The following is a 57,671-nucleotide window of genomic DNA, read 5'->3' as shown; positions in this document are numbered from 1 at the left end:
TGATTGACTGATTCCATAAGCTTTTATCCGTATATCTCCCTATTTTTATTCTTCCCAACCAATTCATTCCTATAGGAATGAAATCAATCACTACAATAATTGCGATTACAGCAAGTAACACAAAGCACGCTGCCTGTATAACCATATAATTCTGTCCTTTCTATACTACTTAAATAATGTATATATTTTTTTTATCTCCGACTCGGTTCCTAGCTCTTCATCTGATAAGTTCTTTATTAACTTATTTCTTAATTCTTCATTATGTATTAGCTTCTTAATTCCCTCCGAAAGTGAGTGAGCATCCATGTCTATAATCAGCCCATTTTCTTCATTTTTAATTTGATCTTTAGCTGTACTGAAATTTGTTACCATTATTGGTTTATGCAGTATTTTTGCTTCATCTATTGCGATAGATTTTCCTTCGAACCTAGATGGTTGTACATATATATCTGCTTCTCTTATATACGGATAGGGATTTTCTTTCAGTCCTAACAGTAAAAAATGATCTTGAAGGTGATTTTCTTCTATCATTTTTTCTAACTTACCTCGCCCTTCCCCTTCTCCAATGATATACCACTTTATTTCATATCCATCTCCAACCAGATTCTTACATGCTTCTATAGCCAAATCAAATCCCTTTTCATGACTTAGCCTTCCTACAGAAACAAGCTTTACCCCTTTACGCTCTAGATCTACCTTTTCCTGTGACATTTTATTTATCGTACTTGGAGATACTATGTTATGAATAACACCTATTTTGTCGTTATATATAGAAAATCTTTGTTTTAACACATTGGCACATTCCTCAGACACCGTCACTATATGATCCAATGAACGAAAATAACCCATATCAATTTTAGGATCCATTCCTAATTTGTCATAATCAGTGTGTATAAAACCAATTTTCTTATTCGCATTTACTTTGTCTATACAAAAGTAAACTGGGTTCTTTTCTAAGTACCCAATCGCTACATCATACTTTTTACTTATATTCTGTAAAGATTTTGATAGATATCGCCATACTCTCTGTTCGCAACGGGCTTTGTTTTTTTCACTTTTAAATATGTAACCTGCACAAACCCTTGATAAGGCTATATCTAGTCTTCCTTGTCGCAAGCATTTCATGATAGCTGCTTTTATCGGCATATCAAACAACTGATACTCAGAAGGTTCTTCCAATACATTCACTTGTTTAGAGATTTTATTAAGGAATAAACCTTCATGCTTAAATAAAAATAAATCCACATTATAGCGAGAGTAATCCATCGTATTCAACAGAGAGATTAATGACTTCTCAGCCCCACCACAGTTCAAATTATTGATAACAAATAATACGTCTTTTTTCATAATAATCACCTTTTAAAGAATTCCGTAGAGCTTATTTATTTCTTTTTCGGTTCCTAACTTTTCTGTAGATAAATTATTTACGATTCTTTCCCTTAATTCTATATCTTTGATAAGCCTTTCAATTTCAGTTGCTATTCCTTCTTCAGACATCTCAGCAATAATTCCGTTTATTCCATGATTTATTTGATCTTTTGCAGTTTCAAAGTTGGTCACCACTATCGGTTTATGCAATATTTTTGCTTCGTCAATTGCTATAGACTTACCTTCATACCTAGATGGTTGCACATATATATCTGCTTTTCGTATATAAGGATAGGGATTTTCTCGAACCCCCAAAATTGTAAAGTGGTTTGATAGATGATGATTTTCTATTAAACGTTCTAATGCATCTTTTTCATTTCCATCCCCTAATACGTACCACTTTATCTTGTATCCTTTTTCAAGAAGTAACTTGCAAGATTTCACCGCTAAATCTAAACCCTTTTCATGACTTAATCTGGCGACAGTAATAATATTGGTATAATGTCTATCAAACAAACTGTCATCTTCTATATCTTCTTTAGATAAATCATATATAATGCTAGGAGCTACTATATTATATATAATCATAACTTTATTTTTTAGTTGTGGAAAATTTTCTTGTAACGATTTTGCACACTCTTCTGAAACCGTTATTAGATTATCTAGTTGTTCAAAATATGAGTTATCGAACTGGCAATCCATACCTGAATTCGAATAGTTTGTATGTATCCATCCAGCCTTTTTTTTGGCATTGACTTTATCAACTACGAAGTATATTGAAGACTTTTCAAGATAGCCTATCGCTGCATCATACTCTTTTTCTAACACTTCAAATGACTTACTTTGATATTCCCATGTATACTGTTCTGAAATTGCAGCTTCCCTTATCAATCTATTTTTAATAGTGAACATCAATCTTGAATATGCTAAATCAATTTGTCTATTCTTTAAAAAGCCTATTATTGAATTTTTAAGGCTAGATGCAAATATTTTATAATCACTTGGCAGATCTAATATATTTACCTCTCTTGGTATCGAATTTATGAATATTCCTGTTTTATTAAACAAAAATAAATCTACATCATATAAACTGTAATCTATCTGAGATAGTAAATTTATCAAGCTTTTTTCTCCACCACCAGCAGATAAACTAGGCATAACAAATAGTAGTTTTTTTTTCATAATGTACCCCAAATTACTTAGACAATTCTTTCAAATATTCTACTGCTTTGTAAGACATTTTCTTTATATTAGGTATAGATTGTCGTAGCTTTTGCCTTATCTCCTCTTCCTCTCGTACCATCTCATCAAATCTTGCTTTTAATTTATTACTATCAGATATCTCCTCTATATCTAAAACTAATTTTTCTTCCCCAAATATATCTTTAGATATCCCTTTGGACTTTACACTATATCCCAATACCATAGTCGGAATAAAACTAGAGTAAGCGGCTATGGTTGCATGCGTTCGAGCTCCTATAAAGAAACGCATTCTAGCTATATACCCCTTATACTGTATTGCATTTAAGTTATCTGGTAACAGAATCACTCTGCCTGTGTCCTTAAATTCTTTGTAATATTTGTAGAGAACTTCGTAATCATTGTTCCCATCTTCAATAACGTGAGGTGTAAGAGCAATCGTCATATCTGTAGTATTTAATATATGATTAATTAACTCTCTTACCGCAACTTGAGAATTCTCATTTCTATTCCATACAAGCGGGCTAAAATTAAGACCCATTGTATTTCCTTCCTGCCATCCATTAGGCAACTCCAATTCTTCTTTTTCCATTGTAAATGCAGCATCAGCACACAATTGAACATTATTTAATCCTTGTTTTTTTAACATATTATAGGTAAGACTTTCGCGGGCCAATATTAAATCAAAGAGCTTTAGATCTTCCAACTTTCTTTCAGACATATCCTCTTCTCCTATAGAACATCCCCATAGTACTAGCTTTTTTCCCTGCATTTTTACTCTTCTATCAATCTCATACCACCCAGGTTGCTCTCCATAACAATAATTATCCCCTCCGATAGATAAACATACATCGGAACTTTTTATATGCTTTATTATGTTATGATGAATTTTCCCTAACGCATAAGACTCATCGTTAAAGAGTTTTACTTTAACTGAGGACAATAACCAATCATATGAATATTTTTTCAGACTGCGGCTAGAGCCATCATATATATAATCTAACTTATTGATTACCTTATCTGTTTCAGGTCTATCTGATGCCAAACATACTTTTGCTCCATCTATTTTTTCTTTTATAATATTTGTAGAAGCTCGAACTATCGCTTCGCACCCTCTATTCAAACTGCCCCCATGGGCAAACATCATAAACTTCACACTAAATTCCTCCAGTTTTATTTATTTCTAAGCCTGCTGTAAGAGACTGCGAAGTATAACCCCACAGTAGATTTTCTTTTAATCATATTTATTAAAAATTTCTCATATCTACCAAGCTTGCTATAAGTTACTTCACAATATAGCGGCAATGCCTCTCTAACATGTTTATTGCATATCATATTTTTTATGTATTCATATCTCTCACTAAACCGTATTTCCTTAGACGGTTCAAAATAAATATATACGTAGGAAATTACACTATTTATAAACTTTCTTGATTTCAATTCACGTATCTTTGCCTTATCGACCTTTTCGATGTAAATTTCCGGTAGTTCCATATTATATACTTCCACAGCTCGCTTGAAATAATCTTTTTTTGAGATATCCCGAGTTGCGCTACCCGCTACATCCCTATAATAATATCCCGTATAATCTATATATTTCATATTAGTTGCATTACTAAAAAATTGAATATTAAACATTCCATCCTCTCCTAATGCAACCTTCTCTGGAAACTTCACATTATTTTTCGTTATTATGCTACTTTTATAAATTTTGTTTACAGCAGTATTTAAATTATCGCTTTTAAGAAAATAGGTTAATATCTCTTTATTTATATATTCTTTTTCTAGAACAATATTAGTTGGAAATGGATATTCAATTGTTACCTTATGCCCTTCAATCTCACTTCTTAAATTTGATATAATTACATCACAATTGCTTTGTTTTGCTGAATTATACAGGGTTTCATACATATCCGCTTCTACATAATCATCAGCATCAACAAATCCAATATATTCACCATTAGCTATAAGAATTCCTTGATTCCTTGCAATACTCACACCTTGATTTTTTTGATTTATAAGTATAATCCTGTCATCTAGTGCCCTATACTTTTCAATAATCTCTACACTATTGTCCGTTGAACCATCATTGATAAAGATAAATTCGCAGTTATGAAGCACTTGATTTAACAGTGATTCTATACACCGAGTAATATATTTACCAGCATTATAAACCGGTATAATTACACTGACATTTCTATTCATGAGCAAATCACCCCTTTGCTTCGAATCTCTTATACTTTCATTTTTTTAAATTTTTGTAGTTGTACCAATACACTTAATAAACTTTTAAGCCTCCATAATTTCATACAACTTATTTAATTCATACTTATTACTATAATCAGTATTACTACAATTGTTAGCTAACTGCTTTCTTACGGTAGCATCCCTATACAATTTTTCTATTCCATCTGCTATTCCTTCAACAGATAATTCCGTAATATATCCGTCAATCCCATTTTTCACTTGACTGTTTGCGGTTGTATAATTTGTAATTAGGACTGGTTTTGCAAGTATCTGAGCCTCTCCTACTGTAACAGCTTTTCCCTCATATCTAGATGGTTGGACATATAAATCAGCTTCTTTTATATATGGATATGGATTAATTTGCTTTCCTAGCAACACAAAGCTATTTTCTAATTTCAAATCCCTTATTAGATTTTTAATCATTGTTTCGTCTCCACCATATCCAACTACATACCAGGCTATATTCTCATAGCCTTTATCTTTCAATATCCTTAAAGCCCTAACAGCATTATCGATTCCTTTTGCATGAGATAGCCTAGCCACAGTTATAACTTTAAAACGGTTATCAAGAAGCATGGGGGTATCTATTTCTTCATTCGCCATATCTCTAATAAACTGCGGGGAGGTTATATTTTCCATTACTATAACCTTATTTTTTAATGCACTATATTTTTTTAAAAATGAATTTTTGCATGCTTCTGATACAGCTACAATATAATCAAATTTATTCCATACTTTTAAATCCATCTCTATATCTGTCTCAATTGTAGAATAATCTGTATGAATCCATGCTATTTTTTTCTTAGCCTTGACCTTATCTGCTACAAAATAATGCGGCCACAAATAACTAATTGCAACATCATACTCTTTATCTAGTTTAGGTAAAAATGGAATAGCATATTTCCACATTAATTGCATTTGATAATATCCTGTCTCTACTATTCCTTTAGCTTTTCCTGCAAAACGGGTATTTATCTTAGATAAAATTCTAGAAAATCCAATGCCATACTCTTTATCCTTTAAAGTTTCTCCGATTGACTTCCTAAAGGTGGTGTATTGTGGAACTTCTTCTAATAAATTTACCTTGTTACAAACTAATTCCATAAAATCCCCTTGATGTCTATACAGCATTAAATCAACAGCATATTTTTTGTAATCAAAACCCTCAAGCATACTTATAAGGCTTCTTTCTACTCCTCCAACTTCCATATCAAATGAGGCTACCAGTATATCCTTCATATATGCCTCCTAATTTTTTGTAACAAATTTTCTTATCCGCGCTATATTTTCTCCACCTATAACCTTAGATGCTAACAGTTTTAAACTACTCTTCAATCTCGCTTTAGGTGGTAACCAACTTTTATAAAAATGATGCATTGCATATGTATTTGGAGTAATAAATTTTCTACAGTTAATATAATCATATGGAGAAAAATATGTTTGAGGATAGAAGGCTCCTACCCCACTTATTTCTTGATATTTTCCATTCAACTGTAATCCTTTATTTTTTAGTATCTCGCTTATAATCGCCACATTGGTTAAACTGTCATACTTTCCATCCTCTTTAATAAAACTTTTTTCTTCGTATGAATCTAGAAACATTTTTATTAACACATTTCCTTTAGTGGCCCCTATTGTACTTGTAGCTATATAGTTCTCTTGTTCAAATCCCCAAAATGAATCATGATGTAGCATATCATCAAAAGATTTGAATACCTCTACATCCGTATCTAAGTAAATTCCTCCAAATTTATAAAGAGCGTATACTCTTACATAATCGCTTACAAATGCAAATTTTTTGTATTCATAGGCTTCCTTGACATATAAATTACAATTTGTATCAAAATTATCTTCATTCCACTCAATTATTTCATAACCAGATAAATTCTCTCTCCAGCTATCTATACATTTTTTTACTATTGTTGGTTTTTCTCCTTTACCGAACCAACAATAGTGAATGGTGCGTGGAATCTTTTCTGTAAATGCCAACTCAGTATCTCCTTTCCAAACTATATGGAATAATATACTTATACACCTAAATTCCCATATTTCATTGATCAACTAGTCATTAACATATTTCACCTTAAAAAACTTAGAAATTTAAAAAATTACTTTTATAAATAATGTTTAATGTTATTACATTCTCGTATGCATAGAAAATAAAATAAAATACTAATATTGCATAATAAACTAGTTTTTGGTCTTTATCAGTAAATAATTTTATAATCCATGAAATTAAAATTAATTGGTATAACCCAAAATATATGGAAAATCTTGCGAAAATCCAATTTTGTGTTGAAATTATCATGAATACAAGTCCTAATATAGACATATTTACTACATAGTCACTTTTAGGAAATATTTCCCTAAGTTTCTCTCTTCCAATGTAAGCAATAATAATTGGAGGAATATTAACTCCAACTCTAAGTATATTTGCTCCGCCCTCAGAAAAGTTCTTGTAATCTCCATACTGACTATCTCCTATGACTGAGAATAACGTATCTAAAAATTGATTAAACCCTATAACTATGAGTACAGAGCAAAAAAGGGTTACATACGTTTCCCATGACCATGCTCTTCTCCTAATCATAAAATATATTGGAATAAGGATAAGTGCAGTTTGATGTATTGTTGATGCAAATAGAATAATTAGAATATACTTTTTCCAGTTACCTTCAAATATATATTTTGTTGCAGCAAAAATAATTGCTGCTGCAAGAAATTGCCTTATCCCATTCATTGATGTTAAATACATTCCACCTGTTATATATACATATAAACTTAATTCGAACATTCTTGTATATTTATATAAAACCAATACAATAAGTACATTTGTTATTAGTGCCGTTACAAAAATCAATATTTGAGGGTCATTAGAGAACTGTTTTAAAATCATCTGAAGCACATTAAAACCCATATCTTTTCCTTCTTTTATATGTTCCCAATCAAACGTATCTTTTTTATAAGAATACATATAAAAAAAAGTATCCCCGATATTATTACGGAGACCAGACACCATTACAAGAATAACTATTGTTAAAAATACTAACAGCTTATTTGGCTTTGATTGAACAATGTGTGGTCCCATTATTACAGGAGTAGAAAAATATCTTGCTAAAAAAGAAAGAATATAAACTAAGGCCAGCGTAACCCAAAATATAAACATTTTTAAATTCCTTTCATATTATAGATTGTAAATATAAAACTCTTTGCTATTCTTTAACCAAATAATTCAATAATATAACCTATCAGTCCTATATTTCTCTTACAATCTAAATACATATGACAATAAAATACACAGTTAATTAAAGACCTACTATTTATTTTTCAAAACAGTAGCTTTACTTGTCTTTTGAATATAAAAATGAAGCATAATCCCAAAAGGTGTAGCCACCAAAGTAATAAATTTACATGGGGACTCAATGAGAAATTTATAGTTTTTGATCATCAAGTTGCTAGATACATAATGTATAGATTCTCGAAATTTTTCTTTTAATGTAGGAGCATATTTCATAGCAACTTTTCTAAAGAATGAGAACCCTTGGGGATTTTTTCTATATTGCTTAATAATATTCATGCTAGATCCATCTGCTAAATACTCAACATGACAAAGAACTTTATTCATAATGAGTAACGGATGCTCTTGATCAATAAGAATATATTTATAACTTAAAGGACAGTACTTTTCGCCCGGAAATATTGGATATGGTGGGGTTTTTCGTGTTAACTCTGATCGATAAACTAACTTTTTATCACCTGTGACTTTATATTTCGCATGCAGATCTGTCAGTTTAGATTCCTTCACATGTTCCGGCATCATCGTTCCAATAACTTTTCCATTTGGATTAGCATCTAATCCTATTATGCCAGCGTAATCATTACTTCCATACTCCTTCCAAAAACGAGTGATATTTTCAACGGCATCATCCGCCATATAATCATCAGAATCAATACAAACATTAAGTTCCGTATCAACTAATTCATAAGCAGTATTATGTGCCCCGTGCATTCCCTGATTCTCTTGATAATGATACTGAATTGAGATACTGCCTTTGGAAATCCAATTTTCTATTAACTCTCTTGTTTCATCTGTAGATCCATCATCAATAATTAACCAAACAAAATCCTTACTTGTCTGTCGCTTTAAACTTTCATAACATAAATGCAGCGTGTAAGCACGGTTAAATGTAGGCGTAAAAATTGTAAGAGTAGGTTTCAATTTACATCTCTCCATCAATCATCTAATCTATTAAAATTCATCCCCTAATATTGTTAATATACTATTTAATACTAATCTATCAGGTCTTACATATTCATGGTAATATCTATAATTGTTAATCATCATTTGATATCTATAATTTCCATCATTTGATAAAGTATATATTTGATTTATACATTCTTCTGGTGTTTTAAAAACAAGATAATTTTGACCATCACGAAAATCACCTGGGACTTCATAATGTAATTCTTCTGTTACTATTGCCTTGCTTGCTGCAACATACTCTGCAAATTTCCAACCAATAGATTGATGTAATCCCATAGTTGCAATACAAATTGCAGATTCTTTTACCTTTCTTAGGTAATTATTCCGTTCAGTAGCTTTTCCGTCTTCTATAACAATATCTGCATAATTTTTATATGCAAATTCTGATGGTGCTACTCCTCCATAAAATTTATCTCCAAACTCTTTTCGACAAAGTCTAATGCATGTTGCTCGAAAATCATTAATATATGCACGTTCTTCCTTTTTATCCGAAGAAATTTGCCCTTCATAATCTCCATTTACATCCCATAGCCTAGCCATAAAAAGAATTTTTGAATCTATTTCTTTATGAGGTATATCTTCAAAAGAATTAATACGATATAAACCATTGTAATATTGAGACAACGGAACCTTCCGTATTATTTTCTTAATTTTCTCCCTAAGTGGATCTTGAGGCATCGGTGAATGCGCAATATTTCCAGGTATTGTAACCATATAATTTAATCCAAGAGGATAAATTTTTTCCTTATGCCTTAACTTTGAATTATAAAAACTATTAAAACTTCGCTTAAAGTAAAAGTCGTATTTTTCTAACAACACATTCATAAACTCAACATAATCCTGATTTTGCTTAAGCAAATTATCATAACCATCATTAACATCATATAACACTCGAGTTTTCCCGTTGATTATAACTTCCATCATATTATAAGGTAATTGATCTTGATGATTCTTACTAAGTTTCTCTATCCTCAAGTCTATTACTTCTTGTTGAGCAAGTAGAACAAAACCTGCAGTTATATTATAGAGATGCAGCGGAACTTCTCCTAGCCTAAGACAACATGAAACTCTTGACATCATTGTGCTCCTTTTTAATCCTTTAGACATTATTTAAAATATAGAAGTTACTATTCATTAAAGCGCTTGAAGATAAAAATTCTCAAGCCAAGTAGCCGATTCACTTATATCATATCCTTCTTTCTTGATATACCCTTCTACATCTTGCATACGTTTATTGACATCCAATATATCCTGCGCCCATATTTCGGGGGAGGTATTTATGCTTTCAAAACTCACTAGACCTGCTCCCATGTCTACTTCTTTAGTTATCGCATCCGAGATTACACAAGATAACCCAGCTCCTTGCGCTTCTATAAGAGTAACAGGCAATCCTTCATGAATGGATGGGAATGCAAATACATCAAAAGCTTGAAGTAAATGGTCGATATCGCTCCTTATGCCAAGAAACTTTACATTAGCCCCTAAATTTAATTCTTCCACTTTTTGTTCAATCTTTAACCGTAACGGACCATCCCCCACCAAAACAAGAACGGAATCTCTTCTAAGTTTAACTAACTGAGCAAACACTTCTATAAGGAATCCATGATTTTTTTGATGCGCAAACCTTCCTACATGCCCTACTACAAAGTTATCAACTGTAAGATTTAGTTCCTCTCTTATCTGTTTTCTAATTTCGGGGGAAAATGAAAACTTTTCAGGCTCAATTCCATTTTTTAAAATCGTGGCAGTATCTGTTTTACCTGCAAATAACCAGCGAGATGCTGCATCCGAGCATGCTAGAAGATGTGTCGCACTTCGTAATATATACTTCCCTGCATACCACTTATAAACTTTCGCAGCAACTCCACCTTCACTGCTAGTATTGTGACTATGTGCGATACGAACTGGTATACCAGCTTTCTTAGCTGCACGTAACACAAATCCACTCATCTTATCCATGTGTGAGTGTACAATCTTATATTCTTGATAAGATTCAAAAAAATTATCTAAAGACTTTATGTATTCGTTATGACCACCATCAGTAATATATGGAATCCTGTGCACTTTCCCACCTAATTCTGATATTTCTGTATCGAAAACACCTTCCTTACAAGTAAGAAAATCAAACTGCACTTTATTTCGATCTATATTCCGGTACAAGTTCATAATAAGGGTTTCTGCACCACCACGGTTCATATTGACTACAACATGTAAGATTCTTAATGGACAATCCAATCTAACGCCTCCGTTCTACTCATAAACATGGTGTAAATATAGCTCTTTTCTTCTAATACTTTATTGACGGCATAATTATTTTTAATAATCTCACGACCAGACTCTCCGAATATGCCTTGTAAGCTACTATTTTCAGCAAGATATTTTATCTTTTCTGCCATTGTCTGTATGTCTTCACGACCTACTGTCCAACCATTTACACCATTTTGAATTAACTCTTTATGGCCCCTGTTCTCACTGGCTATAACAGGCAATCCGCAAGCCATCGCTTCCATAATATTAACTGGTAACCCCTCACGTAGACTGGATGCAACAGAAATATCACAAATAGGTAAAATTTTTGCAATATCATTCCTATAACCAAGGAAATCTATCATTTCAAATACACCCATTTGTTTAGCTAAATTTTTGCAATCATTTATCAAAGGACCATTCCCAGCCAATAGAAGCCTTGCATTGGGAACATGATCTTTTATTAAGGCCAATGAACGAATCAAAAACTGCTGATTTTTATTTTTATTAAACTCAGCCGCATAAAACATTAAAAAATCATCCGGTTTATAACCCATCTCAATCCTTAGACAATTCTTTTGGGCCTCACTAACTGGTTTAAAATATTCTGTGTCCACTCCCACCCCATGAATTTGTTCAATTTTAGGTACTTTAAACTTTCGCTGAACAGCCAAGTTATAATCTTCTTGGTTAATTGTAATGAGGCAATCTGTATAATTTGCTAGCATTTTTTCAATTGGATAATATAACAGCCAATTTGCAAGCGGGGCACCTTTACAAAAATGAAATCCATGCGCAGTATATAAAACTTTTGTTCCATGCTTTCTAGATTTTCTTGCTGCCAAACGTGCAATGGCTCCCCCCATCGGGGTATGACAATGAATAATTTTATATTGATTTTCATCAATAATATCTTTCAGCTCTTTATAAGCCTTAATATTCTTAAATTGCAAAGGTGACCTTTGAATAGAAATGTCATACTTCTTATCCACATATGGAAGTTCTATGTTGCCAGCAGCAGCAACATGTACTTCCCAGCCTTGTTCTTTAAACCATTTCATATACGGCAAATGAAATGCTTTAAAGTGAAAGTCTACCGTCGCACAAAATAATACTTTATTTTCCATATATATATCACCCTACAATTGTTATATTGTAACTAACCACCTGTGCATACTTCATGCTCATTTCTCTACATAGTAAAACATAAGTCTAAGCATATATATGCAGATCAAAATCCATATTTACATCATATTTTGTGGAGTTATATGACTATTTGCCAATGTCAATACACGTTTTCTTAATTCCGTCTTCTCGAGATTCTTATAAGTTTGGAGAACTGCTTCAATTTCGTTTATACAAAGGTTCGATGTTTTGCCTATATAAATTTTAGGATGAATTTGTTGCTCATGTATTTCTTCTTTTTTCAATAGTTCTTCAAAGAGCTTCTCTCCAGGTCTTATTCCAGTGAACTCTATTTGTATTTCTTCTAGCGAATTTCCTGATAATGTAATTAAATTTTTCGCAAGATCTACTATTTTCACAGGATCTCCCATATCTAATACAAATATTTCTCCACCTTTAGCTAATGCACCAGCCTGTATTACAAGCTTGGACGCCTCTGGAATTGTCATAAAGTAACGAATCATATCTGGATGTGTAACCGTAACTGGACCACCTTGCTTAATTTGTTTTTTAAACAACGGTATAACACTACCGCGGCTTCCTAATACATTACCAAATCTTACAGCCACAAACTTTGTATTACTTATTTTGTCCAAGTTTTGAATTACCATTTCAGCAAGCCTTTTTGTTGCTCCCATTACACTTGTCGGATTCACAGCTTTATCTGTAGAAATCATTACAAACGTCTCGACCCCATTCCAGCTTGCCGCTTTTGCCACGTTTGTTGTCCCAATTAAATTGTTTTTGATAGCTTCTTCGGGGTTACGTTCCATCAATGGTACATGCTTATGTGCAGCGGCATGATAAACAACTTGAGGCTGATATTGACTCATTACTGACATCATTTTCAGATCATCCTGTACATCAGCAATTTCTGTGGTAACGACAATATCTGTGTCACCGTATAGCTCTTTCAATTCCATTTCGATAGAATAAATACTATTTTCACCATGACCTAATAAAATCAATTGTTTTGGGTTGAATTTTGCAATTTGACGACAAATTTCAGATCCAATTGAACCACCAGCACCAGTTACTAAAATAATTTTATTAGTAATAAATTCTGAAATACTTTCAATATCCAATTCAACCGGATCACGTCCTAATAAATCGTCTACTTGGACATCACGAAATTCATTCACTGAAACTTTTCCAGTCACTAAATCCTCTAGCATTGGAAGAATTTGTGTTTTTATTTTTGTCTTGGAACATTCTTGAAAAATCATATTTAATGCTTTCTTGCTAAGTGAGGGAATTGCTATTATGATGCTATCAATATCTAATTGCTGAACAGCAAATTCAATACGGTCAATTCCTCCAATTACCGGTATTCCAAGAATATCCAACCCTTGTTTCTTTATATTATCATCTATAAATACCACAGGCAGTAATTCAGTATCATTACTATTCAAAAGTTGCCTTACAACCATTGTACCTGCAGAACCCGCACCAATAATTAGTGTTCTTTTTTTGTCGTCCCCTTTTTGGATATAAGCATCTCTGAACATCCGCCATAGAAAACGTGATCCTCCAATCAGTAAAATATGAATCATCCACGTTACAACAAGAAGACGGAAATAAATATCTTGAACCAATATTTGTTGTACTACTGCTGTTGTGATAACAGAAAGTGTGATTGCTTTTAAAATAATTAGCAATTCTCCTACACTTGCATACTCCCATGCTTTTTTATAAAGCTTATAAATAAAAGAAAAAATATGATGGCTAAGTAGCAGCATCATTGCACTCACTACGATGGGAAATGTTATGACATTGAAATCAGCACTTACTAAGAAGCGACTAAAGAAAACCGTAGTTAATACGATTAAGGAATCAATTAAAATTAATAAGGATAATCTCTGACGATATGTCATAATAGGCCCCCCTCTCTAAATTTTTTATATATAACAAAAGGAAATCCTCATAATCGTTATCTTAGAATTAAAAGATTTATATATTGAATATGTCTAGCTAAACATATAGACAAGGAAAATAATCAATAACCAACTAATACAAAGTTCCTGTCTACAAAATCCTTTAGAAAGACTTTCTAGACAAGAACCTCAAATAAGTTTGGGCATCTAACCCTCCCTCACACCACACTCTTGACGACTAACGTCTAAGGTTCTTCAACCCACAGTATGATCGAGTGTCTCCATTGATAGTGGTAAGGAGACATCACCGTATCCTATAATTTTTTATAGGTGGTCTTTCATTCTCTACTATAAAATATATGAAAAGCTTCTCATCCTTACGTCACCCATTAGGAAAGCGCTGTATTATTATTTTATGTATAATCAATTCTAATAAATCTCTTATACTTTTTTATTTAGAATAGCCCCTACAAGCTTTCCTTTTGTTAAATCTAAGGCCCTATTCGCTTCAACAACTGCTTCACTAGCAGTTTGATAGCAACTTAGCACCAATAATACCCCATCACATTGACTAGCTAGTATATTTGCATCTATAACCTCAAGAAGGGGTGGAGAATCAAATAAAATAATGTCATACTGCTCTATTGCTTTGCTAATTAAATTTTGCATAGATGGTAAACTAAGCATCTCAGCTGGATTATTAATTTCGGGACCACTTGTCAATATATGTACATTTTTGATTTCTGTCTGCATTACCACTTTTTCTAATGCTGCTTTTCCCTCCAAAACATTTGTTAATCCAGATTTATTTTCCATTCCAAAAATCGCATGTAGTTCCGGAGTTCGCAAATCCGCATCAACAACTAAGACTTTTTCATCTCGCTGAGCCATAGAAACCGCCAAATTTGCCACAGTGGTGGTTTTACCTTCTCCATATCCAGGAGAAGTAATAATTATAGTTCTTGTTTTGTCCGTGCCAATTGCAAATTGAAGGTTAGTACGAATTGTTCGATATTCCTCAGCCATCTTCGATTTCGGAGCGATATGAGCAATTAAATGACTATTATCAAGGATACGGCTTTGCTTTTTATTATGAATCAAATGTTTTCCCCTCCACTATTACACTTTCTCTCTTACTTGTTTTATCTACTATATTATTTTTCTTCATTTGAGAAACACTTCCTAAAACGGGAACCGGTAATAATTTTTCAATGTTACGTTCCGATTTAATTGTTTCATCAAGAGAATCCAATACAAAGACTACTCCGATACTCAGTATAAGACCGGCAGCCAAGGCCATCTCAATCGCTTTTGCATGATTCAAGTTTATCGGTAAAGGATGCTCTTGTACTTTTGCCTCTGTTAAGATGCGGACATTCGAAAAATTTAGGATAGCATTGGCTTCTTCTTTATAAACATTTGCTGTAGCATTGGCAATTTTGACTGCCTGGGCTGGATTAGTATCCACAGCCGTAATAACAAAAACCTGTGACTCTTCAATCTTTGCAACACTGACCTGTCCGTTCAATGCATCTGCTGATTTTTGCGAATTTAATTGCTGGGCCACTTTCTCTAAAACAATAGGTTCCTTTATCATCACTTTAAGTGTAGCTATAGCATCGGCATTTGCTGGAATGAGGATTCTTGCAGAAGACGCATATAAAGGCGTTTTCATGAAAATGCTATATATACCACCAATACATGCCGCTAATATCGTAATTACTGCAATAATCCAAAATTTTCTTTTTATAACATTAAATAATTTTTTTAAGTCTATTTCCTTTTCCATGTTTCCCCTCCATTACTGTCTATTTGATTAATAAAAAAGCAAATCGTAGGTAAATTAAATCGTATAACCTAAGTTAATTTTGATTATATCGAACATAACTTACTAAATCATAAACAGGATGAATTTTCCGAGTATATATTTTATTCAGAAAATATATATATATCTTTTTTCATTAATCTTAATATACTCGATATTCATTTTAGTTCTTGATAATGAACCCGTCAATATAAATTTATACATCAAATCCATCGATTACCTTAGTATATTTAATTCAATTATCCTTATATAAATTCAAAAATAATGGAGTTAGTATAGTCATATGGACACAACTTAGTTAAGTCCTTACAATGGATTTCAAGGAGGAAGTGTCCGGATGACAAACAAGAAATTTAATGAAGAGTTTAAAAAATGGTGGTTGAATTATATCATTCGGGACAATCTGTAAAAGCATTAAGCAGGGAGTATGGCGTATCAGAAGTAACCATTTACAACTGAATTAAATAATGTTCTACAAGTATGATGACCGAAAAAAGAAATATCATTAAAAGGTTAATCCCCAAAACAGATTTACCTTAACTTTTTACCAAGTATATTGACTCTAATTCATAAAAATTTAGCATCCTTTTCTAAAAAAAGACTTCATTTCTAATGAAATAGAAGTCTTTTTTGTGTCGTTAAAACTTAATTATAAACCATTTCGCTTTCTACTAACTTTTTCATATAGTCTAATAGCTCTTTTCTTAGGTTTTCATGTTGCAGTGCCATTTCAACAGTTGTTTGAATAAATCCAAGCTTTTCTCCAACATCATAGCGTATCCCTTCAAAGTCATAAGCAAACACACGTTGGATTTCATTTAAACGCTGAATTGCATCTGTTAACTGAATTTCTCCACCTGCTCCAGTTTGTTGATCTTCTAGGAACATAAATATTTCTGGCGTTAATACGTACCGTCCCATAATTGCTAAATTAGATGGTGCTGTTCCTTTAGCAGGTTTTTCCACAAATTTACTCACTTGATAACTACGATCCTTTTTCTCTAATGGATCAATAATGCCATAACGGTGTGTTTCATTTTCTGGAACCGTTTGAACACCGATTACTGATGATTTTGTTACCTCATATTGATCCATTAATTGACGTAAGCATGGCGTTTCAGCTTGAACAATATCATCGCCAAGTAATACAGCAAATGGTTCATTCCCAATGAATTTACGTGCACACCATACAGCATGTCCTAGACCTTTAGGCTCCTTTTGGCGAATATAATGAATATTGATTTTCGAAGACTCTTGTACCTTCTCAAGAATTTCATGCTTTCCTTTTGATAATAGGTTCTGTTCTAATTCAAAAGAATGATCAAAATGATCTTCAATTGCGCGTTTTCCTTTTCCCGTTACAATAATAATATCTTCAATTCCAGACTCAATTGCTTCTTCCACAATATACTGAATTGTTGGTTTATCAACAATTGGTAGCATTTCTTTCGGCATAGCCTTTGTCGCCGGTAAAAAACGAGTTCCTAATCCTGCAGCCGGAATAATGGCTTTTCTTACTTTTTTCAATGAAAATCCTCCTAGTAATCTAAAACGTATTTATATAAATCATAAATCTAACCACTAATAAAAAGAAATAGAGAATTTAATTACACTCCTATATAAAATAAATTATCTATATATTTTCTGTTTTAATTTTATGATGTCTACCTATTCATATTTCACACGTTATTATTCTATGACTAAAGATATTACTAATACAACATCAATAAAATATTATATCGAAATCTCTGTTAATGCCTCCTTATTCTGTTTTATTTTTTTGTACTTGCTCTTCTAAAATATTTTCCCACTTGTCATCAACGACATTAAAAGTATACCTCTCAACATTCTTTTTAGCCTTGTGACCATATTCTTTTCTTAATTCTTCAGATCCTATTAAAGTCATTAATGAATTAGCAAGTTCATCAATATTTCCTTCTTCTACAAGCAATCCGTCTTCTTTATTTTTAATTATTTCAACAGGCCCTGTACAAGCAAAACTTACACAAGGAACCCCTACTGCCATGGCTTCAATGATAACCATCCCAAAAGGTTCATATCTAGAACTTAAAACATAAATTGATGAATTAAGCATCTCACCAATAATATCATTCGTCTTTGGCATTAAACAAATATTATTATAAGCTTTATGATCAAAAATCTGTTGTCGGAGAAGTTGTTCATCTTCTCACGAACCAAATATCCCCAACTTCCAATCCGGATATTTCTCTATAACTTTAGAAAAAGCAGGAATTAAAAGATCGAAACCTTTCTGAGGTACATATCTACCTGCAGCAATCACTACCTTTTTATCCAATCCAGCTGTTTCTTCAGGGATTGCTGTAGCATTTTCTGCTTTATATAACTTTACCCGAGTTCCTTCTAATAGTAATTGATAGTCATTAATTTCTGAATCTGTCAAACAAGTTAACCTTCTAATTCCCCATGATATTGACTCAAATCCACATTATCACATTAAAAATTTCCCTTGTTATATTAAATATTGATTCTTTTAAATAAAATCAAAGGTACCGTATGTAATTACCTTTTTCATACTTCATTGTCCCCTGTGAAATATTCCCTTTATAATTGGTTAAAGAAAGTAAATTAAAACAGAGCTTTCCCCGCATCATGAAATCATAAAAGCCCCTGTAAACCTAAACAAATCTACATATAATTTACATCAAGTTCGCATAAAATTCACAATAGTGATTATCGCATACTTTTCATTTACAAACTATTACCATTAATACGCAGTTTTTGTCATATGCACTCTAGGAAAACGCTTTCTTCATTAGTTCTACAAAGTTCTATTTATCTTCTTCAACTACAAAAAAATCAGGAAGAAAACATCCTCTTCCTGATTTTCACTAATTTTATACGTTTTTAGACCTTATCGTAATGCACGACGTGGTAATTTATCGATATTCTCTAACATAATACCTGTACCAACAGCAACACAGTGCATTGGGTTTTCAGCAATTAATACCGGTACTTTTAGTTCTTCTGCTAGAAGCATGTCGATACCGTGTAGTAAAGCTCCACCGCCTGTTAGAATAACACCACGGTCGATAATGTCCGCAGATAATTCTGGTGGTGTGCGCTCTAGTACACCTTTTGCAGCTTGTACAATGACAGCTGCGTCTTCTTTTAGTGCTTCTGTAATTTCTTCAGAGCATACTGTAATTGTGCGTGGTAAACCAGTTACCATGTCACGTCCGCGAATTTCAAGCTCTTCACTGCGTGCACCTGGGAATACTGTACCAATTTTAATTTTAATATTTTCTGAAGTACGTTCTCCAATTAATAGCTTATACTTACGTTTAACGTAGTTTAAGATCTCCATATCAAACTTATCGCCAGCCATTTTGATAGAGGAAGAGGTAACAATATCACCCATAGAAAGTACGGCAATATCTGTTGTACCTCCACCAATATCAACAACCATGTTACCGCTTGGTTGGAAGATTTCCATACCAGCACCAACTGCTGCTACTTTTGGTTCTTCTTCTAAAAATACTGTTTTACCACCTGAACGTTCAGCAGCCTCACGAATTGCTTTTTGTTCTACTGATGTGATGTTCGTTGGGCAACAAATTAAAATGCGAGGTTTTGAAAAGAAGCTCTTTACGTCCAATTTGTTAATGAAATACTTTAACATTGCTTCTGTAATGTCGAAATCTGCGATTACACCATCTTTAAGTGGACGAATTGCTACAATATTACCAGGCGTACGTCCCACCATACTTCTTGCTTCTTCACCTACTGCTAATACTTTACCTGTATTACGATCAATTGCCACAACAGATGGCTCATTTAATACAATACCCTTACCTTTAACATGAATTAGTACGTTAGCCGTACCTAGGTCAATTCCGATATCTCGCGCAAACATTCCCGTTTTTTCCTCCTCGATATTCAAAATCAGGTTACACCCGAATTCTTTTACACCTAATTTCTGATTTTATCATAAATTTAACAGAAACGTAATATTCACAAAAAGAATTCTTCTGAAAAATATTATCGAATATACGCGGAATGTTTGCTACTGTATCTCTATTGACGTACAGGCTTTTCTACATCTTCTTTTCTATACTTTTGCTTTGTTGCTTCTCCACCCCTTAAATGACGAATAGACTTATGATAATCAAGAATTTCTTTCACTTCATTTGCGAGCTCTGGATTAATTTCTGGTAGACGTTCTGTTAAATCTTTATGGACTGTACTCTTTGATACCCCAAATTCCTTTGCAATGACACGCACTGTCTTTCTTGTCTCCACGATATACTTGCCAATCTTGATAGTTCTCTCTTTGATGTAATCGTGCACACCACTCGCCTCCCTAAATTGGATGTGAGAAGTGTGAAATGAGCCTCGCTGCATACGACTAAGAAGTAAGTGTGAGTGCTGTTTGTAAGCGTTAAACATTCTTGGATTTATAATGAAATGATTCACGATTTCTCACCTCAAACACTCTCTTTGCTTTGGTTTATACCATTGTATTGCCCGCACTACTGATATATGCTACATGTTCACTATTTTTGCGGACTAAGTTAAGAAAAATTACGTTTTTTTGTGAGAAATACGTTAACAATGACTATTATGGCAAAAAAATGACACCTTATATTCAAGGTGTCATTCTTCTCGTTCCAATTCTTCTTCTAACAACTGATGGTGGGGAACCTCTTTCTTACCGGCAATATAATAATATAAAGTGAATAAAACAAACAATAAAATAATAGCAATCGACATAACAAACAAAAATGACACAGTATCCCCTCCCTTTTGTAATATATATTCGAGAATCTCGTCATTTTTCCTTGTTATTGCAACTTTTTTCTCGAAATGGATTATTTTTATATAAAGTAAAACTTTAATCAGTGGGGTTTTTCTTCATCCCCACTGATTATTAGCCTTCACCAATCGGGCTTTTACGGGCAGCCCGCCCCCCACCTAACTTCTTTGCTTTTGCTGAATTTTGATTTAGGGGCCTTACTGCCCGCAAATAGCGGGATAAAAATGAAAAAATCAGTTCTCCTAGTGAGAACTGATTTTTTCACTTTTTTATTCTTGTGAAGAAGAACCATTAGATGATTCCGTAGAACCATTTGTTGATTTTTCTTCTTTCTTAGTTTCTTCTTTTTTGTCACTAGTCGAACCGCTTGTTGATTTCTCTTCTTTTTGAGACTTATCTTCTGTTTTACTTTCTGGTTTCGTGCTTGTTGACTTCTCTTCTTTTTGAGATTTGTCATCAGCTTTTTTACCAGAAGCATTCGTTGCTTTTGCAGCACCTGCATCAGCTTTAATTTCTGCTACTGATTTATTTAAGTAACGCTCAGGGTTCACAGCCACATTGTCTTTTCGTACTTCAAAGTGAACGTGAGAACCTGCCTCTTTGTTCATTGCACTTAGACCAGATGTTCCTAATACTTCACCTTGTACAACTCTTGCACCTTTTTCTACTTTCACACTGCCTAAGCTTTGATAAGAAACTGCTACACCATTTCCACTATCTACTGTTACCACATAACCAAGAAGTGAATCTTTTTCAGCTTTTATTACTGTACCACTTAAAGCAGCTGCTACATTAAATTCTTTTCCATTTTTCGCAGCAATGTCGATTCCTTTATTCGGGGAATATGTGTTGTTATAAAAGACAAGTGCTTTTTCTTGTTCCGCCTCAGTTGCTGCATCTTCATAGAACTTCTTCTGTACGACTACTTCCGCATTAGCGGCAGCTGGCATTTTCACTACTTCTGAAGATTTCGTTACTGGTACTGCTGGATCTTCCGATTGTGTATACGGTGTTGCTTGATCATGGTTCGGAGTCTTCTTCGGATTAGCTCCTTGGAACCATAGCGCAACCATTAAGATTACCGCTGCACAAGCAATGTATAGTGCCGGAAACACCCATCTTCTTTGAAATAAATGTACTACCTTTTGCGACTTTTTATTATTTCTTCCTCGCATTCCATCATCACCTCAGCAATCATTTTGAACAATATTCATGTATCCTATACAACGTATAACTAATTACTTTTCGACAAAATCTGTAAAAATATGTATAAGAATTGTAAAATTTCCGAGGAAATGATAGAAAATAGAAAAAACTGAGCGTTTTGGCTCAGTTTTTAGTCCATTTGTTTCTTCTTATATACGATTAAACATGCAATAAGCGAAATAATAAGCCACACTCCAACATTTAGTATATGCCCACTAATACTACTAAACCCAGCTCCATCCACTAAGCTGTTAATTGCTTTTACAATATGAGATGTTGGAAGATACTCAATTAGTGTCTTAATTACTTTATTTTCAACCATTGGCTCAAATTGTGCAGCTAAATACATCGTCATTAAAATAGGCATCCCAATTAATGATGTTTGCGGTACAGAAGATGCAAGTAATCCGATCATTGTTCCAAGCACGATAAATAAAATAGTTCCACATAGAAATATCAATCCTACCAATGGAAGATTGATATTTAACTGATCTAAAATGAATAAATTTGCAATACAAATGACCATCGTCAGACCCGCTGTTAATAAACTCTTTCCAAGAAGAACTTCAACAGAAGATGCTGGGGATAACATTAACACACGTAGTGTATGTTTTTCTTTTTCTTCTGCAATTACCATAGATTGAACAAAGCCTGCGACAAATAGAAAGGCCGTTATAGTAGTAGTGCCTAACATTTCCTTTCCCGCTCCAAATCTGCTAAACAAAAATGACAATATAATTGGTAAAAATGCCATTAACAGCACTTGTGAATTTGTCTTAAAATCTTGTACTTCTTTTCTAAAAATAGCTGATACACGTCTCATTGAAAATGTCATTATAATCCCCTCCCAGTCACTTCAATAAAGATATCGCCTAGCGTTGGTTCGTGTGAATGAATGGATAGTAGTTCACCTTTTTTCATCCATTCTGAAATTCGTTTTGCACCTAATTCATCTTTTTGTACTACTTCTCTTTGCTTATCTTTTAATACGACTTGTATTTGATCTTTCGCGTATTGTAAGCGAAGGTTTTCCGGTGTATCAAGCGCTACAATTTCTCCGCCACACAAGAAGGCAATGCGGTTACAAAGCGTTTCTGCTTCGTCCATGTTGTGTGTCGTTAAGAAAATCGTCGTTCCTTCTTTGTTTAAGTCTTTTAAGATTTTATGAATGTTTTGCACGTTTACTGGATCGAGTGCAGATGTTGGTTCGTCTAAGAAGAGGATATCTGGTTTATGAAGGATTGCTCTTGCTAAGGTTACGCGTTGCTTCATTCCTTTTGATAGTTTCTTTACCTGTGTTTTTTTATCATCTAATAAGTTCACTTGCGTTAGCACTTCATCAATTCGTTCTTTTTTACAATCGTATAAATCACAAAATAATAGTAAATTATCATAAATGCTAAGTCTTTCGTATAAGCCGCTGTTATCTGTTAAAATACCAATTTGTTTGTAATCGATGCTACTTGGCCCTGTAATATCTTTCCCTAACACTCTGACCGTTCCAACACTATGAAGCAATTGAGAAGTTAAAATCTTTACTGTTGTTGTTTTACCAGATCCACTCGGTCCAAGGAATCCAAAAATCTCTCCTTGCTTCACCTCAATATTTACATTTCGAAGTGCTGTTTTTTCGTTAAAACTTTTCATTACATCTTTCATTTCAATTGCCCATGTCATTTCGTCATCCCCTTTGTTTTTCTTATATAGATGAAATTCGCTTTCGCAAGTTTCGATTTTGTTGTTTCGCTTTTCTTGACTCAATCATACGAAAAACAAAGGGGGTACGCAGTAAAATACCGATAAAAGGAGTATTTTTACCGGTGAATGAATCGTATTTTGAGCTTATTGGAGCATTTTTTATATCCCGATTACACCTTTTAATTCATCCATTCTTCCTTTCGAAAGCGGAATTGAACTTTTTCTTTCGTCATCCAAAATTAAACTAAAACTGTTACGAGTCCAAGTAATGACTTCTCGTACCCTTTGTAAATTCACAAGGTACGAGCGGTGACATCTAAAGAAACCGAATCCTGTTAATCTCACTTCTAGTTCACTTAATGTTAATGCACACACAAAATCGCCTTCACGCACATGAATATGTGTCACTCCATTTTGTGTTTCAATGAAATGGATTTCCATCGGATCAAGTAAAATAATTTTATCGTTCACTTTCGCTGGTATTCTTTCAAGTTTCATTTGTGGTATCATTTGAACAACTTTTTCTTCATCAACTTCTTCCATCTCTTCTTGCTCAATTTCTACCTTTCTCACACCGTCTTGATTTAATATGTATACATCTTCTGTTAATGAAAGGGCGTCCGATAAGAAAGATGACGTAATAAAGATTGCCTTTCCTTGTTCTTTCATTTTCATAATCGCTTTTCGAATAATAATCGTACTTTCTGTATCTACATTTTGCTCCGGCTCTTCTAAAATAACTAAATCCGGATTATGAATCATAATTCGCCCGATATGAAGGCGACGTTTCTCTGAAAATGACAATTTTTCTATTTTCACGTTTAATTTATCTAAGAGACCGACATATTGTACAACTTCTTCCGTGCTCATATTCGATTCATAAATTCCTAATAAAAATTTGAAGTATTCCTTCACCTTTAAACGATCATATGCTTCATCTTTCAAAAAGCAAAAACCGATACGTGAATATACTTCCTTTCCAATCGGCTCCTCTTCAAATAACACACTGCCCGAAGAAGCCTCTTCTTCTCCGATAATAATACGATGTAACACTTTAGCTGTATGATTATTGCATTGCAAAACAACACATTGTCCTTCCTCAACCTCCAGTTCAATTGCCGGTAACTGGTTCGTCTTCCCTAATTGTTTCAACTCCAACAACGCCATTCTGTCTCCCCCAAATGTTTTCTCTAATTATACCAAACAATTAATGGAAAATTATGATATTTAATACAGTCATTATAATTTAAAGGATGTCAACAAAGAAGGCTATCCATGTTAAAGGATAGCCTTCTTCTTTATTTCTGCTCCACCATATAAGTCTGGAGCTGATCACGAAGTGCTCTTTTTAAGAATTTCCCTACAGATGTTTTCGGAATTTCATTTACAAATATAATATCATTTGGCATCCACCATTTCGGGAATTCAGCTTCTAGTAAAGCATAAAGCTCTTCTCTTTCTACTGTTTGTCCTTCTTTTAATACGACGCAAGCAACAGGACGTTCTTGCCATTTTTCATGCGGAACTGCCACGACAGATGCTTCTAATACGTTATCGTGTGACATTAAAGCGTTTTCTAAATCTACTGAAGAAATCCACTCACCGCCGCTTTTAATTAAGTCTTTCGTACGATCAGCAATTTTAATAAATCCTTCCGAATCAACTGTAACGATATCCCCTGTATGGAGCCAACCATCTTTCATCGATTCCTCTGTACGCTCATCTTTATAATAGCTACCGGCGATCCATGGGCCTCTTAGGCATAGTTCTCCCATCTCTTCTCCATCCCATTTAATTTCACCGTCTTGTCCGATCACTTTCATTTCTAACCCAGGGAATAAATATCCTTGGCGAGAGCGTAAATTATAATATTCTTCTTTCGGTAAATCGCGTTGATATGATTTCGGACAATTAATTACAACAGCAGGACTCGTTTCTGTCATTCCATATATTTGTCTAAATGCAATTTCATATTTCTCTTCATACGTACGAATCATACTTTGCGGAGCTGCTGATCCACCTGACCATATCGTTTTTACGCTACTAATATCATATGGATGTTTTTCTAGTTCCTGCAACAAACCAATCCAAATTGTCGGCACGCCAGCCGTAATTGTTACTTTCTCACTTTCAATTAATTCCGCTAAAATCTTCGGTGTGAAATGTGGTCCTGGTAATACGAGTTTTGTCCCAAACCATGTACTCGCAAACGGTAATCCCCATGCATTAACATGGAACATTGGAACGACAGGCATACAAGTGTCTACTTCTGATATATTCCCGCCATCTGCAAGTCCGAGTGTATAACTGTGGAGCGCAATACTACGGTGTGTATAAACTACACCTTTCGGTTTCCCTGTCGTAGCCGATGTGTAGCACATACCGGCTGGTTCTTTTTCATCTAAATCTTTTACAAACGGAAATGTCTCATCGCCTTCTTCGAGTAATTGGTCGTAATGATATGCTGGTGATAGTGTTGTGTGAGGTAGTTTATGATCGTCTGTCATAATAATAAAGGCTTTTATATGCGGGATTTCGTGTTGAATACTCTCTAATATAGGTACCATATCTTCATCGACAAGAATGATTTTATCTTCTGCATGGTTAATAATATATGAAATGTGATCAGCGGAAAGCCTTAAATTAATTGTATGTAGCACTGCTCCAATTCCAGGAATCGCAAAGTATGCTTCCAAATGCCTATGATGGTTCCAAGCAATTGTACCTACTTTATCCCCTTGTTCAATTCCCATTTTCGTTAATACGCTAGCGAGCCTTCTCGTCCGCTTTGCAATTTCTCCGTATGTTAATGTATGAATACGCGATGCAGTCCGTGAGACAACTTCCTTTTTCGAAAAATATTTCTCCGCTCGTTCCATCATTGACGGAATGAGAAGTGGTACATCCATCATCATTTTTCATTACCCCCTGTTATTATGTTTTATATATTCATATAACTGTATTATAACACATAGTGTACAGCGTACCTTCCATTTATTTCTACAAATAATGACAAAAAGAGCTAATTTAAATTAGCTCCTTTTGAACTCTACTTCTTCACCATCAATTTTCCTTCATAATCATTCATCGTTTTAATTTCGATCCCTTTATAATAATGAGCGACTATATCTGTATATTTCTTACCTTCTTTCGCCATTCCGTTCGCACCGTACTGACTCATACCGACGCCATGACCGAATCCTTTCGTTGTCACGACGATTTTATCCCCTTGTTGTTTCCATGTGAAGTCAGAAGAGCGTAAATCTAATTTGTCACGTACATCTCTTCCTGTTAATGTTTTTCCTTGAAACGCTACATCTTTTACACGATTTCCTTCTGTGCGGTCTTTAATATTGCCAACCTTCCCGTCTGCTAGCACCTTCACACCGAGACGTTTTTGAAAATCAGCTACTGTGAATGTTTGTTCACTTGTAAATTTCGGAGAGGCTTCATCCCACGGACTATCTACGCTTTTCAAATAAGGATAATCATTTCCCCAATAATCAGCTGCATTTTCTGTTCGCCCGTTACTCGTTGAGAAGAACGAAGCTGAAATTGGTTTTCCATCATACGTTAAAACTTGTCCTGCGGTTTTAGAAACTGCTTCTTCGATTTTCTTTAAATTATTTTCGTAGTTATTACCCCATTGTTTCTTCAATTCTTCTTTGCTTTTGTACACTTGATCTTTCACCGTATCTGTCACATCCGCATTATTTTTCTTACCACCACTTAGCATACGCTGCACTACAAATGTTCTTGCTGCTAATGCCTGCGCCTTTAGCGCCTCTATTTCAAAACTGGCATTCATCTCAGAAGCTACTACACCGGTCACGTACTCCTCCATAGGTACTGTTTCTACCTTCTTCTGCTGATCGCGATATACAGCAACTTGAACCGCTGTATCTACTTTCCCTGGAGCTGGTATACTTTCTATCGCTGGAGGAGTTTTAGAAGCTGCTTCTTCTCCTACTTTTGCTTTCGCAAACGGAATAACAAGAGCAGCAGGTACAATGATAACGAGCGCTATTAAAAGCGCTACTGTAATGAAAAGTGGCTTTGAAAATTTCATCCTATTCCCCCAATATAAAGTTGGCTTCTTTTCATTCTTATGGAATTATGGGGTTTTTTAGAACATACTTGGAGGTATCGGTATAAAGTGAAACTTTGATCAGTTGGGGGCTTGTTCATCCCTCACTAATTATTAGCCCATCCCAATCGGGCATGTGCGGGATAAAACGAAAATTTTCTAAATATTTTCACTGGTACGTGCATAAGTATTGAATTTATTGACTATAACAGTAATAACCAAAAAAAATAGCCCCTATGCCAAAAGACATAGAAACTATTTCAATTAAGCGTGAAGATCAGAAACTTCTTGTTCTTTCACTTCTTCTACTTTTTCGTTTACACGTTCAATAGTTGCACCTAATGCAGCTAATTTCTTATGGAAATCTACATAACCGCGATCAAGATGCTTTAACTCTGTTACACGAGTGTGACCTTCTGATACTAAACCAGCTAAGATTAATGCAGCTGCAGCACGTAAGTCAGTTGCGCCTACTTCAGCACCTTGTAAGCTGTTTGGACCGTTCATAATAACAGAACGACCTTCAATTTTAATATCAGCATTCATACGACGGAATTCTTCAACGTGCATGAAGCGGTTTTCGAATACCGTTTCTGTAATCATACTTGTTCCATCAGCTTGTAGTAATAATGCCATCATTTGTGATTGCATGTCTGTTGGGAAACCTGGGTGAGGCATAGTTTTAATATCAACCGCTTTTAACTTATCTGGACCGATAACACGTACACCTTCATTTTCCTCAATAATTTTAACACCCATTTCTTCCATTTTCGCTGTAATTGAGCGTAAGTGTTCAGGTACAGCATTTTCAATTAAGATGTCTCCACCAGTAATTGCCGCTGCAACCATGAATGTTCCCGCTTCAATACGGTCAGGAATAATAGAGTGGTTTGCACCATATAATTTATCAACGCCTTCGATACGAATCGTTCCAGTTCCAGCTCCGCGTACTTTCGCTCCCATCGCATTTAAGAAGTTAGCTAAGTCAACGATTTCTGGTTCTTTCGCTGCGTTTTCAAGGATTGTTGTCCCTTTTGCTAATGTAGCTGCAGACATAATGTTTTCTGTCGCGCCCACGCTTGGGAAGTCTAAATAAATTTTAGCTCCTTTTAGTTCTCCCTCTACGTATGCCTCAACAAAACCATTACCAACCTGTACTTTTGCTCCCATTGCTTCGAAGCCTTTTAAATGTTGGTCAATTGGACGTGAACCAATTGCACATCCACCAGGAAGTGCAATACGAGCACGACCGTTACGTGCTAATAATGGTCCCATTACTTGAACCGATGCACGCATTTTACGTACATATTCAAATGGTGCTTCAATGTTTAGTTCTTTAGAAGCATCGATTGTTACTTGGTTATTTTCAAATACGACTTCAGCATTTAAATGACGTAATACCTCATTAATTGTGTATACATCAGACAAAACTGGTACTTCAGATAGTACATTCTTTCCATCACTCGCTAATAGGGCTGCAGCGATTATAGGTAATACAGCATTTTTTGCGCCCTCAACACGCACTGTGCCGTTTAACCGCTTTCCGCCACGGACGATGATCTTTTCCAAATTATTCCCCTCCGTGTCCTTTTTTCAGTATCTATTCACTCAATACTCAGAAGTTATGATCGGTGTGCCAACCACAATTTTATCCTTGTTGTCTGTAGAACGTATTGCTATTTGCACATTTATTTTCTCTCTATTTGTTGAAAGAGCGTCATCCCACTTTTTATTGTATGCGGAGACTGATACAAATGCTCTTTCTTCTATCTGTTCGATCGCTCTTGCTGAAAGATTTTTCAAAACCTGATCGGTTTTATTTTGCAAAACACCTTCAATCTTATCATTCAGTACACCTTGAACACAAGTGTAAATTGTAGGTTTTCCACTAAAAATTTCATTCATTTTCTGAACATACTTCGGGTCCCATTTCGCCCCGCTTACTTCAAAAATAATGAAAGTGTTTTCTTTAGTATTTTCCTTACTCCAAGTTACTACTACTCGTTCTTCATAAGAAGAAAACTTTTTATAGGATGTAGCTTTATATCCATCTGGAGATTGTTCTAATTCCCAACTTTCGATATTCGCCTTGTCCTTCACATCGTTTAACAATTTTTGAAACGTATGTATATTAGAAATTGTTTTTGTTTCTCGCGCTAACCATGACCATTTCTCCACTTTAGCATCATTTTTCTCTAAAGCTGCAATCATGCTTTCCATTTTCTGTTCATCGCTTATCGGTTTCATCTCTCTATATCCAACCAAGAATAAAACAACACTCAAGGCAATAATAAGAATGGCTTTAAGCTTCAATTTCATCCCCTCCTATCCCCATTGTTAACGGAGATATGAGGTTCTATACACTTACTTTACTAAATACGTTAAACTCTTCGAATAGCCTAAATAATCAAGGAAAAAGTTACTTACAGATGTCCCAATTGCAATTGTAATTAGGATGAGTAACACTCTCGTCTGCATCACTTTTCCAGCCTTCATTAAACGCTCAATGTGGATGCCTTGCAGGGCCCACCACGTAATGGTAATAAACAATAAATGCGAAAAAATCGCAATCAGTGCTTGTTGCCCTAAAAGTTGTGCCAAAAAATCGACCCCTTTTTACTTGGCTACTACTTATACAAAATAAAAAAAACGATACCATAATAAGTAGGAGCCACACTTTTTCAAATGCAAATAAGCATCTTACATTTTATATCGTAATTTTCTCTCAAAGAACGTATACCTATATGCATTTTCAGTTGCGGTTAACACAAAATAAAAAGCGTAGAGTACCGACTCCACACCTTTTATTTTCACTATTGTACCACGTTCCCTAAGAAGAAGAAATCTTTCATTAATGGAAAATATTCATAAAAGAAATTATATCCAATCATCGGCATAATCCCCAGTATTACAATCGAAATTGCACAAACACTCATAACAACCTTTATATTTAACGGTAACCTAATTTTTTCTTCTGCCTCTCCAGCCCGGAAAAACATTTGCTGTAAAATACGGAAATAATATACGAATGAAATGACTGTCGTACCCATCATAATAGAAGCTAGTACGTAATGAGCTGGCTCTACATGAAGTGCGCCTAAAAAGATGTTAATCTTTCCAATGAAACCAGCTGTCCCTGGTATCCCGGCTAACGATAAAATAAAAAGCGTCATCACTATCGCTGTAAATGGCGATCGCTTATATAGCCCTGTGAAAATGGTGATATTTTCTTTGTCGCTTTGTAAGATCAAGCCATGGATAATTGCAAATGCCCCTATATTCATAAGCATATATGCAAGCATGTAAAACCACATGCTATCCATCGTAAATGGTGACAAAGCCACAAGCGGAACGAGTAAATACCCCGCATGCGCAATGCCTGAATAAGCAAATAGACGTTTTACGTTGTATTGTTTTAATGCGACTACGTTCCCAACAACCATCGTAACACTTGCTAGTACAGCAATGTATATGCTCATACGCCCGTATAAAGATTGCATCTCCCCTTGTATTGATACACTTGCAAAAACCATGAGGAACAGACGAATAATGAGTAGGAACCCCGCAATTTTAGAAATCGTTCCAAGAAAAGCAGTAACAGGTGTAGCAGCCCCTTCATATACATCGGGTGCCCACATATGAAACGGCACTGTTGCAATTTTAAAAGAAAGCCCAACGAACAACAGTAGAAATGCGAGAGCTAACAATAATTGAATACCACCAGCCAGCTCCTCGGTGAATACTTTTTGCATATCCACGATATTGGTTGAGCCTGTAATACCGTATAAATAACTCATTCCAAAGAGCGTAATTGCCGTTCCAATTCCTCCGTTAATGACGTATTTCATTGCCGCTTCATTTGATGCACGGTTCTTTTTTCGTATTCCTACTAAAATGTACGAAGAAAGTGACAGTAGCTCTAAACCGACAAAAAGTGTAATGAAGTCAACACTAGAAGACATGAACATCGCCCCAAGAAGGGCCATTAAAAATAAGTAATAATATTCTCCCTTATCTTCAATTGGATTCTTCTTGTCATCGCTCATTGCGGTGCATAAAATGAGAGCCGCTCCGCCTAATAACAACGTTTTAAATCCTTTTGAAAATCCATCTAACACAAACGATCCATTTAAAATATCTCCTGTTGGTTCGCTGTATAGCGTAATTAATGACACAATTGCGAATATGGCGGCGGCGATTGCACCAAGCGCTACGTACCTATGGTTCAGCTTAAAAAACAAATCACATATGGAAAGAAGGATGGCAGCTCCGAGAATAATGAATTCTGGCACCATTAGATGCCATGATAAACTAAGTAACGTATCCATATCCATCCTACTTCACCCCCAATGTTTCCAGTGTATTTTGAAGCGGATCCCCTAGTATTTCTGGCATTACTCCAATTGCAATAATACAGAAGATAAGCAATAGGACAGGGACGTACTCCCATCCGTGTAGATCAGATTTCGCTTCCCACTCTTTCTTCCCAAATGTCACTTGAAGTGTCGCTCTTAATACGTATACAGCGGTTAAAATAATACCAAGCACACCAACTGCAGCAATGACTGGCTCCCCTTGGAATAAACCGAGAAAAGCAAGAAACTCGCTAACAAATCCAGACATCCCCGGCAGTCCAAGTGATGCCATCCCTCCCGCTAAGAAGAAGCCGCTAAGTACTGGGACACTTTTTGCGAGTCCACCAAGCGCTGTAATATCCGACGTTCCAAAGCGCTGTTCTATAATACCAAGTAAAAAGAAAAGCAAGGCTGCAATTAAACCGTGCGACACAACTTGGAATAGCGCTCCTTGTGTACCTGGTGCATTAAGTGCTGCAAGCCCCATTAAAACAATTCCCATGTGCGAAATACTAGAGTAAGCAAGTACTTTCCTAAAGTCCGTTTGGATGAGTGCTAAAAAGGCACCGTACAATAAATTAATTACTCCTAAAATCGCGATTAGCGTTGCGAACTCGCTAAAGTATTCCGGAAATAACCCCTTCCCGAAGCGAATCATACCGTACGCCCCAATCTTTAGCAAAACGCCCGCATGAAGCATAACTACCGCAGGATGTGCTTCAATATGCACATTGACCATCCAGCGATGTAATGGGAAAACGGGTAGTTTAATCGCAAAAGCAATCATTATAGAAAGAAATAAACCGAACTGCAAACTACTCGGAATGGTCGCTCCTCCGCTACCCAAATTTGTTAAGATCTCTTTCAGTTCTAAAATATTTGTAGTACCTGTTTTCGCGAACAAAATCGAGAACACGATGAGCAAAATAGCCGAGCCAATACCGTTATATATTAAATAACTATATGCAGCCTTTTCGCTCGACAGTTTCCCCCACTTCCCAATTAATAAGAACATTGGTGGCAACGTAATTTCAAAGAAGATAAAGAACAATATTAAATTTTGAGCAGCGAAGACACCGAGCATCCCTATCTCTAGCATGAGTAATAGCATATAAAATGCTTTCAAATTTCTTTGAATAGAAAAGGCCGCAATTGCCGCAAGCATCGCTAGAAGGGCCGTCAGCACCATCATGACAAGCGATAGGCCATCAATACCAAGCTCATAGTAAATGGAAAACCATCTTTTATCCACCGCCGCAAAATCCCCAAATTTAATCCATTTCACTTTTTCATCAAATAACGATAAACTCTTTCCAGAAGCATATGTACAAGCGAGGACAATAGCGATTCCAAATGGAAGCGCCGTCCCAAATAAACCGAGCGCTCGCACTGTACGCGATTCTTTTTTCGGCGTTAATATAAGTAAGAGAATTCCTAAAAGCGGGGAAAAAATGAAGAACGTTAACAACAAATCATTCATCGTAAATCCCCTCCCGTATATAGCAAAATAATGACGAGTACTGCGAGTGAAACTGCTGTTACAGTGCCATATACTTGTACATTCCCGTTTTGAAGTTTCGATCCTATACTACTCGCACCTTTAACCAAACTTCCAATTAAAACTGCGATTCCTTCTACAACATATACTTCAAATAAGCGAAGCACATGAGCGATTCCCTTCGTAATAGGAAGCACCGTAACATTGTATAGTTCATCCACATAATATTTTTCTTTCAGGAGATTATGAAGGAAAGATCCTTCTCCTCCAGCCCAATTCCTTGCGATAATTTTCTTTCCATATATGAAATATGCAAGGGCAATTCCCGCAAATGAAACGAGCGTCGCAACAATCATAATCCAAACTGGTCCATGAGCTTCTTCCACCTTGAACCCTACATCTTTCGTAAGCCAATCTCCGAGAAACGTCCCAAACCATGGTGTATTGATATATCCTGCTACTACCGCGAGAACACCGAGGACAATCATCGGATACGTCATTGTGCGGGGCGATTCCTGCACGTCTCCCTTCGTCTTCGCTTCTCCAGTAAAGACAAGAAAGTATAGGCGGAACATGTAAAACGCTGTTAAAAATGCCGCAATTACTGCTAAAGTGAATAAAACGTAATTGCCATTCATCCACGTCGCCGCTAAAATTTCATCTTTACTAAAGAAACCAGAGAGAAGAGGAACACCACTAATTGCAAGTGTACCTATTAAAAATAGCGCAGCAGTTACTTTCATCTTCTTCTGTAAACCGCCCATTTTATTAATGTTTTGCGTGTGCACGGCATGAATTACACTTCCTGCCGCCAAGAATAGTAACGCTTTAAAAAAGGCGTGTGTCGTTAAATGAAAGATACCAGCTACATAACCAGCAGAGCCTAATGCGAGCATCATATACCCAAGCTGACTAACTGTAGAATAAGCAAGCACCCTCTTGATATCCGTTTGTACAAGGCCAATAGAGGCCGCAAATATTGCAGTGAACGCTCCAACGATTGCCACTGTCTGCATCGCCACCGCACTTGCTGAAAATAACGGGAACATCGTCGCTACTAAATATACACCTGCTGCAACCATCGTCGCCGCATGAATAAGCGCTGAAACAGGTGTCGGTCCTTCCATTGCATCAGGCAACCACGTATGAAGCGGAAACTGACCTGATTTCCCCATCGCACCGACAAAAATTAATATCGCCGTTATTGTAATCATAGAAGGAGGGAGGTCGCCCGTATGAATCGCCTGAAAAATTGCATCATATTCGAAACTACCTGCGTGCCAAAAAATTAAAATCATCCCAATAAATAAACCAACATCCCCAATACGTGTCATAATAAAAGCCTTTTTCGCAGCAGCCTTCGCTTCTTCTTTATAGAAATAAAAACCGATGAGTAAAAATGAACCGAGGCCAACTAACTCCCAAAATACATAGAGTTGTAATAAATTCGTCGATATAACGAGCCCTAGCATCGCAAACGTAAAGAGCCCTAAATACGCATAAAAGGTTGGTAATCTTTCGTCACCTTTCATATAACCTTTCGAATATACATGTACAAGTAAACTCACAAGTGTAACGATAAACAACATTAAAGCTCCTAATGCAGTCACCTCAAAGCCAAATGATATATCTATATCTCCAGCTCTAAGCCATACCCACTTATGCTTCACTGGTACTGTCGAAAACCTTTCTATTAATACAAGTACCGCAAATATAAAGGAGAGAAAGATGAAGAAAATACTAAGTACGCTGCTTCCTTCTCTAATTTTCTTCCCGAACGTAATAAGTAACAAAAACGAAACAAGCGGGAAAAGCGGTATGAGCCATGCATAATCGATCATTGTTTCCTTCCCCCTTTTCGGTCACAATGGCTATCCTTTGAGCGTATCCATTTCATCTACATGAACTGTCGTGCGATTACGGTACAAAGCAATCAAAATAGCGAGTCCTACCGCCGCCTCCGCTGCCGCTACAGCCATCGTAAACAGCGAGAAAATTTGCCCTGTTAAATTCGGAAACAACCCTAATTTGCTAAAAGCCACTAAGTTTAAATTGGCAGCATTGAGCATTAATTCGATACAAACTAATACGATTACTGTATTCCGCTTTGTTAAAGCTCCAAATAGACCGATGCAAAACAAAATAATCGCAAGTGTTAAATACGCAGAAGCTGGAACGCTACTCATTGGAATCCTCCTCTTTCTCATCCTTCTTCGCAAGTATAATCGCGCCAACAAGTGCTACAAGTAAAATAACCGAGGTTAACTCAAATGGAATAATATATTTTGAATAGAGAAGTGTACCGATTTGAAGTGTGTTGTTTTCATGGAGAGGTAAACTTCCTTGTGTGCTTTGATTTGAAAAATCGATACTATTAACAGCGAAATACATAACTGCTCCAAATGCTACAACCGCAAAGAAGATAATCCATTTTCGAAGAGTAAGACGCGATTCATTTTCCGCGTCATGTTTCGTTAACATAATGCCAAAAATCATAATAATTGTGATCGCACCAGAGTAAAGTAAAATTTGTGCAACGCCGATAAATTCGGCTGATAAAAGAAAGTATAAACCTGCAATGCTGAGGAATGTAAGAACGAGAGCTAGCATCATATGCATTACTTTTGTTAAGTTCAGCATAAGAATTCCGCCGATAATTGCAGACAAGGATAGGATAAAGAATGCTACAAACTCGCCATTCATGCTTTATTCTCCTTCCTGACGTTTTCGTCGTTTTCGTCAAGCCACTGCAAATTTTTAAATAAATCATCACGTGAATATTCCGCGAGTTCAAAGTTATTTGTCATAACAATCGCCTCTGTCGGGCAAACTTCAGTACATAAATCGCAAAGAATACAAATTTCAAAATTAATATCGTACGTATCGATAATTTTTCCTTTTTTCGTAGGATCAGGATGTTTTTTTCCCGTTAATTGAATGCAATCTGTAGGACAAATGTTAGAACATTGATTACAAACAATACATTTTTCCGGATAAAACTTTTGAATCCCCCTAAAGCGATCTGGCAACGGCAACGGTTGATTTGGATAATCATACGTTACCTTTTTCTTACTTAAATTACTAAGCGTATATTTTAAACCTTTAAATAGTCCTTTCATCTCTTACTGGCACCCCCTTTATAGATTAGAAGAATAACTCCTTAATCAATGCCGTTAAGAAAATATTTGCAAGCGCGATTGGTAATAGTACTTTCCAACCAAACTCCATTAACTGATCGCCCCTTATGCGCGGAAACGTAACGCGGAACCAAATTAATAGGAAGACTACACTGCTAAATTTCAAAGCAAACCATACAGCTCCTGGGATAAATCCAAGAAACATAACTGGGTTCCAGCCGCCTAAAAAGAGCACTGTAATTAAAGATGCCATTCCGAAAAAATATACATACTCTGAAAGCATGAAAAATGCCCAGCGAAACCCTGAGTATTCCGTATGATATCCAGAAACAAGCTCCGACTCCGCTTCTGGTAAATCAAACGGTGTCCTATTTAACTCTGCAACCGCTGCGATTAAGAAAACGACAAAACCAACTGGCTGTACGAAAATGTACCAAACCTTCTCCTGCGCTGCTACAATTTCATTTAAATTTAGGCTACCAGCTAACAAAACGACGCCAATTACACTCATTACGAGCGGAATTTCATAGGAAATCATTTGCGCCGCCGCACGCATCCCTCCTAAAAGGGAATATTTATTATTTGATGCCCATCCCCCAGTTACAACGCCAATTGTCGTAATCCCAGAAACAGCAATGTAATACAATAAGCCTACGCCAATATCTGCAAACTGAAATTTATCAGTAAACGGGATAACCACAAGCACCATAAATGCTGGTGCAAATGCAATGACCGGCGCTAATATAAATAACGGTTTATCTGCAGCTTTCGGAATACTATCTTCTTTTAATAATAGTTTCAAAACATCAGCTACCGTTTGCAGTAAACCGAACCGGCCCCCAACTTGGTTTGGTCCAATCCGTCCTTGCATAAATCCCATCACTTTCCGCTCTGCCAAAATGCCGTATGTAACGAAGCCCAGGACTGCAAATAATAGAAGCACCGCTAATCCGAAAAAAATGAAGAAATTCGTCCAGCTTGAAGGTGATTGTAAGAGCGTCTCAATCATTAGCCGTCAACCTCCCCAAGTACAATATCAACCCCACCTAAAATCGTAATTAAATTGGCGATGTTTTCACCTTTCAATAACTTCGGTAAGATTTGCAAATTATAAAAAGACGGTCTGCGAAATTTCAAGCGGTACGGCTCTTTCTTTCCATCACTAGCAATATAGCAACCAATCTCTCCGCGCGGCGATTCTATACGGACAAACGCTTCTCCCTTAGGTGCTTTAATAATTTTTGGCACTTTCGCTAGTACGGCTCCATCCTTTGGAAACTGCTGTACTGCTTGCTCAACAATTTTTAACGACTCCTCAATTTCTTCCATTCGGCAAACGTAGCGATCCCAAGCATCCCCAACGCTCCCAACAGGAACATCAAAGTCAAAACGATCATAAATCGAATATGGCTCATCTTTGCGAAGATCCCAGTTTACTCCCGTGCACCGCAAATTCGCTCCGCTTAAAGAATACGAAATCGCTTCTTCCGCGCTATATATGCCAACGCCTTTTACACGATTTAAGAAAATCTCATTACCGCTAACGAGGTCGTGATAACCTGCCAATTGCTCTCTCATATACGGAACAAACTCTTCCACTTTTTCAATCCAGCCATCCGGGGCATCCCACTTCACACCGCCGATTCTCATATAGTTAAAAGTAAGCCGTGCACCGCATAATTCATTTAATAAATTTATGATCATCTCTCGTTCACGAAACGCGTACAAAAATGGGCTAACTGCTCCTATATCAAGAAGATTCGTCCCCCACCAAACGAGATGACTCGCAATCCTTCCAAGCTCCATCGCAAGCACCCGCAAGTATTCGGCACGCTCCGGAATTTCAAGTCCCATCATCGTCTCTACAGCATGGCAAATGACGTAGTTATTCGTCATTGCTGATAAATAGTCCATTCGATCTGTATAAGGGATAATTTGCGTATACTGTAAGCTCTCAGCAATCTTTTCAGTCCCGCGATGCAAATACCCAATAACAGGTGTAGCTTCTTTAATAATTTCCCCGTCAATCTTAATAACAAGCCTGAACACACCATGTGTACTCGGATGCTGAGGCCCTACATTCAAAAGCATCTCTTCCGTACGAATCATAAGCTACACCTCCACATCATACGGTTCATAATCTTTCCTAAGCGGATAACCTACCCAATCATCAGGCATTAAAATACGTGATAAATTCGGATGCCCCTTAAATACAATGCCGAGCAAGTCATACGCTTCTCGCTCCGGCCAGTCCGCTCCCTTCCAAAGCGCTGTCACCGATTCTACTTGTGGCGCTTCTCGGTCCAGCTTTACTTTCACCGCTACTGACTGTTTCTTTCCATATGAAAATAAATGAACATACACTTCCATATGTGTCACAAAATCCGTCGCATGTAGCCCTGACATATAATCAAAAGCAAGTCCCTCATGGAATCTCAATGACTCCATCACTTCATAATATTTCGATGTATCCACCACAAGAGTTGGCACATCTTTTGAAAGTTTATTAATATAGGAATCTACTAATGCACTCTCTCCTACCTTCTCCCTAATAACCCCAACATACTGATTTAAATACGGCTGATTAATAGATGTTTCTTCCGGCTTCGGCTCATCTTCAGCCTTACCTTCAGTACCCTTTGTCTTTGCCCTTGCCGCTGCTGCCGCTTTCGCCTTTTCATCTCCCGAATCTCCGTTATCTTGCGAGGCTTTCTGTTTTGCTAACGCCGCTGCTTTTGCGGCTGCCACAGCCTTCGCCTTTGCTTTAGCCTTTTCCTCTTCCGTTACTTCTTCTGTTCCTTCTCGCTTTTGCTTCGCTAGCGCCGCTGCTTTTGCTTTTGCGGCCGCTGCTGCCTTCGCCTTCGCTTTGGCCTTTTCCTCTTCCGTTACTTCTTCTGTTCCTTCTCTTTTCTGCTTCGCTAGTGCCGCTACTTTTGCCTTTGTAGCGGCTGCTGCCTTCGCCTTCGCTTTGGCCTTTTCCTCTTCCGTTACTTCTTCTGTTCCTTCTCTTTTCTGCTTCGCTAGTGCCGCTGCTTTTGCTTTTGCGGCCGCTGCTGCCTTCGCCTTCGCTTTGGCCTTTTCTTCTTCCGTTACTTCTTCTGTTCCTTCTCGCTTTTGCTTTGCTAGCGCAGCTGCTTTTGCTTTTGCGGCCGCTGCTGCCTTCGCTTTCGCTTTCGCCTTTTCCTCTTCCGTTACTTCTTCTGTTCCTTCTCGCTTTTGCTTCGCTAGCGCCGCTGCTTTTGCTTTTGCGGCCGCTGTTGCACGACGTTTTGCTTCTTCTACAGTCAGTTCGTCATTTTTTGGTAGCGCTTTCTCTTTTTCTTGGTTTTCTGTCTCAAGTTTAGATATTTCCGCATCATGTTTCGCAACAAGACGTTTTCTCGCTTCTTCCTTCGCACGTCTAGCCGCTTCTCTTTTCAGATCCTCTAAGTCTTTATTTGGATCACTCATTTATTCGTCACCTGCTTCCCTGTCTTTGCCTCGTAACGAATTTTCTCTTTCAACTTATTAATTCCATAAATTAAAGCTGCAGGATTTGGTGGGCATCCAGGAATATACACATCAACTGGTACAATCTGATCTACACCTTTCACAACAGCGTATGAATTTACATATGGACCACCGGCTGTCGCACAAGACCCCATCGCAATAACCCATTTCGGTTCGGGCATTTGATCGTATAAACGCCGAACAATAGGAGCCATCTTCTTCGTTACCGTTCCCGATACAATCATGACATCTGATTGCCTTGGTGAAGTCCGAAAAAATGACCCAAATCGATCTAAATCATAATGTGATGAACCTACTCCCATCATTTCGATCGCACAGCATGCCAGTCCAAACGTCATCGGCCATAAAGAGTTGCTCCTCGCCCATCCTTTCAACTGTTCCAATGTAGAAAAAAAGATATTTTTTTCTAATTCCGCTCGTTCATTTGGATGTAATTCCTCAAAATTTATAACCATTGTAACACCTTCTTTTTCCAAGCATACGCTAATCCAACTAGCAACATTACAACAAAGATGAGCATTTCAATTAATGCAAATAAACCTAACTTGTCATATGCAACAGCCCATGGGTATAAAAATAAAGTTTCTACATCAAAGATGACAAACAATAAGGCAAAAATATAATAACGAGCATGAAACCGAATATTTGCATCATGAAAAGGCTCAATCCCACTCTCATACGTCGTCGCTTTCGCTGCACTCGGTTTGTGTGGGCGCAGCATCCTTCCTAATATAAGAGCCACTACCGGCAGCAATATGCCTAATATCAAGAAAATCAAAACGATCATATAACTATTTTCATATACACTTGCCATTGTGAAACCCTCCCCCCTGGATTAAGAACAAGTTCACATAGTAAACAATATGTCCTAGTTGCAGTAATTATTATTTTTAAATTTTTCTAAATAATGCAACTATTTTAATCATTATAACAAACTTCAAATTCCTATGTCGATATGTTGGGGGCAGAAACAAGATTTATTAAAATCTATTTTTACAACTCGTTATACCTGTGCAAAATAAACATAGAAGTTATTTTTTTAAAATCGTAAAAATAAAAAGAGAAGTTTATATGTATATACCGTAGGTGATATAAATGAAAAAACAAACACATGTAAGTATTCTTATAAGCATTTTATTGTTGTCTATTGCGATTCATTACGTCATAATGCCTTTTTTATATGAATACTCATTTTCTTTTCAAATATTAATCGGAATGAGTACCCTATTAATTGATATTATCGCTTGTAGCTATATACTTTATTTTTCAAATATGAAAGAAGGATTACCTCGTTTATTTTGGTTAATATTATCCGTTGGAACTCTTTCTTATTTCATCGGTGATATAGTCGTTTCCTATCAACGTTTAATTTTAAAGGACTACTATACGTTCGTTGATCCGTCCGACTTTTTTTACTTACTTTTTTTAATTAGCTTTGCGCTTGCCTTTCTATACGAAATCATTTACAACCGAGATTTATTAGAAAAACTTTTTATGCTATGTGATATTTGCATTATCGTTACAGCCCAATTTACTTTAAGTTACTACTTGCTTATTGAGCGAACCATTCACGTTTTTACAACAACCTATATCGACATGTTTGTTCAACTTGCCTATCCAATGGCTGATTTGCTCTTTCTTTTAATAGGAATCAATCTTTTATTCAGACCGTTATCCTTATTACCAAAACAGGTTGGTGCACTTCTTGCCAGCGCTTTAATTTTGTATGCTACTACAGATGCTATTTATGCTTATATAAAATACTTCACACCAGCGTATTCTATGTTCACAATCACTCCGTTCTATCAAGTGGTCTTAGTACTAGTAGCAATCGCCTGTATTCTTCATACAAAAGAGCCTGAAAAACAAGAGCAAGTACTATTAACGCCTAAATTTGGTGAATCAATCCGATTATCATTACCTTATATTTCTGTAGTAATGCTTATTGTTTTTATATTAATTGAATATGTTTTTGCACCCATTGTAGTAATTGGTCTTATGATAACTTTCACTTTCGTTCTCATACGCCATAGTTTAGTTCGAAAACAAAATAAAATATTATTGCTAGCCCAAATGCAATTCAACTCGGAACTCGAGAAACAAATTGAACTACGTACAGAAGATTTAGTAGAACAAAAAAATGAGCTCTATCATAACCAACAAATGTTTAAATCTTTATACGAGCACCATCCAGATCCAATCTTCACATTAGATTTGTACGGTAATTTTCTCAAAGTGAATAACGCTGGTACTATGTTACTCGGTTATCAAACGAATGAACTATTAAATCAGCCCTATTACTCACTCATATACGAGGAAGATTTAGAAGAAATTATTAATACTTTTCATCATGTGAAAAAAGGGAATTCTATCTCTTTAGAAACACGGGCATATCACAAAAACAGAGATATTTACTACTTGCATGTTACGGCTGTTCCCATCTTTTTAAAGGCGCATATTTCTGGGGTCTATTTAATGATTAAAGATATTACGGAAAGCAAACAACAACAAGAACAAATTAATTTCCTAGCATATCATGATACTTTAACGGAGCTTGCAAATCGCCGTGCATTTCATCAATATTTAGAAAAAGCGATTGCACAAGCAAAAGTATCAAAAAGGCCTTTTGCTGTTATGTTTCTCGATCTAGACCGCTTTAAAGTTATTAATGATACACTCGGTCACCGGGTAGGGGATCTCCTATTAATTGCAGTGGCAAAAAGGCTCGAACAAATATCGACACAGAATATGAAACTTGCTCGACTAGCTGGGGATGAATTCACAATCCTTATCGAAAATTATACAAAAAATCCAGATGTACAAAAAATAGCTGATATGATTATAGCAGCCATGAACGAACCATTCAAAATCGAAAATCAACATTTACAAATCTCACCGAGTATCGGAATTGCGATATATCCTGAAGCAGGTGAAGATCCGTTATCTATTTTACAGCATGCTGATATGGCCATGTACGAAGCAAAAAATAGAGGGAAAAACGGTAGCTCTCTTTACACAAAAGAACTATATAAAAAAATGGAGCGAAAAGCTCGAATCGAAAAAGATTTGCCACTTGCTTTAGTAAATAAAGAGTTCTATCTCGTGTATCAACCACAAATTGATATTACAACGAGAAAAATTATTGGTGCTGAAGCATTAATACGCTGGAAACACCCGCTACTAGGCGACATTCCGCCGTGTGAGTTCATTCCCATTGTAGAAGAGACTCCTCAAGTCATCCCGCTTGGACATTGGGTGCTAAAAGAATCGTGTTGCCAATTAAGACTATGGCAAATGCTTGGCTACACAGATTTAAAAATGAGCGTGAATTTATCAGCAAAAGAGTTTCAGCAGGATCAATTAATCGAAAATATTTCCCAAATACTACAAGAAGTCAATGTGAATCCTAAATATGTAACACTCGAGCTAACCGAGAGAATTGCGATGACCAATGAACAGGAAACATTATTAAGGCTAAAACAATTAAAAGAATATGGTATTCAAATATCTATTGATGACTTTGGTACCGGCTACTCTTCTCTTGCATATTTGTCGATTTTCCCTATCGATACATTAAAAGTACCAAGAGAATTTACACAACTAGCCGATCATCGACCTGAAGAAAGGGCCATCGTTTCAACCATTCTTTCTCTTGCAAATACTTTAAATCTTTCAGTCGTTGCGGAAGGAATTGAAACAGAAAAACAGCTAAAGTTTTTACAAAAAAATAACTGTAAATATATGCAAGGTTACTATTTCAGTAAACCTCTAACAAGTAAGCAATTTATAAGATTTCTACAAAAAACACCCAGTATGAACAAATAGTTCACACTGGGTGTTTTTATCCCGTAAAAGTCCGATTGGTTCAAATCAGTGGGAGATGTCCCCCCCACTGATTACAGTTTCACTTTATATTGTTGGAATTTTTTTCTCATAATATTCTTCTGCAATCTCTTCGTAAAAAGCTGCAGCTGTTGTATAGAAATATGGAATTAACCATAGGAATCCAATCCCGAGTGTAATACAACTTAATATAAACCAACCAATAAAACTTAAGCATAAAAGGAAATACTCCATTTTATGCCCATCCATCATACGACGGCTTTCTGTAATGGCTTGATTCAATGAATATTCAGGATGATCGTTTATAATGAAATACGTCATTGCATAAGAAAACGATTTAATAATGCCTGGAATAATGAAAAGTAAAGTCCATAAAAAAAGATAAAGATTCACTAATATATATACTAAAAATGATTTTAGAAATCTTTTTCCCTTTGTAAACCAAACAAACACATTACCGATACTAGCTTGTTTTTCACGAATGATATTTAAAGCAAGATAATACCCACCTAAAGTTAATGGCCCTGTAACAAAAAATGTGAAAATATTTATTGAAAGTGAGCCCTTTGTTTCTTGCCAACCAAAAATTGAAGAAACTCCCAACTCAACACTAAAACTAAAAGTCATGATAAGAATTGAAATGAGTAGTGTAGCTCCGACAGCTAATCCCCATTTCCCTTCTAATGAATCTAGTGCTTCTCCTTTTAAATCACCTATCATACTTAACTTAGCCTCCTATACGCAATAATTCTATTAGTATAGCATGTTCTTACTGCAATTCGTCTTTTGAAATGTATCGATAAAAACGTGCTGTCGTTGCACTCATATACGGACTAAGCCAAAGAAAACCTATTCCAAGTGTCAAAATCGCTAAAATAACCCATCCTATAAAACTAAGCCATAAAAGAAACAAGTCTAACTTATGTCCCTTCATAAGATGCTTACTTTCTTTCATTGCCTGTGACACACTATATTCTGGATTTTCAATCATCACATAGTACGTCAGCGCATAAGAAAAATACATCACAATCATGACAACAATTGAAATCGCTAATAGTACGAAGAAAGCAATTGCAAACGACGTATTCCCTTCCTCACCAAAAAATGCGAATAAGGCTAATAGCAACATTGGAATCCATGTACCTGTATATAATAGAATCGCAAGCATCGCCCACATCGTTTTCATCATTCTTTTAAAGCCACGAAATCCTTCGAATAAGTCATCTATCCTAGCTCTTTCTCGTTTACTAATCTGTAAAAATACATTTGTATAACCGTATGATGTAATACCATATGATGCATTACTCAAAATTATCATAATGCAATAAAAAATTCCAAATGTAATACCTGCCCCAATTGACAACGTTTCTTCTTCAACTGAACCAGTGACACTAACAAATAAGAAAAATATAATAATTCCTGGAATTAAAAGTATGAGCATTGCAGCCATTGCAACAACATAACTTAAAATAAAATATAAAATCGTTGATCCAACACCTAGTCCCCATTTTCCCTTTAAAGAGTGCAACGCTTCTCGTTTCATTTCACCAATCATTTATTCATCCCCTTTATAAATTGTTGTACATTCTCTACTTATACAAGCATCAATATAATTATACCATTTTTGTAAAATTATCCATAAACTACATAAAAAAATCCGTAAAGGCAAAGCCTTTACGGATTTTTTATTTCATATCAGAAACGTTTAAACGGTTCACAGCACGCTGTAAAGCCATTTCTGCACGTCTAAAGTCAACATGTGCTTGTTTATCTTGCATACGTTGCTCAGCACGACGCTTCGCTTCATTTGCACGATGGATGTCGATATGGTTTGCTTCTTCAGCAGATGATGATAATACAGTTACTTTATCTGGACGAACTTCGATAAAGCCACCGCTTACTGCTACATAATCAGTGTGTCCACCGTTTTTCAGACGAACTGCACTAATTTTTAATGGTGCAACAGTTGGAATGTGACCTGGTAAGATCCCCATTTCCCCACTCTCTGCTTTTACACTTACCATTTCTACTTCTTTTTCGTAAACCGGTCCATCAGGAGTTACAATACTGACTGGAAATGTCTTCATACTTCGTCCCTCCTAAGGCCTTACGCCATCATTTTCTTCGCGTTTTCAATAACTTCTTCAATGCCACCAACTAAGCGGAATGCATCTTCTGGAAGGTCATCATATTTTCCTTCTAGAATTTCTTTGAAGCCACTAACTGTATTTTTTACAGGTACGTAAGAACCTTTTTGACCTGTAAACTGCTCAGCTACGTGGAAGTTTTGTGATAAGAAGAACTGAATACGACGAGCACGATGTACAACTAACTTATCTTCTTCAGATAACTCATCCATACCTAAGATAGCGATGATATCTTGAAGCTCTTTATAACGCTGTAAAGTTTGCTGCACTTGACGTGCTACTTCATAATGCTCTTCTCCTACGATTTCTGGAGAAAGCGCACGAGATGTAGATGCTAATGGATCTACCGCTGGGTAAATACCCATTTGTGTTAAACGACGCTCTAAGTTTGTTGTTGCATCTAAGTGAGCGAACGTTGTAGCTGGTGCTGGATCAGTATAGTCATCGGCTGGTACATATACCGCTTGGATAGACGTGATAGACCCTTTATTTGTAGATGTAATACGCTCTTGTAATTGACCCATTTCTGTCGCAAGAGTTGGTTGGTAACCTACCGCAGATGGCATACGACCAAGAAGGGCAGATACTTCAGAACCTGCTTGCGTGAAACGGAAGATGTTATCGATGAACAATAGTACGTCTTGTCCTTGCTCATCACGGAAATGTTCAGCCATTGTTAAACCTGTTAATGCAACACGTTGACGTGCTCCAGGTGGCTCGTTCATTTGTCCGAATACCATCGCAGTTTTCTTAATTACGCCAGAATCGCTCATTTCGTGGTATAAGTCATTACCCTCACGAGTACGCTCACCTACACCAGCGAATACAGAGATACCACCGTGCTCTTGTGCGATGTTGTTAATTAATTCCTGAATTAATACTGTTTTACCTACACCGGCACCACCGAATAGACCGATCTTACCACCCTTAATGTAAGGAGCAAGTAAGTCTACTACTTTAATACCAGTTTCAAGAATTTCTACTTTAGTAGATAATTCTTCAAATGCAGGTGCTTGACGGTGAATTGGATCACGACGTACATCCGCAGGAACATCACCATCTAAGTCAATTGCATCACCTAATACGTTGAATACACGACCAAGTGTTGCATCACCAACTGGTACAGAGATTGCTTTACCAGTATCTTCTACTTCTGTGCCACGAACAAGTCCATCTGTGGAAGACATTGCAACTGTACGAACTGTGTCATCACCTAAATGAAGTGCAACTTCAAATGTTAAGTTAATGCTTGCTCCGTTTTCGTTGCTTTGTTTTACCGTAAGGGCGTTGTAGATTTCTGGTAGCTTTCCGCCATCAAACTTAACGTCTACAACCGGACCCATGATTTGCGTAACGCGCCCTTTATTCATCGGGTTCCCTCCTAGCTTTCTTTTAATTAGCCAGCTTTCTAAGAGAAGTCGGCTTTTAATTTTTTTATTAGTGTAGCTTTCGCGGTTCTCCTGAAAGAACCGCTTCCGCTTTTTATTGAATCTAGCTCCAGCGGTTAGAATGTTCGGTGGCTTCGCTTTTTCCTACGAGGCACAAATCGCCTCTACGTCAAAAGCTCTATCCCCCTCTCATTCTGAACGAACCGCTTCCGCTTTTTAATACTATTCTAACGCTGCTGCTCCACCAACGATTTCCGTAATTTCTTGCGTAATCGCTGCTTGACGCGCACGGTTGAATGAAAGTGTAAGTGAATCGATAACTTCCATTGCGTTGTCTGTAGCACTCTTCATTGCTGTCATACGCGCCGCATGCTCACTTGCTTTACCGTCCAGTAATGCACCGTACACTAAGCTTTCTGCGTATTGTGGCAATAATACTTTTAAAATTTCTTCTTCAGAAGGTTCGAATTCATAAGCTGTCGTCGGTTTGTCAGACGCCACATCAGTAAGCGGTAAAATTTTATTTTCCGTTACTTCTTGTGAAATTTTACTTACGTAATGGTTGTAGTAAATGTACAGCTCATCATAAGCACCATCTGCAAACATCGCAATTGCTCGAGAAGCAAGATCTTTAATATCAGTAAATGATGGGTGGTCAGATAGTCCAACTACTTCATCAATGATGTTAAAGCCGCGACGTTTTAAATAATCACGTCCTAGTCGTCCAAGCACAATAATAGAATATTGGTTTGAATCCATATTATGACGTTCACGAATTACGTTACTAACTGTACGTAATACGTTACTGTTATAACCACCTGCTAGTCCGCGATCCGATGTAATAACGATGTATCCTGTACGCTTTACAGGACGCGCATTTAGCATTGGATGATTAATCCCTTTGCTTCCTTGCGCAATGCTCGCTACTACTTCTTGAATCTTTTCCATATACGGAACGAAAGATTTAGCATTTTGCTCTGCACGGTTTAACTTAGATGCAGATACCATCTCCATCGCTTTCGTAATTTGACTCGTTTTCTTTGTCGAGGTAATCTTCGCTTTTATATCGCGTAAAGATGCCACAGGTTTTCACCACCTTTTTTCCGGAAGTTGGCACGATTAGTAAGAATCCTCTTCCTAATCTACGTTGCAAGATATTCTTGCTCATGATTGAAGGAAAAGAATAGGTGCACCTACTCTTTTCCTTTACATAACCGTCAGCAATCTCAGAAATTGAGATGCCTTTTATATGATCTAGCTTCAGCGACTTGAATGAGCCGCTTCCGCTTTTATTTATTATTCAGAAGCTACGAATACTTTTTTAAATCCATTAATTGCTGCTGCAAATTTGTCGTCATCCGCAAGTTTCTTAGTTGTGCGAATTTCTTCTAATAAGTCAGTAGCATTAGAATCTAACCAAGCATGGAATTCTTCTTCGAAACGAGTGATATCTACTACTGGGATATCATCTAGGAATCCACGTGTTAAAGCGTAAAGAATGATAACTTGTTTCTCTACACGTAACGGTTTGTGTAATCCTTGTTTTAATACCTCAACTGTACGAGCACCACGGTTTAATTTCGCTTGTGTTGCTTTATCAAGGTCAGAACCGAACTGAGCGAACGCTTCTAACTCACGGTAAGATGCAAGGTCAAGACGAAGTGTACCTGATACTTTACTCATTGCTTTAATCTGAGCAGATCCACCAACACGAGATACTGAAGTACCCGCATCGATCGCTGGACGTACGCCAGAGAAGAATAAGTCAGATTGTAAGAAGATCTGTCCATCCGTAATAGAAATTACGTTTGTTGGGATGTAAGCTGATACGTCCCCTGCTTGTGTTTCGATGAAAGGTAGTGCAGTTAAAGAACCGCCGCCTCTTGCATCACTTAATTTTGCTGCACGCTCTAATAAGCGAGAATGTAAGTAGAATACATCCCCTGGATAAGCTTCACGACCTGGAGGACGACGTAATAGTAATGAAAGCTCACGGTAAGCCGCTGCTTGTTTTGATAAGTCATCATATACTACTAATACGTGTTTACCATTGTACATGAACTCTTCACCCATTGTTACACCAGCGTAAGCAGCTAGGTATAATAATGGAGCTGGTTGAGAAGCTGATGCTGTTACAACGATTGTGTAATCTAATGCACCGTGCTTACGTAGTGTTTCTACTACGTTACGTACTGTTGATTCTTTTTGTCCGATAGCTACATAGATACAAATCATATCTTCATCTTTTTGGTTAATGATTGTATCAAGTGCAACTGCTGTTTTACCTGTTTGGCGGTCACCGATGATTAACTCACGTTGACCACGGCCAATTGGTACAAGAGCATCGATCGCTTTAATACCTGTTTGAAGTGGCTCATGAACAGATTTACGATCCATTACACCTGGTGCTGGACTTTCGATTGGACGAGTGTTTGTTGTATTGATTGGGCCTAAACCATCAACTGGTTGACCTAATGGGTTTACAACACGACCGATTAGTTCTTTTCCTACTGGTACTTGCATGATGCGACCAGTACGACGAACTTCGTCACCTTCACGGATTTCTGTGTAAGGTCCTAAAATAATAATACCTACGTTGTTTTCTTCTAAGTTTTGTGCTAGTCCCATAACGCCATTAGAGAACTCTACAAGTTCACCAGCCATAACGTTATCAAGACCATGAGCACGCGCGATACCGTCACCAACTTGGATAACTGTACCAACATCACTAACTTCGATTTCAGACTGATAGTTCTCGATTTGTTGCTTTATCAGTGCGCTAATTTCCTCAGCTCTGATGCTCATGTGCTTCACCCCTATCTATTCTTCATTAATTCACGTTGAATACGTGCTAATTTGCCTTGTAAACTTCCGTCATAAATGCGATTTCCAATACGTACTTTAATGCCGCCTAGTAAATCTTCATCTACAACATTTTTCACGCGAATTGCATCTCTTCCCGTTCTCTTTGCAAATGCTTCTGCAATGTTAAGCTTCTCTTCTTCAGATAGAAGACGAATAGAATATACAGTTGCATCCGCTACGTTACGTTCTTCATTAGCAAGAACAACATATTCATCTGCAATTTCAGGTAAGATATCAATGCGCTTGTTATCAATTAAAATATATAACGTATTTAAAATAGATTCAGAAACAGATCCGAATACGTTTGCAAGAAACGTTTTCTTCTGCTCTTTTGAAATGTTCGGTTGCGTTAAAAAGCTATGTAGTTCTCCGTTCTTTACATAAACGTTTTGTACAAGGCGTAATTCCTCTTCAAACATTTCTAATACGTGTTTTTCTTTTGCAATTTTAAAAAGAGCGACAGCATAACGTTTTGCTACAATCCCATTGCTCATCGCGCTTCTCCTACTTCTTTAATATAATCGCGAATTAACTTCACTTGATCTTCTTCTTTTAATTCTTTTTCAATTACTTTAGAAGCAATTTGAACAGATAAAGAAGCAACTTGTTCTTGTAAAGCAGCAATCGCTTGCTCTTTTTCGCGTTGAATTTCTTGTACAGCAGATGCTTTAATTGACTCTGCTTCTTCTTTCGCAGCAGCAACAATAACATCTTTTTGATCTACAGCTTGTTTTTTCGCTCTTTCGATTAACTCTTGTGCTTCAACACGCGATTGTTTTAACATCTCACGTTGTTCTTCTACTAATTTCTTCGCTTCAGCGTTACTTCTTTCTGCAGCATCGATTTCATTAGTAACATGCTCTTCACGTTCTTTCATAATTCCCATTAAAGGACCCCACGCAAATTTGCGTAGCATTACTAATAGAAGTAAGAAAATGAACAATGTATAAGCAATCGTTCCAAATGGAATGGCAGCCCCTAATAATAAAGTTGGCACAAGGATTCACTCCCTTCAAAATATCTAAATTGATCATATGAAAAAAAAAGACATACGTTTCGTTCATAAAGCAATGGCGAAGAAAGTTCAAAAAACACTCTTCGCCATCTATGTAAGGGGAGTCTCCCTTATTTGTTCATTACGATGAAAGCAATAACTACACCGATGATTGGAAGTGCCTCAACTAAAGCAACCCCGATGAACATAATTGTTTGAAGTGCGCCTTTTAATTCTGGTTGACGAGCAACACCTTCGATTGTACGTGATACGATAAGACCGTTACCAATACCTGCACCTAATGCTGATAAACCAATTGCAATTGCAGCTGCGATTACACCTAAACTCATTTAATTTGTCCTCCTTTGTATTATAAAAAAATAAATTTTTTCTTACTTAAATTATATTAATGGTCATGGCTTACTTTATGAGCCATATAAACCATCGTTAACATTACGAAAATAAATGACTGGATTGATCCAACGAATACACTGAATCCCATCCATGCTAACATCGGTACAAGTGCACCTAATGCTCCAAGAACTGATGCCCCGCCTAACTTAGCAAGTAATCCTAATAAAATCTCACCTGCATAAATGTTACCGAACAAACGAAGACCTAACGTTAATGTGTTAGCAAACTCTTCAATAACCTTTAATGGGAATAAGAATTTCATCGGTTGGAAATAACCTTTAACGTATTCTTTCGTACCCTTCATCTTAATTCCATAATAATGGGTGAGGGTAACTACCATCACGGCTAATGTTAATGTAACTGCTGGATCAGACGTTGGTGATCTCCACCATGCAATATGTTCGCCAGCCTCAACTGTTGAATACATGAATGGTAAACCAAGGAAGTTCGATACGATGATAAACATGATAAGCGTAACGCCAAGCGTTAAGAAACGTCCACCTGTTTTCCAGTCCATCGTACTATTGATAATCCCTTTCACGAAGTCAAACACCCATTCCATGAAGTTTTGCATCCCGGTTGGGCGAAGGGCTAAACTGCGAGTTCCTATAACAGCGATTAAGAAAACAATAACTGCTGCTACAGTAACCATCATAACTGATGACAAATCGAACGTTAAACCTAGAAATTCAACTAATTTACCGTGTTCCACTAGTAATTCACCTCTCTTCCCTGCTCTTATACTCTAAATAAAGAAAATCTATGATCATGACAAGGTATCCTGTCAGCAATCCTACACCTAAGCCCCACATCGCAATTAACTCTTGATATTTGGCTGCAAATAAAATTAATAACCCAATCGTGGCGAATCTTGAATATGTACTTACCGCTGTCGCCTTAAACTTCACGTTTTCTCCATTTGTTACGCGATCTAATAGCTTGTCTGTTCTACGTGCAATGATGCGCAAACTAAGAAAACTGAAAATCGTTCCGATAATCAGCCCAAGAAATACATCCTTGTAAGAGGTAAATCCCCATCCTAGCACTAGAAGCGCAAGCAAGTAGTACATATATTTCTTTTGTCTTTGGACAAGTCCATGTACGTCTATCATCATTGCTCTCCCGAATAGTAATGTCGAATGAGTCGAATCATTGCGTATATCCCTGTTCCTAACCCGAGTAATAACCCTATAATAAGAAACAATGGAAACGTTCCAACCTTATTATCAATCCATTGCCCACCAAAGATTCCAATAAGAATAGAACCGACTAACTGAGCAAGAATTCCTGACATTAAAGCATATGCTTTTATATGGCTGCGATCGTTTTTTTGCAAGGATTCATCCCTCCAATATGTAACCCTCATTCACGATGTATTAATAATAACTCATTTTTCTGCATAAATTCTATACAAAATAAAAAGTTTACATTTTCGTCACGGAATAGATGTATTTTTGTCACTGAAAGCCCTACCATCTATCCCCGTTGTTAGCATACAATAGGGTATTAACAGTGTCAACGAGAAATCGTAAAAAATCAAAAAATTTGAGTATTAGTCATTTCCTCCCAAAAATGAAAACGTTCCCCTTCTAAATACTGGTTAGAGATATGCAATTTCTAACAGTTTTCTCTTTATAATAGAAGAAAATGTTCACAGCTTTGTCACTATTATGTTTTTAAGATATAGCGCTTTCCTTCCATAATATAGTGCTCCCTAGACGTAAGACTTCTATATTATATGTGTTGTGTATGTAACTTATGTTGTATATACCCTGTATATTTATCTTCCCCTCCCCCGCTCGCTTAGGGCGAAAAAAAGACGAGCGGGGAATCCCCCTCTCGTCTGTTGTCTTATTTCGTTCCGAATAAACGGTCACCAGCATCACCAAGACCTGGAACTACATAACCATGGTCATTTAACTTCTCATCTAATGCTGCTACATAAATATCAACATCAGGATGCTCTTCTTGTACTACTTTTACACCTTCTGGAGCAGCTACGATACACATTAATTTAATTTGCTTTGCACCGCGCTTTTTCAGAGAATTAATTGCTTCCGCTGCAGAACCACCTGTTGCTAGCATCGGATCTAGTACGATAAAGTCACGCTCTTCTACATCCGTTGGAAGTTTCACATAGTATTCTACCGGTTGCAATGTTTCAGGGTCACGGTATAGACCAACGTGTCCTACTTTTGCTGCAGGAATTAATTTCAGAATTCCATCAACCATACCTAAACCTGCACGTAAAATCGGAATTAAACCAAGTTTTTTACCAGCGATCACTTTTGTTGTCGCTTTGCTTACAGGCGTTTCAATTTCAATGTCTTTAAGTGGAAGGTCGCGAGTAATTTCGAAAGCCATTAAGCTTGCTACTTCGTCCACTAATTCACGAAAATCTTTCGTACCTGTATTCTTATCGCGAATATATGTAATCTTATGTTGAATTAACGGGTGATCAAATACATACAGTTTTCCCATGTGAATCTCTCCTTTAGATGATATTCATGCGTTCACACGCTTTTTTACACTATTTACGATTGTAAAGAAAACGCTACTAATATTCAAGGGCAAATTTGGCAAAATCATGATTTTGCGATGAATCTATCTAGTATCTTTACCAATTATGGGAGCTGTATCCTTCATTATATCGCCAAAATTTATTCATCATTTGTATACATACTTTAAAAATGATATATGCCCAAGAAAAAAGACTGCCGAAACAATTACATTTCAGCAGTCTTGTTCAATCTATTATAGATCTGTATACATTGGGAATTTGCTTGTTAACGCTTCTACACGCTTACGTGCTTCTTCTAATGCAGATTCATTCTCATGATTTTTTAATGTATAAGCAATAAGTGCCGCAATTTCATCCATTTCTTCTAAACCGAAACCACGAGATGTTACAGCTGCCGTACCGATACGTACGCCGCTTGTTACAAATGGGCTTGCTGTTTCAAATGGAATTGTATTTTTGTTCACTGTAATACCAACTTCATCTAATACGTGTTCTGCTACTTTACCTGTAATTTCTAGGTTACGAACATCAATTAAGATTAAGTGATTATCTGTTCCACCAGAAACAAGTGTAAGCCCTTCTTTTTGAAGACCTTCAGCTAAGCGATTAGCATTGTTTATAATATTTTGTGCATATGTTTTGAAATCATCTTGAAGTGCCTCACCAAACGCAACAGCTTTTGCAGCAATTACGTGCATGAGTGGGCCACCTTGAATACCAGGGAAGATTGATTTATCAATTTGTTTTGCAAATTGCTCTTCACATAAAATCATACCACCACGTGGGCCGCGTAATGTTTTATGTGTTGTCGTTGTAACGAAATGTGCGTGTGGTACTGGATTTGGATGTAAACCAGCTGCTACTAAACCAGCAATATGTGCCATATCAACCATTAAGTATGCGCCAACTTCATCAGCAATCTCACGGAATCGTTTGAAATCGATAACACGAGGGTATGCACTTGCACCTGCAACGATTAATTTTGGTTTATGTTCTTTCGCTTTTGCTAATACGTCATCGTAATTAATACGGTGAGAGTCAGCATCCACGCCATATTCTACGAAATTATATTGTACTCCACTGAAGTTAACAGGGCTTCCGTGTGTTAAGTGACCACCATGAGATAAATTCATACCAAGTACTGTATCGCCTTGCTCTAAAATCGTGAAGTATACTGCCATGTTCGCTTGTGCACCAGAATGCGGTTGAACATTTACATGCTCTGCGCCAAAAATTTCTTTCACGCGATCACGTGCGATATCTTCTACTACGTCTACGTGCTCACAGCCACCATAGTAACGTTTTCCAGGATATCCTTCAGCATACTTATTCGTTAAAACAGAACCTTGCGCTTCCATTACTGCCTCGCTTACGAAGTTTTCCGAAGCAATTAACTCAATCTTTGAACGCTGTCTTCCTAGTTCTGCCTCAATTGCAGCAAATACCTTTTCATCTTGACGTTTTAAATGATCCACCAAAATCCCCCTTTTCTGAACGAATTACATCGATTCCCAATAGTTTTTTCTCATTTATTCAGAAAAAACGAAAATTCAGGTTGTAATTCTTTCGAACCTTCATGTTTTCAACTACATTCTAACATGACTTTCTATATCATAAAAGAAAAAAAAGACCGAAAATCGGTCTTTTCTTTCTTCTATTATAAAGTCAGACAACATACCTTTTATCTTACGATACAAAGCTGTTATACGACTTCCTAGTTTTTCATATTTAACGGCAAGTAATCGTTTCTTCCTTCGCCGCATAAACAGCACGTGCTCCACCAATTAGTTTTCCACGCGTTTTTGCCATTGTTACATGTGCATTTCCAATTTCCTTCACACTTGTACGAACCGGAACAGCTACATGCTTTAAATGCATACCGATAAATGTATCGCCAATATCCATTCCAGCATCCGCTTTAATAAATTCAACTACTACCGGATCTTTCAAATTGTGATACGCATATGTCCCCAATGCACCACCCGCTGATCTAACAGGCGTAACTGTTACAATTTCAAATTGATATTTCATCGCTACATCTCTCTCAACTACTAAAGCACGATTTAAATGCTCACAACATTGAAAAGCCAATTCGATACCTGTTTGCTCTTGAAATTGTTTTAACTCAGAAAAAATCGCTTCTGCCACTTCCATCGTTCCTGATGTTCCAATTCTTTCCCCTAGCACTTCGCTCGTGCTACATCCCACTACAAAAATTTGACCACTTTGTAATGAAGCTTGTTCTTGGAAATCAGAAAGCGACATTTGTAGCTGTTCTCTTACCTTTACGATTTCTGTCATTACGCCTCTTCCTTTCACAGGTTGGTTCACCAAATTATATTTCATACTACTTATAGTCAGAATCTATTATTTTGTTTCGTACGTTTTAATTTTTCCTACGCGGTTTTCATGACGTCCACCTTCATAGTCAGTCGTTAACCAAATTTTTGCGATATCACGTGCTAGGCCAGCTCCAATTACGCGCTCGCCCATTGCTAGCATGTTCGTGTCATTATGCTCTCTCGTCGCTTTCGCGCTAAAAGTATCATGAACTAATGCACAACGAATACCATTTACTTTGTTTGCTGCAATTGACATACCAATGCCTGTCCCACAAACTAAAATGCCACGATCTACTTCACCATTCGCTACCATTTCAGCTGCTGGAAACGCAAAATCAGGGTAATCAACAGAACCAGCTTCACATTCACAACCTAAATCAATATATTCAATATTTAACTCTTCTAATAAACTTACAAGTTCTTTACGGATATTCATGCCGCCGTGATCAGATGCTACTACTACTTTCATTTTTACCCCTCCAAAGTTTCAATCCATTATCTTCATTGTTCACTCCACTACCTTAATAGTAGGAAATGCTCTCCAATATCGTATTATACACGAAACATCAACCGATACGATAAACTTAACTAAATCTATACAATTCAATCAAATTTACACAAGTTAGTGCTTCATCGTGTTCTCGCAACCCCGAAGGGACGA

Annotated in this window: 57 protein-coding genes and 2 pseudogenes (1 of these 59 running past the window's edge); 2 read left to right on the top strand and 57 right to left on the bottom strand. The window is 36.5% G+C overall.

All coding sequences use genetic code 11. The annotated features are described in order from the left end of the window. The 15 genes from MR065_RS16075 to MR065_RS16005 all read right to left on the bottom strand — a co-directional run. Nucleotides 1-145, bottom strand: the 5' end (the start) of a protein-coding gene (locus MR065_RS16075; RefSeq protein WP_242214351.1) for a glycoside hydrolase family 88 protein. Its footprint begins 1,037 nt before the window's first position; the window shows 145 of its 1,182 coding nt (coding positions 1-145); the start codon lies at nucleotides 143-145; its stop codon lies off the left edge, out of view. Between the two features lie 20 nt (nucleotides 146-165). Next, the gene (locus MR065_RS16070) at nucleotides 166-1,347 is read right to left on the bottom strand and encodes a glycosyltransferase (RefSeq protein ID WP_242214350.1); all 1,182 of its coding nucleotides are present in this window, start codon (nucleotides 1,345-1,347) and stop codon (nucleotides 166-168) included. Nucleotides 1,348-1,359: 12 nt separating this feature from the next. Next, entirely contained in the window at nucleotides 1,360-2,550 is a 1,191-nt protein-coding gene (locus MR065_RS16065) for a glycosyltransferase (RefSeq protein ID WP_242214349.1), read from the bottom strand. A 13-nt stretch (nucleotides 2,551-2,563) separates the two neighbouring features. Next, complete coding sequence (locus MR065_RS16060; protein WP_000671003.1) at nucleotides 2,564-3,724, bottom strand: polysaccharide pyruvyl transferase family protein; 1,161 nt, start codon at nucleotides 3,722-3,724, stop codon at nucleotides 2,564-2,566. Between the two features lie 17 nt (nucleotides 3,725-3,741). Beyond that, nucleotides 3,742-4,773, bottom strand: a complete 1,032-nt coding sequence (locus MR065_RS16055) for a glycosyltransferase (protein WP_242214348.1) — start codon at nucleotides 4,771-4,773, stop codon at nucleotides 3,742-3,744. Nucleotides 4,774-4,857: 84 nt separating this feature from the next. Next, entirely contained in the window at nucleotides 4,858-6,054 is a 1,197-nt protein-coding gene (locus tag MR065_RS16050; RefSeq protein WP_242214347.1) for a glycosyltransferase, read from the bottom strand. A gap of 9 nt (nucleotides 6,055-6,063) precedes the next feature. Further along, nucleotides 6,064-6,804 (bottom strand): glycosyltransferase family 32 protein, encoded by a 741-nt coding sequence (locus MR065_RS16045; RefSeq protein ID WP_242214346.1) that lies wholly within the window; start codon nucleotides 6,802-6,804, stop codon nucleotides 6,064-6,066. Between the two features lie 103 nt (nucleotides 6,805-6,907). Next, complete coding sequence (locus tag MR065_RS16040) at nucleotides 6,908-7,981, bottom strand: EpsG family protein (RefSeq protein ID WP_242214345.1); 1,074 nt, start codon at nucleotides 7,979-7,981, stop codon at nucleotides 6,908-6,910. Between the two features lie 150 nt (nucleotides 7,982-8,131). Further along, complete coding sequence (locus MR065_RS16035) at nucleotides 8,132-9,034, bottom strand: glycosyltransferase family A protein (RefSeq protein WP_242214344.1); 903 nt, start codon at nucleotides 9,032-9,034, stop codon at nucleotides 8,132-8,134. Between the two features lie 30 nt (nucleotides 9,035-9,064). Beyond that, a complete protein-coding gene (locus tag MR065_RS16030; protein ID WP_242214343.1) occupies nucleotides 9,065-10,156 on the bottom strand; it encodes a glycosyltransferase family 1 protein in 1,092 nt (363 codons plus the stop codon). A 57-nt stretch (nucleotides 10,157-10,213) separates the two neighbouring features. Then, a complete protein-coding gene (locus MR065_RS16025; protein ID WP_242214342.1) occupies nucleotides 10,214-11,314 on the bottom strand; it encodes a glycosyltransferase family 1 protein in 1,101 nt (366 codons plus the stop codon). Beyond that, nucleotides 11,299-12,453 carry a glycosyltransferase family 4 protein gene (locus MR065_RS16020; protein ID WP_242214341.1) on the bottom strand — a complete coding sequence of 385 codons (1,155 nt, stop codon included), beginning with the start codon at nucleotides 12,451-12,453 and terminating at the stop codon, nucleotides 11,299-11,301. Before MR065_RS16020 ends, MR065_RS16025 begins: the two co-directional genes overlap by 16 nt. Before the next feature lie 117 nt (nucleotides 12,454-12,570). Beyond that, a complete protein-coding gene (locus MR065_RS16015) occupies nucleotides 12,571-14,385 on the bottom strand; it encodes a polysaccharide biosynthesis protein (protein ID WP_242214340.1) in 1,815 nt (604 codons plus the stop codon). Nucleotides 14,386-14,826: 441 nt separating this feature from the next. Continuing rightward, nucleotides 14,827-15,486, bottom strand: a complete 660-nt coding sequence (locus MR065_RS16010) for a CpsD/CapB family tyrosine-protein kinase (protein ID WP_071743867.1) — start codon at nucleotides 15,484-15,486, stop codon at nucleotides 14,827-14,829. Further along, nucleotides 15,476-16,174, bottom strand: a complete 699-nt coding sequence (locus tag MR065_RS16005) for a YveK family protein (protein ID WP_242214339.1) — start codon at nucleotides 16,172-16,174, stop codon at nucleotides 15,476-15,478. Before MR065_RS16005 ends, MR065_RS16010 begins: the two co-directional genes overlap by 11 nt. A 373-nt stretch (nucleotides 16,175-16,547) precedes the next feature. Here MR065_RS16005 and MR065_RS16000 point away from each other — a divergent pair. After that, nucleotides 16,548-16,663 (top strand): annotated as a pseudogene (locus tag MR065_RS16000) (IS3-like element ISBce13 family transposase); the annotation flags it as partial. A 192-nt stretch (nucleotides 16,664-16,855) separates the two neighbouring features. Here the strand turns inward: MR065_RS16000 and galU are convergent. The 25 genes and pseudogenes from galU to nuoA form a co-directional block, all read right to left on the bottom strand. Beyond that, a complete protein-coding gene (gene galU, locus MR065_RS15995) occupies nucleotides 16,856-17,737 on the bottom strand; it encodes a UTP--glucose-1-phosphate uridylyltransferase GalU (RefSeq protein ID WP_000757802.1) in 882 nt (293 codons plus the stop codon). A gap of 235 nt (nucleotides 17,738-17,972) precedes the next feature. Continuing rightward, nucleotides 17,973-18,512, bottom strand: a pseudogene (locus tag MR065_RS15990) (glycosyltransferase). Nucleotides 18,513-19,103: 591 nt separating this feature from the next. Then, nucleotides 19,104-20,105, bottom strand: coding sequence for a rod shape-determining protein (mreB, locus tag MR065_RS15980; protein ID WP_242214337.1), 1,002 nt, complete (start codon nucleotides 20,103-20,105; stop codon nucleotides 19,104-19,106). Between the two features lie 161 nt (nucleotides 20,106-20,266). Continuing rightward, on the bottom strand, nucleotides 20,267-20,539 hold the full coding sequence (gene spoIIID / locus MR065_RS15975; protein WP_000544012.1) for a sporulation transcriptional regulator SpoIIID: 273 nt from the start codon (nucleotides 20,537-20,539) through the stop codon (nucleotides 20,267-20,269). A gap of 306 nt (nucleotides 20,540-20,845) precedes the next feature. Continuing rightward, the gene (locus MR065_RS15970; RefSeq protein ID WP_097904605.1) at nucleotides 20,846-20,980 is read right to left on the bottom strand and encodes an ABC transporter ATP-binding protein; all 135 of its coding nucleotides are present in this window, start codon (nucleotides 20,978-20,980) and stop codon (nucleotides 20,846-20,848) included. A gap of 294 nt (nucleotides 20,981-21,274) precedes the next feature. Beyond that, nucleotides 21,275-22,180, bottom strand: coding sequence for a stage II sporulation protein SpoIIQ (locus MR065_RS15965; RefSeq protein ID WP_242214336.1), 906 nt, complete (start codon nucleotides 22,178-22,180; stop codon nucleotides 21,275-21,277). A 161-nt stretch (nucleotides 22,181-22,341) separates the two neighbouring features. Next, a complete protein-coding gene (locus tag MR065_RS15960; protein ID WP_242214335.1) occupies nucleotides 22,342-23,046 on the bottom strand; it encodes an ABC transporter permease in 705 nt (234 codons plus the stop codon). Further along, a complete protein-coding gene (locus MR065_RS15955) occupies nucleotides 23,046-23,888 on the bottom strand; it encodes an ABC transporter ATP-binding protein (RefSeq protein ID WP_242214334.1) in 843 nt (280 codons plus the stop codon). The genes MR065_RS15960 and MR065_RS15955 overlap by 1 nt, the downstream gene beginning before the upstream one ends. 180 nt (nucleotides 23,889-24,068) lie before the next feature. Continuing rightward, nucleotides 24,069-25,076 carry a LytTR family transcriptional regulator DNA-binding domain-containing protein gene (locus tag MR065_RS15950; protein ID WP_242214333.1) on the bottom strand — a complete coding sequence of 336 codons (1,008 nt, stop codon included), beginning with the start codon at nucleotides 25,074-25,076 and terminating at the stop codon, nucleotides 24,069-24,071. Nucleotides 25,077-25,207: 131 nt separating this feature from the next. Further along, nucleotides 25,208-26,824, bottom strand: coding sequence for a long-chain fatty acid--CoA ligase (locus MR065_RS15945; protein WP_242214332.1), 1,617 nt, complete (start codon nucleotides 26,822-26,824; stop codon nucleotides 25,208-25,210). A gap of 134 nt (nucleotides 26,825-26,958) precedes the next feature. Continuing rightward, entirely contained in the window at nucleotides 26,959-27,978 is a 1,020-nt protein-coding gene (gene spoIID, locus MR065_RS15940; RefSeq protein ID WP_097904611.1) for a stage II sporulation protein D, read from the bottom strand. Nucleotides 27,979-28,260: 282 nt separating this feature from the next. Next, nucleotides 28,261-29,565 carry a UDP-N-acetylglucosamine 1-carboxyvinyltransferase gene (gene murA, locus MR065_RS15935; RefSeq protein WP_098269767.1) on the bottom strand — a complete coding sequence of 435 codons (1,305 nt, stop codon included), beginning with the start codon at nucleotides 29,563-29,565 and terminating at the stop codon, nucleotides 28,261-28,263. A 39-nt stretch (nucleotides 29,566-29,604) separates the two neighbouring features. Beyond that, nucleotides 29,605-30,309 (bottom strand): YwmB family TATA-box binding protein, encoded by a 705-nt coding sequence (locus MR065_RS15930; protein ID WP_396022375.1) that lies wholly within the window; start codon nucleotides 30,307-30,309, stop codon nucleotides 29,605-29,607. A 51-nt stretch (nucleotides 30,310-30,360) separates the two neighbouring features. Then, nucleotides 30,361-30,597: a DUF1146 family protein gene (locus MR065_RS15925; RefSeq protein WP_097904614.1), complete on the bottom strand. Its 237-nt coding sequence runs from the start codon at nucleotides 30,595-30,597 to the stop codon at nucleotides 30,361-30,363. A 212-nt stretch (nucleotides 30,598-30,809) separates the two neighbouring features. Continuing rightward, complete coding sequence (gene nuoN / locus MR065_RS15920; RefSeq protein WP_396022376.1) at nucleotides 30,810-32,324, bottom strand: NADH-quinone oxidoreductase subunit NuoN; 1,515 nt, start codon at nucleotides 32,322-32,324, stop codon at nucleotides 30,810-30,812. A gap of 7 nt (nucleotides 32,325-32,331) precedes the next feature. Continuing rightward, nucleotides 32,332-33,831: an NADH-quinone oxidoreductase subunit M gene (locus MR065_RS15915; RefSeq protein ID WP_242214329.1), complete on the bottom strand. Its 1,500-nt coding sequence runs from the start codon at nucleotides 33,829-33,831 to the stop codon at nucleotides 32,332-32,334. Further along, on the bottom strand, nucleotides 33,828-35,690 hold the full coding sequence (gene nuoL / locus MR065_RS15910; RefSeq protein WP_242214328.1) for an NADH-quinone oxidoreductase subunit L: 1,863 nt from the start codon (nucleotides 35,688-35,690) through the stop codon (nucleotides 33,828-33,830). Before nuoL ends, MR065_RS15915 begins: the two co-directional genes overlap by 4 nt. Before the next feature lie 30 nt (nucleotides 35,691-35,720). Continuing rightward, nucleotides 35,721-36,035 (bottom strand): NADH-quinone oxidoreductase subunit NuoK, encoded by a 315-nt coding sequence (nuoK, locus tag MR065_RS15905; RefSeq protein ID WP_000100078.1) that lies wholly within the window; start codon nucleotides 36,033-36,035, stop codon nucleotides 35,721-35,723. Next, entirely contained in the window at nucleotides 36,028-36,552 is a 525-nt protein-coding gene (locus MR065_RS15900; protein ID WP_098269762.1) for an NADH-quinone oxidoreductase subunit J, read from the bottom strand. The genes nuoK and MR065_RS15900 overlap by 8 nt, the downstream gene beginning before the upstream one ends. Continuing rightward, nucleotides 36,549-36,968 (bottom strand): NADH-quinone oxidoreductase subunit NuoI, encoded by a 420-nt coding sequence (gene nuoI, locus MR065_RS15895; protein ID WP_000677191.1) that lies wholly within the window; start codon nucleotides 36,966-36,968, stop codon nucleotides 36,549-36,551. Before nuoI ends, MR065_RS15900 begins: the two co-directional genes overlap by 4 nt. A gap of 25 nt (nucleotides 36,969-36,993) precedes the next feature. Beyond that, complete coding sequence (gene nuoH, locus MR065_RS15890; protein WP_242214327.1) at nucleotides 36,994-37,995, bottom strand: NADH-quinone oxidoreductase subunit NuoH; 1,002 nt, start codon at nucleotides 37,993-37,995, stop codon at nucleotides 36,994-36,996. Beyond that, nucleotides 37,995-39,095, bottom strand: a complete 1,101-nt coding sequence (nuoD, locus tag MR065_RS15885; RefSeq protein ID WP_242214326.1) for an NADH-quinone oxidoreductase subunit NuoD — start codon at nucleotides 39,093-39,095, stop codon at nucleotides 37,995-37,997. Before nuoD ends, nuoH begins: the two co-directional genes overlap by 1 nt. Nucleotides 39,096-39,098: 3 nt before the next feature. Next, nucleotides 39,099-40,436: an NADH-quinone oxidoreductase subunit C gene (locus MR065_RS15880; protein ID WP_242214325.1), complete on the bottom strand. Its 1,338-nt coding sequence runs from the start codon at nucleotides 40,434-40,436 to the stop codon at nucleotides 39,099-39,101. Beyond that, entirely contained in the window at nucleotides 40,433-40,951 is a 519-nt protein-coding gene (nuoB, locus tag MR065_RS15875; protein ID WP_242214324.1) for an NADH-quinone oxidoreductase subunit NuoB, read from the bottom strand. Before nuoB ends, MR065_RS15880 begins: the two co-directional genes overlap by 4 nt. Beyond that, nucleotides 40,942-41,310: an NADH-quinone oxidoreductase subunit NuoA gene (nuoA, locus tag MR065_RS15870; RefSeq protein WP_242214323.1), complete on the bottom strand. Its 369-nt coding sequence runs from the start codon at nucleotides 41,308-41,310 to the stop codon at nucleotides 40,942-40,944. The genes nuoB and nuoA overlap by 10 nt, the downstream gene beginning before the upstream one ends. Before the next feature lie 281 nt (nucleotides 41,311-41,591). Here nuoA and MR065_RS15865 point away from each other — a divergent pair, with 281 nt between their 5' ends. Next, entirely contained in the window at nucleotides 41,592-44,321 is a 2,730-nt protein-coding gene (locus tag MR065_RS15865) for a putative bifunctional diguanylate cyclase/phosphodiesterase (RefSeq protein WP_242214322.1), read from the top strand. 84 nt (nucleotides 44,322-44,405) lie between these two features. Here the strand turns inward: MR065_RS15865 and MR065_RS15860 are convergent, their stop codons facing one another. The 17 genes from MR065_RS15860 to rpiB form a co-directional block, all read right to left on the bottom strand. Further along, nucleotides 44,406-45,059, bottom strand: coding sequence for a DUF975 family protein (locus MR065_RS15860; RefSeq protein WP_242214321.1), 654 nt, complete (start codon nucleotides 45,057-45,059; stop codon nucleotides 44,406-44,408). Between the two features lie 49 nt (nucleotides 45,060-45,108). Continuing rightward, a complete protein-coding gene (locus tag MR065_RS15855) occupies nucleotides 45,109-45,894 on the bottom strand; it encodes a DUF975 family protein (protein ID WP_242214320.1) in 786 nt (261 codons plus the stop codon). A gap of 130 nt (nucleotides 45,895-46,024) precedes the next feature. Further along, nucleotides 46,025-46,426, bottom strand: coding sequence for a F0F1 ATP synthase subunit epsilon (atpC, locus tag MR065_RS15850; protein ID WP_000847215.1), 402 nt, complete (start codon nucleotides 46,424-46,426; stop codon nucleotides 46,025-46,027). Between the two features lie 20 nt (nucleotides 46,427-46,446). After that, on the bottom strand, nucleotides 46,447-47,856 hold the full coding sequence (atpD, locus tag MR065_RS15845) for a F0F1 ATP synthase subunit beta (protein WP_001032589.1): 1,410 nt from the start codon (nucleotides 47,854-47,856) through the stop codon (nucleotides 46,447-46,449). A 240-nt stretch (nucleotides 47,857-48,096) separates the two neighbouring features. After that, on the bottom strand, nucleotides 48,097-48,957 hold the full coding sequence (gene atpG / locus MR065_RS15840) for a F0F1 ATP synthase subunit gamma (protein ID WP_000157703.1): 861 nt from the start codon (nucleotides 48,955-48,957) through the stop codon (nucleotides 48,097-48,099). A 213-nt stretch (nucleotides 48,958-49,170) separates the two neighbouring features. Next, a complete protein-coding gene (gene atpA / locus MR065_RS15835; RefSeq protein WP_000027511.1) occupies nucleotides 49,171-50,679 on the bottom strand; it encodes a F0F1 ATP synthase subunit alpha in 1,509 nt (502 codons plus the stop codon). Between the two features lie 11 nt (nucleotides 50,680-50,690). Next, a complete protein-coding gene (gene atpH / locus MR065_RS15830) occupies nucleotides 50,691-51,233 on the bottom strand; it encodes a F0F1 ATP synthase subunit delta (protein ID WP_097902981.1) in 543 nt (180 codons plus the stop codon). Then, the gene (gene atpF, locus MR065_RS15825) at nucleotides 51,230-51,736 is read right to left on the bottom strand and encodes a F0F1 ATP synthase subunit B (protein ID WP_001142618.1); all 507 of its coding nucleotides are present in this window, start codon (nucleotides 51,734-51,736) and stop codon (nucleotides 51,230-51,232) included. The genes atpH and atpF overlap by 4 nt, the downstream gene beginning before the upstream one ends. A 128-nt stretch (nucleotides 51,737-51,864) precedes the next feature. Then, on the bottom strand, nucleotides 51,865-52,083 hold the full coding sequence (gene atpE, locus MR065_RS15820; protein WP_000052064.1) for a F0F1 ATP synthase subunit C: 219 nt from the start codon (nucleotides 52,081-52,083) through the stop codon (nucleotides 51,865-51,867). Nucleotides 52,084-52,139: 56 nt separating this feature from the next. Beyond that, entirely contained in the window at nucleotides 52,140-52,859 is a 720-nt protein-coding gene (gene atpB, locus MR065_RS15815) for a F0F1 ATP synthase subunit A (protein ID WP_000399876.1), read from the bottom strand. A gap of 7 nt (nucleotides 52,860-52,866) precedes the next feature. Next, nucleotides 52,867-53,259 (bottom strand): ATP synthase subunit I, encoded by a 393-nt coding sequence (locus MR065_RS15810; RefSeq protein ID WP_000567600.1) that lies wholly within the window; start codon nucleotides 53,257-53,259, stop codon nucleotides 52,867-52,869. Then, nucleotides 53,259-53,483, bottom strand: coding sequence for an AtpZ/AtpI family protein (locus tag MR065_RS15805; protein ID WP_001171218.1), 225 nt, complete (start codon nucleotides 53,481-53,483; stop codon nucleotides 53,259-53,261). The genes MR065_RS15810 and MR065_RS15805 overlap by 1 nt, the downstream gene beginning before the upstream one ends. A gap of 26 nt (nucleotides 53,484-53,509) precedes the next feature. Continuing rightward, nucleotides 53,510-53,623 carry a DUF4024 domain-containing protein gene (locus tag MR065_RS15800; protein ID WP_097902984.1) on the bottom strand — a complete coding sequence of 38 codons (114 nt, stop codon included), beginning with the start codon at nucleotides 53,621-53,623 and terminating at the stop codon, nucleotides 53,510-53,512. A gap of 375 nt (nucleotides 53,624-53,998) precedes the next feature. After that, complete coding sequence (gene upp / locus MR065_RS15795; protein WP_000517536.1) at nucleotides 53,999-54,628, bottom strand: uracil phosphoribosyltransferase; 630 nt, start codon at nucleotides 54,626-54,628, stop codon at nucleotides 53,999-54,001. 273 nt (nucleotides 54,629-54,901) lie between these two features. Next, a complete protein-coding gene (gene glyA / locus MR065_RS15790; protein ID WP_141436272.1) occupies nucleotides 54,902-56,143 on the bottom strand; it encodes a serine hydroxymethyltransferase in 1,242 nt (413 codons plus the stop codon). A gap of 253 nt (nucleotides 56,144-56,396) precedes the next feature. Continuing rightward, nucleotides 56,397-56,987: a TIGR01440 family protein gene (locus MR065_RS15785; protein ID WP_242214319.1), complete on the bottom strand. Its 591-nt coding sequence runs from the start codon at nucleotides 56,985-56,987 to the stop codon at nucleotides 56,397-56,399. A gap of 48 nt (nucleotides 56,988-57,035) precedes the next feature. After that, nucleotides 57,036-57,479: a ribose 5-phosphate isomerase B gene (gene rpiB, locus MR065_RS15780; RefSeq protein ID WP_000869917.1), complete on the bottom strand. Its 444-nt coding sequence runs from the start codon at nucleotides 57,477-57,479 to the stop codon at nucleotides 57,036-57,038. Nucleotides 57,480-57,671: the final 192 nt, after the last annotated feature.

Source organism: Bacillus cereus group sp. BfR-BA-01383 (genome assembly GCF_022663495.1).
Lineage (GTDB): Bacteria > Bacillota > Bacilli > Bacillales > Bacillaceae_G > Bacillus_A > Bacillus_A cereus_AU.
This window is presented reverse-complemented; position numbering and strand designations above follow the sequence as displayed.

What these genes read in the sequence shown, in the direction of transcription:
- MR065_RS16070 (WP_242214350.1), bottom strand. Translation starts at nt 1,347, where the DNA reads ATGAAAAAAGACGTATTATTTGTTATCAATAATTTGAACTGTGGTGGG.
- MR065_RS16065 (WP_242214349.1), bottom strand. Translation starts at nt 2,550, where the DNA reads ATGAAAAAAAAACTACTATTTGTTATGCCTAGTTTATCTGCTGGTGGT.
- MR065_RS16055 (WP_242214348.1), bottom strand. Translation starts at nt 4,773, where the DNA reads ATGAATAGAAATGTCAGTGTAATTATACCGGTTTATAATGCTGGTAAA.
- MR065_RS16050 (WP_242214347.1), bottom strand. Translation starts at nt 6,054, where the DNA reads ATGAAGGATATACTGGTAGCCTCATTTGATATGGAAGTTGGAGGAGTA.
- MR065_RS16040 (WP_242214345.1), bottom strand. Translation starts at nt 7,981, where the DNA reads ATGTTTATATTTTGGGTTACGCTGGCCTTAGTTTATATTCTTTCTTTT.
- MR065_RS16030 (WP_242214343.1), bottom strand. Translation starts at nt 10,156, where the DNA reads ATGTCAAGAGTTTCATGTTGTCTTAGGCTAGGAGAAGTTCCGCTGCAT.
- MR065_RS16020 (WP_242214341.1), bottom strand. Translation starts at nt 12,453, where the DNA reads ATGGAAAATAAAGTATTATTTTGTGCGACGGTAGACTTTCACTTTAAA.
- MR065_RS16015 (WP_242214340.1), bottom strand. Translation starts at nt 14,385, where the DNA reads ATGACATATCGTCAGAGATTATCCTTATTAATTTTAATTGATTCCTTA.
- MR065_RS16005 (WP_242214339.1), bottom strand. Translation starts at nt 16,174, where the DNA reads ATGGAAAAGGAAATAGACTTAAAAAAATTATTTAATGTTATAAAAAGA.
- mreB (WP_242214337.1), bottom strand. Translation starts at nt 20,105, where the DNA reads ATGTTTGCGCGAGATATCGGAATTGACCTAGGTACGGCTAACGTACTA.
- MR065_RS15965 (WP_242214336.1), bottom strand. Translation starts at nt 22,180, where the DNA reads ATGCGAGGAAGAAATAATAAAAAGTCGCAAAAGGTAGTACATTTATTT.
- MR065_RS15960 (WP_242214335.1), bottom strand. Translation starts at nt 23,046, where the DNA reads ATGACATTTTCAATGAGACGTGTATCAGCTATTTTTAGAAAAGAAGTA.
- MR065_RS15955 (WP_242214334.1), bottom strand. Translation starts at nt 23,888, where the DNA reads ATGACATGGGCAATTGAAATGAAAGATGTAATGAAAAGTTTTAACGAA.
- MR065_RS15950 (WP_242214333.1), bottom strand. Translation starts at nt 25,076, where the DNA reads ATGGCGTTGTTGGAGTTGAAACAATTAGGGAAGACGAACCAGTTACCG.
- MR065_RS15945 (WP_242214332.1), bottom strand. Translation starts at nt 26,824, where the DNA reads ATGATGATGGATGTACCACTTCTCATTCCGTCAATGATGGAACGAGCG.
- spoIID (WP_097904611.1), bottom strand. Translation starts at nt 27,978, where the DNA reads ATGAAATTTTCAAAGCCACTTTTCATTACAGTAGCGCTTTTAATAGCG.
- nuoN (WP_396022376.1), bottom strand. Translation starts at nt 32,324, where the DNA reads ATGGATACGTTACTTAGTTTATCATGGCATCTAATGGTGCCAGAATTC.
- MR065_RS15915 (WP_242214329.1), bottom strand. Translation starts at nt 33,831, where the DNA reads ATGAATGATTTGTTGTTAACGTTCTTCATTTTTTCCCCGCTTTTAGGA.
- nuoL (WP_242214328.1), bottom strand. Translation starts at nt 35,690, where the DNA reads ATGATCGATTATGCATGGCTCATACCGCTTTTCCCGCTTGTTTCGTTT.
- nuoK (WP_000100078.1), bottom strand. Translation starts at nt 36,035, where the DNA reads ATGAGTAGCGTTCCAGCTTCTGCGTATTTAACACTTGCGATTATTTTG.
- MR065_RS15900 (WP_098269762.1), bottom strand. Translation starts at nt 36,552, where the DNA reads ATGAATGGCGAGTTTGTAGCATTCTTTATCCTATCCTTGTCTGCAATT.
- nuoI (WP_000677191.1), bottom strand. Translation starts at nt 36,968, where the DNA reads ATGAAAGGACTATTTAAAGGTTTAAAATATACGCTTAGTAATTTAAGT.
- nuoH (WP_242214327.1), bottom strand. Translation starts at nt 37,995, where the DNA reads ATGATTGAGACGCTCTTACAATCACCTTCAAGCTGGACGAATTTCTTC.
- nuoD (WP_242214326.1), bottom strand. Translation starts at nt 39,095, where the DNA reads ATGATTCGTACGGAAGAGATGCTTTTGAATGTAGGGCCTCAGCATCCG.
- MR065_RS15880 (WP_242214325.1), bottom strand. Translation starts at nt 40,436, where the DNA reads ATGAGTGATCCAAATAAAGACTTAGAGGATCTGAAAAGAGAAGCGGCT.
- nuoB (WP_242214324.1), bottom strand. Translation starts at nt 40,951, where the DNA reads ATGGTTATAAATTTTGAGGAATTACATCCAAATGAACGAGCGGAATTA.
- nuoA (WP_242214323.1), bottom strand. Translation starts at nt 41,310, where the DNA reads ATGGCAAGTGTATATGAAAATAGTTATATGATCGTTTTGATTTTCTTG.
- MR065_RS15865 (WP_242214322.1), top strand. Translation starts at nt 41,592, where the DNA reads ATGAAAAAACAAACACATGTAAGTATTCTTATAAGCATTTTATTGTTG.
- MR065_RS15860 (WP_242214321.1), bottom strand. Translation starts at nt 45,059, where the DNA reads ATGATAGGTGATTTAAAAGGAGAAGCACTAGATTCATTAGAAGGGAAA.
- MR065_RS15855 (WP_242214320.1), bottom strand. Translation starts at nt 45,894, where the DNA reads ATGATTGGTGAAATGAAACGAGAAGCGTTGCACTCTTTAAAGGGAAAA.
- atpC (WP_000847215.1), bottom strand. Translation starts at nt 46,426, where the DNA reads ATGAAGACATTTCCAGTCAGTATTGTAACTCCTGATGGACCGGTTTAC.
- atpD (WP_001032589.1), bottom strand. Translation starts at nt 47,856, where the DNA reads ATGAATAAAGGGCGCGTTACGCAAATCATGGGTCCGGTTGTAGACGTT.
- atpA (WP_000027511.1), bottom strand. Translation starts at nt 50,679, where the DNA reads ATGAGCATCAGAGCTGAGGAAATTAGCGCACTGATAAAGCAACAAATC.
- atpH (WP_097902981.1), bottom strand. Translation starts at nt 51,233, where the DNA reads ATGAGCAATGGGATTGTAGCAAAACGTTATGCTGTCGCTCTTTTTAAA.
- atpE (WP_000052064.1), bottom strand. Translation starts at nt 52,083, where the DNA reads ATGAGTTTAGGTGTAATCGCAGCTGCAATTGCAATTGGTTTATCAGCA.
- MR065_RS15810 (WP_000567600.1), bottom strand. Translation starts at nt 53,259, where the DNA reads ATGATAGACGTACATGGACTTGTCCAAAGACAAAAGAAATATATGTAC.
- MR065_RS15800 (WP_097902984.1), bottom strand. Translation starts at nt 53,623, where the DNA reads ATGGTAGGGCTTTCAGTGACAAAAATACATCTATTCCGTGACGAAAAT.
- upp (WP_000517536.1), bottom strand. Translation starts at nt 54,628, where the DNA reads ATGGGAAAACTGTATGTATTTGATCACCCGTTAATTCAACATAAGATT.
- rpiB (WP_000869917.1), bottom strand. Translation starts at nt 57,479, where the DNA reads ATGAAAGTAGTAGTAGCATCTGATCACGGCGGCATGAATATCCGTAAA.